We start from the raw sequence: 55937 nt of genomic DNA on the forward strand, positions 1-55937 counted from the left end.
AGCCACAGCTTCTGGTCCGCGGCGACGCGGTGCGCGGGATGCGCGGGGTCGGGGATTTCGGCCAGTGCGTTGATGAACGCGCATCCGCGCGTGTTGGCCCCGCTCCAGGTCCGCAGGGCCTCGAAGGGCGCCGTGACGGCTTCGAGGGGGTCGTCGCAGGCGTCGACGGCGGCGCGGACGAGGGAGCGCCAGCGCCGGTCGCGTTCTGCGAGGTAGACCGCCACGAGGCGGTCCTTCGAGCCGAACTGGTTGTACAGGGTCCGCTTGGTCACACCCGAGCGCTCGGCGATCAGGTCCACCCCGACCGCCGTGATCCCGCGGTTGTAGAACAGCTCCTCGGCCGCCGCCGCGATACGGCGGCCCGCCGGTGACATGGGCTGTGCTTCCTGCATCGAGCACCCTCTCTGTTCGGTACGCCGTGACAGGAGTTTACAGATCGGTGTACCGTGGTAGAAGTTCACCGATCGGTATACCTACGAGGGGGTTCAGACGATGGACGTGTCCGAGACCATGCGCGCGGTACGGATCGCGGAGCACGGAGGACCGGAGGTCCTCGGGCTGACAGAGGTGGCCGTGCCCGCCCCGCAGGAGGGAGAGGTGCTGGTCCGGGTCGGCTCGGTGGCGCTGAACAACACCGACCTGTGGACCCGGGAGGGCGCCTACGGCCGCCCGGGGGACCCGGAGGCGCTGTCGGGCTGGCGGGGCCCGATCGAATTCCCGCGCATCCAGGGGGCCGACGTGGCCGGCCGGGTCGCGGCGGTGGGCGCCGACGTGGACGAGGCCCTCGTCGGCCGCCGGGTGGTCGTCGATCCGGCGATCTACGACACCGGGGGGTCGGACGCGAACCCGGTCGGCCTGATGGGGAGCGAGCGCGACGGGGGCTACGCCGAGTACGTGACCGCACCGGCGGAGCAGGCCCACGACGTGACGGAGTCCCCGCTCACGGACGACCAGCTCGCGGCGCTGCCGACCGCCTACGGCACGGCCCTGGGCATGATCGAGCGGGGCCGGATGCGGGAGGGGGAGACCGTCCTGGTGTCGGGGGCCTCCGGCGGCGTCGGTCTCGCGCTGATCCAGATCGCCCGGGCGCGCGGCGCGAGGGTGGTCGCCGTCAGCAGCGGGTCCAAGATCGGCGCGGTGCGCAAGGCGGGCGCGCACGAGGTCGTCGACCGCGCCCGGGACGTCGTCGGGCAGGTCCGCGCCGCCGCCCCGGAGGGCATCGACGTCGCACTCGACGTGATCGCCGGGGACCTGCTGAACGAGGGGCTTCCGCTCCTGCGCGAGGGCGGCCGGTGGGTCGTCGCCGGGGCGCTCGGCGGGTACGACGCGTCCTTCGACGTGCGCCGCCTCTACCTGCACAACGCGCAGCTGATCGGCTCGGCCATGCACACGCCCACGCACTTCGACCTCCTCATGGACCTGGCCCGCCGGGCCGCGATCCGACCCGTGATCGCCGCGGCGTTCCCGCTGGACCGGGCCGCCCGCGCCCAGGAGGAACTCGCCCGCCGGGGGCACGTGGGGAAGATCGTCCTGCACCCCTGAGGGGCCGCCCGCCCCGGTCGGCGGGCGCAGACGGGCGGCGGGCGCCCGACCGGGGAGCCCTCTGAGCGACTGCGCCCGCCTCGGGAGGCGCCGGAGCCTGGCCCGGGGCGAACCGGGAGACCACCGCGGCGACCACACGCCGGGACGCCGGGAGCACCCCCGGGGACCGGCGCCCCCGGCGCCCTTCCGGGCGTGACGCGCCGGGGGTGTCCCGTCGCAGCCCCCGGCCGTACGGCCGGGGGCTGCCGTCGTCCGGAGGCGCCCGGGGAACTGTTCGACGATCCGGCGACCAGGCCCGGCCCGCGTGGGCGCACAGCCCCTCCCCCGCCGGAGCGGAACGGTTTCTCGCCGTGTGCCGGAAGGGGCGTGTTTGAGCCATGGTTCTCGTGGCAGGGGATGAGGGACGGCGCGCGACGCCGTCGCCGGGAGCGGGAGGCCGCCGACGTGCCCTCGCAGGCCTGGGGGAGCGCCTCGGGCACGTCGGCCGCCCGCTCTCGTGACCCCTGCGTCAAATGTCTTATTTATGGCAATTTAATACTAAAAGTTACCTCTATACATTTTAGTCCCCTTCCTGAGGGAAGGATGGAGACGGCACTCGAAATGCCGGTGCTCTGCCGTCGCGGCAGTGACATACAAGGCGAACTTTCAGGGGGTCCCTCTTGTCCGTCACCGATACCGACGCGCTCCCAGCCCGCTCCTCCTCCGACAACAGACCCCTGATCCCGGCGCCGCGCCGCCCGGGACCGGGCGAACAGGATCCGGGCGAAGCCCTCCTGCGACAGCTCAAGGCCCTCGACGAGGACGACCCACGGGCGTGCACGCTCAGGGATCGGGTCGTGTCCCACTACGCGCCGGCCATGAAGCGGATCGCGCACCGCTACGGGGGCCGCGGGGAACCGGTGGAGGACCTGTACCAGACGGCGATGGTGGGCCTGTGCAAGGCCATCCGCGGCTTCGACCCCGACCGGGGCGTGCCCTTTCTGGGCTACCTGATGCCGACCGCTTCCGGCGAGGTCAAGCGCCACTTCCGCGACCACACCTGGGCCATGCGGGTGCCCCGGTCGGCCCAGGAGAACCGGATCCGCCTGCACCAGGCCCGGCAGGAGATGACGCAGGAACTGGGGCGCACGCCCACCGGCGACGAACTCGCGAGCAGGCTGGGGATGACCCGCGAGCAGCTGGACGAGGTCCGCCAGGTCTCCGACCTCTACCGGGCCCTGTCGCTGGACGCCCCCGACGGCTCCGAGTCCGACGGGGAGGTCACGCCCTCCCTGGAGGAGCACCTGGGCTGTGAGGACCACCTCCTGGACCTGGTGGTGGACCGCGAGGCCCTCAAACCCGCCCTGGCACGCCTTCCCGAGCGCGAACGCCACATCCTCATGCTGCGCTACTTCCACGACCACACCCAGACCGAGATCGCCGAACGGCTGGGCTACTCCCAGATGCACATCTCCCGCCTCCTGCGGACGACCCTGGACCAGCTGCGCAAGGACCTGGGCATGGACACGGCCGCCTGAGGACCGCCACGGGAAGAGGCGGGGCGGGACCCACAGCGCCCGCGCCTGCCGGCCGGGAGGCACCGCCGTACAGGACACGCCTCCCCCGACGGGAGACACACGCCGGGAAACCCTGGCGATCACCTCCGACCCCGTCGGCATGGAGACGGAGCCGCCACGACGGGCACCGGCCCGGCGCGGCTCCGGGGCAGCCGTTCGGCTGCCGCCCGTCATGGGCTCCGCCTTCGAGGGGGTTTCCGCAGCCGCGCCCGGGGCCCGTACGCACCGGAGCAGGGCGGGGGCGGGGTTCCGCGGTCGTCGCACGCGGCGGTGTGTACCTCCCGGGGGGTCAGGGCAGTGGGGTCCTGGCCGAAGAAACCGCGAGACCGAGGAGGTCGTCATGGCCGAGCCGGAGAGCCCGCTCAAGGACAAGAACTACAACCTGGTCTGGGCCGTGCACCAGTCGCTGGAGAACGTGTGGCGCCTGGACGGCTACATCAAGGACGCCGAGCGCCAGGGCGACGAGGAGCTCGCCCGCTGGTTCCGGAGGATCCAGGAGAACAACCAGAAGGCCGGCGACCAGGGCAAGAGGTTGCTCGTCGAACGCATCACCAAGGAGAACGGCTGAGCCTCCGCCCACGGCCGCACCCGGACACGGGAGGGCGCCCCGGTCCCGACCGGAGGCGCCCTCCCCTCTTCCGTGCTCCGGCGCCGGTCGGCGCGGAACGCCGGGCAGTCGCCGGGTTGCGTGGGAGCGGACACGTGGCTCGCGGCCCGGAATGACCGGTCGCCCCTGTCCGGGCTCCACGGGTACCGGCCCGTCGATCGCCTGCCGGGCAGCCGTCAGGGCAGGCCGGGCCCGGACACGACCGCGAGGCCACCCACGCCGCGCCGCACTGCCGGGACGGACCCCGGCCCCCTTTCTTGATCGTACGATCCAGATAGGTTACGGTGGGGCCATGGCAAGAACCCGTGAGTTCGACACCGAGGCGGCCGTGGGCCGCGCCATGGAGCTGTTCTGGACGCGCGGCTACGAGGCGACCTCGGTACGCGACCTGACCCGGCACCTGGGGGTCGGCCAGGGATCCCTGTACGCCGCTTTCGGCGACAAGCACGGCCTGTACCGGGCCGCACTGGAGCACTACCGCTCCACCCTCGCGGCGGCCGCCCTGCGCAGCCTGGAGGAGGGAGCGGACGTCCGCTCGGCGGTCCGGGGGCTGCTGGCGGAACGGGTGCGCATCGCCGTGGAGCACGACGGCAGGGGCTGCCTGATGGTCAACGCCGCCTGCGAGCGCCTGCCCGAGGAGCCGTCCGTCCGGCGCATCGTGCGGGACGTGCAGGACGCGAGCCGGGAGGCACTGGCCGAGGTGCTGACGGTCGCGGCGGAGCGGGGCGAGATCTCGGCGCGGCACGACCCGCACACCCTCGCCGCCTTCCTCATCACCTTCCTCAACGGACTGCTGGTCTCCGCCAAGGTCACGCCGGACGCCGGCGCCCTCGAGCCCCTCGTGGAGGTCGCACTGGCCTCCCTCGACTGACTGCTTCATGCCCTGAATCTGTATCGGACGATCAAGAAAGGCGCCGGAGACCGCGAGCACGCGACCGCCGATCCCGCGCCACCGACAACCGAGGAGGACCCATGTCCCCTGCCCCCACCCCGAGCGCGCCCCCTCTCGGCGGCAGCCGCTGGAACACCCTTCCCGCGGACGGCGCCGCCCTGACCGCCCGCGACCTCCTCACCGCCACCGAACCGCTGCTGCAGGGCGTCATCGACGCCGGCGGCCTCACCGGAGCCGACCGCCCGGTCCTGGAGGCCCAGATCCGTGCGACGCTCGCCCTCGGCACCAGAGAGACCTCCCTACCGCTGGCCGTCGGCCCGGACAGCGCCTCGGCAGTACGTGAACTGGGCGCCCAGGCCGAGACGATCGGCCGGGAGCTGGCCTCCTGGTCCGCCGCGGCCCTGGAGAGGCTGCTCACCGACCCGGTACCGCTGCCCGCCGGACCGCTGGTCGTGCGCAGCCACTGCTACGGCCACCTGCTCACCGCTCCCGCGGCCGGCCTCCTGCTCCGCGGCCCGCGCGGCGGGCCCGTCGCCATGCAGCTCTACAACGAGTGGCTGCACCAGGTCGTCCTGCTCCGCGACGCCCTCCTGCCCTTCACCAACTGGCAGGACGTGCCGCTCCTGACCACCCCGACCGGACTGCGGCACACCGAACCGGCCCGCGACGCCTTCCTCACCGAACTGCTGGTCCGGCAGATCCGGCATCCCAGCATCGTGGCCTTCGCCCGCCATGCCGTCACCGGCACCGGCGGCCCCGCCGGCTACGGCTTCGAGGCGGGCGGCGGCACCGCCCTGCCCGCCGTCCTCGACCGTCCGCCCCTGACCGCGCCCCGGCACCTGCTGACCTGGCGCTCCTCCCCCGCCGCCGACGAACCCGTCACGTACGTCGCCGAGGAACAGGACTACTACGCCGCACCCCGCACCCTCGTCGAGGACCTGCCGCCCGCAGCCCCCGCGCCGGGGCCGCTCACCGCACGCACCGTCACCGGGCTGCCCGTCGACGGGACCCGCACCGCCCGCATCGAGGTCACCGGCGAAGGCGCCACCGTCCGCGTCGATCTCGGCCAGGCCCTGCGCGGCCACCGCTACGCCCACCGGCCGGCCCCCGCGGCGGGCGACGCGCACCCCGGCACCGGCTCCCGCGCCACGGCCGTGTGGTCGGCGCTGAGCGCACCGGGGCTGGTGTGGACGCGAACGGGCGAGACGACCCTGGACGCCGCCGGGCAGAACGACCTCGTCGCCCTGGCACTGCTCGGCCGGCTCTACCCGGAGAACGTCACCCTACGACCGGTCGGCGGCTCCGCTGCCCGGGGAGCCGGGGCCGGCGCCGGCCCGGGCCGCCTGGTGGTCCTCACCGACCCTCCCCGGGCCCTCTGACACCCGCACCGCGCAGTACACACACAGGGAAGAGGAAGAACATGATGTTCGACCATGACGGAACGCACCTCCGTACCGGCCGTGCCGCCGTCAACGGAACGAGCCTGCACTACCGGACGGCCGGGGCCGGCCCCGCCGTGGTGCTGCTGCACGGCGTGCCCAAGACGGGCTACCACTGGCGCCACCTCGTCCCGAAACTGACGCCCCACCACACCGTCGTCGTGCCCGACCTGCGCGGTCTCGGCGACTCCGCCCGCCCGGCGGACGGCTACGACTCCGCGACGATGAGCGACGACATCGCCGGACTGATGACCCACCTCGGACACGAGACATACGCGGTGGTGGGAGAGGACTGGGGTGCGGTGATCGGCTACCAGCTCGCCGCGCGCCACCGCGACCGCGTCACCGCTCTCGTGTTCGCCGAGGCCCTGTTCCCCGGCTTCGGCTTCGAGGACCACACAGCGCTCACGCCAGAGAACGTCTCCAGCGGCATGCACCTGTGGCACCTGGGCTTCTACTTCCAGCCCGACGTGCCGGAGATGCTGATCAGCGGGCACGAGCGCGAGCTGATCACCTACATGATCAAGTCCGAGCGCAGCCGCCCCGACACCGCCACCCCCGACGCGGTCGATGAATACGTGCGCTGCTACTCCATGCCCGGCGGCATCCGTGCGATGCTCTCGATCTACCGGGCGATGCTCGTCGACGCCGAACAGAATCGGCAGACCGCACAGAAGAAACTGGACATCCCGGTCCTGGCACTGGGCGGATCCGCGTTCATCGGCGATCGCAACGAGTCCCAGATGCGGCTCATGGCCCACGACGTCACCGGACACGTCTTCGACGCCGGCCACGATCTGGCGGAGGAAGTACCCGACGAAATGGCCGATGTCGTCCTTCCGTTCCTGAGCGCACACGTGTGACCGCGCCCGACCGACGAGCGGCCCTGTCGGCTCCGCGGTCCCTCACTCCTCCCTCCGGCTCGGTTCGGCGCGGCCACCGCCCCCGGTCCCGGATACGCCGGCCCTCCGGGCGACCACGGGGATGAGGAGGGCCGTCGCCATCGCCATCACGCCGATCAGGGCCATGGAGAACGGGATCGCGCTCGGCGCCGGAAGGTCGTCGGCCGCGACGATGAAGCCGGGGAGCAGGAACAGCAGGAAGGTCGCCGCCCCTTCGGACCGCGGTCCGTGCCGGCCCGCGCCGGGCGATGGAGAGGAATCAGAAAAAGTTCGGAAGACCGTGTCGAGAACACGTGGCCCGCTCCGTCCCCGTGGTGAACGCGACCACAATGGGTCGCACCAGCACCGAGGAGAAGCACGACGGCCAAGTACCTGCTGCTCAAGCACTACCGTGGCGCCCCGCCCGCGGTCAACGACGTGCCCATGGACCGGTGGACGCCCGGGGAGATCTCGGCCCACATGCAGTACATGCAGGACTTCGCGGACCGGCTCGAGGAGAGCGGCGAGTTCGTGGACGGGCAGGCGCTCGCCCCCGAGGGGACGTTCGTCCGCTACGACGGCGAGGGGCGCCCGCCCGTCACCGACGGCCCGTTCGCCGAGACCAAGGACCTCATCGCCGGCTGGATGGTGATCGACGTCGACAGCTACGAGCGCGCCGTCGAACTGGCCGGGGAGCTGTCGGCCGCCCCCGGGGCGGGCGGGGAGCCGATCCACGAGTGGCTCGAGGTGCGCCCGTTCCTGACCGCCCCGCCCACCATCACGGAGTGACACTGTGGACGAGCTCCTTCTGCGGAGCCTGACGCCGGGCGTGCTCGGGATCCTCGTCCGCCGCGGAGCCGACTTCGCGGCGGCCGAGGACGCAGTCCAGGACGCGCTGGTCGAGGCGGTCCGCACCTGGCCTTCCGACCCGCCGCGCGACCCCAAGGGGTGGATGGTCACCGTGGCCTGGCGCAGGTTCCTCGACGCGACCCGGACCGACACCGCCCGCCGGAGGCGCGAGGCCCTCCTCGACGAGGAACCGGCCCCGGGACCCGCGCCCGCGGTGGACGACACCCTCCAGCTCTACTTCCTGTGCGCCCACCCGTCGCTGACGCAGGCGTCCGCCGTCGCGCTCACGCTGCGCGCCGTCGGCGGGCTGACCACCCGCCAGATCGCCCGGGCCTACCTGGTGCCGGAGGCGACCATGGCCCAGCGCATCAGCCGGGCCAAGCGCACCGTCTCCGACGTGCGCCTCGACCGCCCCGGCGACGTCGACCTCGCCGCCGAGGCCATCCGCCTCACACGCCGGCTCGCGCCGGCCGTCGACCACCCGGAGGCGGCGGGACTGCTCGCCCTCATGCTGCTCCACCACGCCCGGCGCGCCGCCCGGACCGCGCCCGACGGCAGTCTGGTGCCGCTCGCCGAGCAGGACCGCGGTTCGTGGGACACCGCCTCGATCGCCGAGGGCGTCCGGATCCTGCAGGCGGCCCTGGCCCGCGACCGGCTGGGCGAGTTCCAGGCCCAGGCCGCCATCGCGGCGCTGCACGCCGACGCGCCCACCGCGCAGGAGACCGACTGGGTGCAGGTCGTCGAGTGGTACGACGAACTCGTACGTCTGACCGACAGCCCGATCGTGCGGCTCAACCGCGCGGTGGCCGTGGGCGAGGCCGACGGTCCGCGCGCCGGCCTGGCGGCGCTCGCGGACCTGGACGACTCACTGCCCCGCCACGGCACGGTGGCCGCCTACCTCCACGAGCGAGACGGCGACCCGGCGACAGCGGCACGGCTGTACGCCGAGGCCGCCCTCAAGGCGCCCAACCTCGCCGAACGCGACCACCTCATCCGCCGGGCCGCCGGGCTCAACGCCCGAGGGGGACGCTGAGGTCGGGCCCGGACCGGGCGGGACGAGCGGTCTGTAGGGTCGCGGTCATGGCCTCTACGGGAAGCGAGCACACACGCCTGGTGGTGATCCGGGGCAACTCCGGCTCGGGCAAGAGCACGATCGCCCGCGGGCTGCGCGCGGCGTACGGTCGCGGTTTGGCGCTCATCGAGCAGGACTACGTGCGCCGCACCGTCCTGCGGGAGAAGGACGTCCCCGGGGCGGCCGCCATCGGGCTCGTCGACCTGATGGCCCGCCACGCCCTGGACGCGGGCTTCCACGTGGTGGTCGAGGGGATCCTGTACGCCGACCGCTACGGGCCCGTGCTCACCCGCCTGGCCGACGAGCACCGGGGGCTCTCGCGCTGCTACTACTTGGACATTCCCTTCGCCACCACGCTGCGGCGGCACGCGACCCGGCCCACGGCTGCCGAGTTCGGCGAGAGCGAGATGCGTGCCTGGTGGCGCCCGCGCGACCTGCTGCCCGGCGGGACGGAGGCGGTGATCGGCAAGCACAGCACCCTCCGGCAAAGCCTGGACCGGATCCTCACCGAGAGCGGTCTCGGGGAGGGACGGCCGGCAGGCGGGGACGGTCCGGTGTCCCGAAGTTGACACTCTCTCCGGCAGGGATCACGGGCCGGGGTCGGCAGGCCAGTCCAGGCCGTGGTTCTCCTCCTCCTGGTCCCACAGGGCCAGCAGGCGGGTGTGGCGGGTGCGGACCACCCCGTCGGCGGGTGGAAGGGCCGGGTGGGCCAGGAACCGGGGGCCGGGCCCGCCGCGGTGCCCGCGCTCCCACCGGCGGGCATGGTCGGCCAGAAGGGTCACCATGTCGGCGGCGCCGGGCCCGTGGCCGCAGGCGACGAACTCGCACCGAGAGGGGTTCTGGGGCATGGCCGGAGACAACAAGTAGGCGAGAGAAGTGCCGTCCCACATCGCCGGGGTCAGGTCGCGGGTCATGGGCTTGTGGGGGAAGTCGTCGACGGTGCCGGTCAGGGTGGCGAAGTGGGGCAGTCGGGTCGCCATCCACATCTGCAGGGTGCTGAAGGGCTCCGTGCCGCCGATGCGGACCCCGGTGAACCGCTCGTGTGCGGGCAGGGCGAACACCCCGGGCAGGTTCTCCGGCGCGGGCACGGGGTCGGCGTCGGTGGTCAGTCCGACCGTGTCGGTGACCGGCACGGTGGCGGAGGCGGGAGCGCCCAGGCCCTGCATGGGGACGAACCCCGCGTGGTTGCCGGTCTCGCCCAGGAGCAGTCGGCCGTGGCGGGTGAAGGCGTAGATGCGCTGGAAGCCCCGCACCCCCAGCGGGAGTACGAGCCGTCCGCCCTCGACGAGCTGGTGGATCCAGGCCGGGGGCAGGTCGGTGGCGGCGACGGTGACGACGATCCGATTGTAGGGAGCGCCGTCGGAGCAGCCGTGTTCGGCGTCCCCGACGACCAGCTCCACCCGGTCCGCGTATCCGGTCCGGGTCGGGTGGGTTCGGGCGCGGTCGATGACCGCGGGGTCGATGTCGATGGAGGTCACCGCCCCGGTGGGGCCGACCATCTCGGCGATGAGCGCGGCGTTGTAGCCGCCGCTGCCCACCTCCAGGACCCGCATGCCGGGCCGGATGGCGGCGCGCTCCAGCATCAGGGTCTGCACCCAGGTCGCCGAGACGGAGCTGGTCGCGGCCCCGTCGTCGGTGAAGCGGGTGCGCAGCACCGTCGTCAGGTCGTACACCTCCCCCAGTGGGAATTCGGGGGCGAACAGGTGGCGTGGCACGGTGCGCACCGCCCGGACCACCGGCTCGGTGCGCAGGGCCTTGACGGCTTGCAGCCGGGTGATCAACCGCTCGCGCATCTCGTCGGCGCGGTCGGTGTCCGGGGCAGGGGCGTCCGGGGCAGGGGCGGAGGTGTCGGAAGTCGTCACACCGGCAGGCTGACCAGTGGTGATCCCCCGCGCGGGGTTTTGGCGATCTTGGGCGTGCGGCGTCCGGGAACTCGTGTGCGGGTCCGCCCCCTGCCCCCGGCCGGTTCCGGTCGGTGCCCGCGGGCCGCGTGGCCGGCGCGCGCGGTGGGGACGATGACGTCATGGATTCTTCATCGGAACACCCGGTGTGGTCGCGGAACCTGCGCACCGCCCGCACCGTCCGCGGGTGGGACCCGCTGCGTCTGGCCCAGGAGACGGCGTACGCGGTCGGCCGGGGAGCCGCCGAGACCCCCCGGAGCCTGGTGCGGCGTATCCGCGACTGGGAGGCGGGCCGGTACGGGCCCGGTGAGCGCCACCTGCTGCCGCTGGCCCGGGTGTTGGACGTGCATCCGGAGGATCTGGCCGTCGGCGCACGGGCGAAGCGCGTCGAGGCGGACCGTATCCGGGCGACCAGCGCCCACCTGGTGTCCCTGGACGGGACCCAGGGCGGAACGGACCTGGTCCCCGCAGCGGTGCGCGCGGCGCGCACCGCCCGCACCGCTGCCCGGTCCGGCGCCTCACCGGACGTGGTCTCGGCCGCCGCGGAGGCGTTGCAGGTGGCCGGGTGGCTGGCCTTCGACGCCGATGAACACGTGCTGGCCCGTAGGTTGACCAGCGCTTCGATCGTGACCGCACGGGCGGGCGGTGACCGTGGCGGCGAGCTGTTCGCCCTGTCCCAGCTCGCGATGCACGACGCCCACGAACACCGGCCGTCCCAGGCGCACCAGGTGTGCGAGCACGTCCTGGACCAGAAGCTCTCCCCTCGGCTGGCCTGCCTGTTCGAGCTGCGTCTGGCGCGGGCCCACGGGCAGAGCAACACACCGGTCCGTGCCCTGGCCACTCTGCGCCGGGCCCGCTCCCGCTTCCGGGAGGGCGCCGGCGACCACGACCCGCCCTGGACATGGTGGATCGTCGACAGTGAGCTGACCTGCCACGAGGCCATGATCCACGTCGACGACGGCCGGTGGGACAGGGCGCAGGAGCTGTTCGCGTCGGCTCGGGAGCACTGTCCGCCCCACCATCCGCGGGGGCCGCTGATCTACGCGGTCCACCAACTGCACGCCCTGGTGCGCCTGAGGGCATGGGCGGCCGCCCAGGAGGTGCTGACCACAGCGGTGGTCCCCCTGGTGGGACAGGTCCGTTCAGGACGTGTCGACGCCGTGCTGGCCCGCACCGCGCGCCTGGGCGCAGAAGCCTCGGCGCCCGCACCGTTCCGGGAGCTGATGCGGGTGGCGGTCGCCGCGGCGCGGTAGAGGTCTCTACGGCACGGACAGGGATCGGGCCAGGTCGACCCAGTCCCGCAGCAGCGTGCCGGCGGCGCCGGAGTCCACGGCCTGGGCGACCGTCGCCAGGGCGTCGGCGAACGCCGCGTCCAGACCGTGCTCCCATCCCCGGTCGGCGGCCAGGGCGCCGGCGGCGTTGGCCAGGACGACGTCCCGGACCGGCCCCCGCTCCCCCTCCAGGACCCGCCGCACCACACCGGCGTTGAAGACGGCGTCCCCTCCCCGCAGGGCATCGGGGCCGCAGCGGGCCAGTCCGTGCCCGGCCGTGTCCAGCCGCATCCGCTCCACCCGGCCGTCGGCGACCGCCCACACCCGGGTGGTCGCCGCGGTGGTGATCTCGTCCACCCCGTCGTCACCGTGCACCACCAGGGCGGTGGCGCCCCGGTCGGCCAGGACCCGGGCCAGCACGGGGGCCAGGCGGGTGTCGGAGCAGCCCACCAGGGAGGTGGAGGGGAGGGCCGGGTTGGTGAGCGGGGCCAGGTGGTTGACGGCCGTGGGCACCCCCAGCCTTCTGCGCACCGGGGCCGCGTGGTGCAGGCCCCGATGGAAGACGGGGGCGAAGGTGAACCCGATGCCGACCTCGTCGACGCACCGGGCGACCTGGTCGGGGCCCAGGTCCAGCGGGATGCCCAGCGCTTCGAGCACGTCCGCGGAACCCGCCCGGGAGGAGACCGAACGGCCGCCGTGCTTGACCACGCGGACACCGGTCGCGGCGAGCACGATCGCGGCCATGGTGGACACGTTCACGGTGTGGGCCCCGTCGCCGCCGGTGCCGACGATGTCGACGACCGCGGTGCCGTCCACCGGCAGGGGCACGACACGTTCCATGAGGGCGTCGAGCAGGCCCGCCATCTCGGCGGCGGACTCGCCCTTCGCCCGGAGCGCGACCAGGAACCCGGCCAGCTCGACGGGGTCGGCCGCCCCGTCCATGACCCGGCCCATCGCCCACCGGGTGTCGGCCGCGCTCAGGTCCTGTCCGCGCAGCAGCGCGGACAACAGCTCCGGCCAGGATCGGCTCACGGAATGCTCCTCGGGGCGTGTCGTTCTCCCCCGAGCGCGGTCACCGTCCAGGGCCCGGCCCACCGGCGGTTCGGGGAAGCCGTCGGCAGCACCGCGTGCGCGTGCCCCGCCGCCGGGAGGCGGCGGTCCGTGACGCTCACGGGTGGAACCTCCCCTGGCCGGGTCCGCGGTGGACGCCGCCGTCCCCGGGCGCACGAGCCGCTGCGGGCACGCACCCGGCTCACGCCACGGGGCTGACGCCGAGGTCGAGCACCCAGCGTTCGGCCGCCACGCGGGCCAGGTGTGCGACCTGGGGAAGGACCGAAGGCCCCCAGTCGAGCAGCTCCAACGCCTTGTCCAGAGGGAGCAGGTGGCGTTCGTGGATCCGGTTCTTGGCGGGGTCGGGATCGGGTGCGCGCTCGGCCAGGCGGTGCAGGCGGGCGGCCATCCTCACCTGCGCGAAGGGGGCTCCGGGCCCGTGCACGCTCTGGTAGCCGAGATAGACCGGGTCGGCCAGGGTGACCTGGACCTCTTCCCACACCTCCCGGCGCAGCGTCGCGGCCAGGTCGCCGCCGTCTCGGGGTTCGGGCTTTCCCCCTGGCAGGTTCCATCTGCCGAGGTCGCGCAGGAGCACCACGCGGGCGCGGGCGTCGAGCACCCATCCGTAGACCTGTCGAACGGGCAGGTCAGCAGGTGGTCGCTCGTCGGAGTGCCAGGTCAGGGACACCTCGTCCGGGCTGTTCATGGGAGAACTTTAGAGGGCTTCGGCCCGCCGGTCCGGTCGTTTCCGCATATTGCCCATGACTCCGGCGCCGGCGTGGGACCGGGAGCGTACCGGGGGCTCCGTCAGTCGATCCGACCCGACGGACCCGCAGCACGTGCGACGCGGGGCCCGACGAGACGTTCGGCCAGCGGCAGGGGGTACCAGTCCGCACCGGTGACCTCGGACTCCTGGACGCGCCCGATCTCGGCACGGGCGGTCGTGAACGCGTAGCCGAAGTCGAGGTGGCAGTGGTCCGGCTCGTCCTTGTCCGGCCGTGCCGGAACCCGGCCGAACTCGACGTAGGCCGGGACCCGCGAGGAGAGGGACACCGTGCCGGCCTCGACGCCGGTCTCCTCCACCAGTTCACGCAGGGCCGCACCGGCCAGTGCGGTGTCCCCGGGGTCGAGGTGTCCTCCGGGTTGCAGCAGCAGCCCGTACGCCCGGTGCCGGACGAGCAGGATCCCGGCCTCCCGGTGGACCAGGAGCGCGCCCACGGTGACGTGCATGGGAAAGGTGCGCCGCGAGGCGAAATCCCTGCCCCGGCGCAGCAGCCGCACCGGTTCGGCGAGCGCCCCGGCCTCGTCGGGGCGCTGCCCGAGGTAGACGGCCAGCGTGGTCGAGATGAGTTCGTCGGTGATCGTCACCGGTCGGCTCCAGAGAGGGCGCGCGGTTCGCCAGGGGTGTCCGCAGTCTACGAGTCGCACCTGGTCGGTACACACGTATCGCGGGGAAGGGCCGGGGCTTCCACGTCCTCGGCCTCCGGGGACCGCGCGGGCGGCCGGGCCGCTGCCCGTCTCCGGGGGGAGGGCCGGCTCCCGCCCGGCGCACACACCGCGGACCGGCCGCCCAGGACGGTACGCGAAGGAGGGTTGACGCTGCAGGGGCGCCATCTTACGATGACCGAACAATTACGAAGCGTGTTCGTAACAACGAACCACATCCACCGACGCCCCCACCGAACCGCCGCCCCCTGCCCGGTGAACCACGGGACCGGGACGGCCGAGTCGGATCGGGGTGTGCGGTGTCCGGCGGTCCCCCGCCTCCCGCCCCCACTGACGGACCCCCCATGCACGACGCTTTCGCCGCCCGCATTGTGAGCGCTCACATTGTGAACGCTCACATCCTCGGCCCCCCGGGCTCCACCCCTGCGCCCGGGCAGCCGTCCCCCTCCGCGACCTGCGGCGGGCACGGCTCCGCCGCAGCGCGGGCGGGCGACCGCGTCGGCGCCCCCTCCACCCATGTCGGCCAGGACAGGCACCGACACCGAGGAGTCTCCCCCATGAAGGAAAACCCGCTCACCCCTTCCCCGTTCCTCTCCCGCCGCAGAATGCTGGGCGCCGCCCTGGCCACGGGAGCGCTGGCAGCGGTCCCGGGCATCGCCGACGCGGCCCTCCCCCGACACGCCGCGGCCGCCGATTACCCGGGCCCCGGCCTCGTGACCGGCGACGTCAGGGTGCACGACCCGTCCTTCGTCAAGCGGCCCGGCGGCGGCTACCTGGTCGCCCACACCGCCCACGGCGTGGGCCTGAAGACCTCGACCGACCGGACCGCCTTCAGCAACGCCGGCGTGGTCTTCCCCTCGGGCGCACCGTGGACCACCCCCTACACGGGCGGCGACCGCAACCTGTGGGCCCCACACCTGTCCTACGCCGACGGGCGCTACTACCTCTACTACTCCGCCTCGACCTTCGGCTCCAACCGGTCGGCGATCTTCCTGGCGACCAGCACCAGCGGAAACTCCGGAACCTGGAACAACGAGGGCCTGGTCGTGGAGTCGTTCACCTCCGACGACTTCAACGCCATCGACCCCCACCTGCAGGTGGACGCCCAGGGGCGCTGGTGGATGGCGTTCGGCTCGTTCTGGTCGGGGCTCAAGATGGTGCGCATCGACCCGGCGACCGGCAAGCGCCACGACGGCACCCTGTACTCGATCGCCGGACGCGGCGGGGGCGCCATCGAGGCCCCGACCATCTTCTACCGCGGCGGCCGGTACTACCTGTTCGTCTCCTTCGACACGTGCTGCCAGGGGGCCGCGAGCACCTACCGGATCATGGTCGGCCGTTCCAGCAGCATCACGGGCCCCTACGTCGACCGCAACGGCACCGCCATGCTCGCGGGCGGGGGCACGGAGGTCCTGTCCGGCCACGGCAGCATCCACGGACCCGGCCACCAGGACGTCTTCGCCGACACCGACAGCGACATCCTGGCCTACCACTACTACGACGACAACGGCACGGCGCTGCTGGGCCTGAACTGGCTCGGCTGGGACTCCTCCGGATGGCCCTACGTGCACTGATCCGGTCCCAGCCCCCACGGGCCCCGCACCGGGCGGACCCGGCGCACGCGCGCCGGGTCCGCGCGCGTGGGGAACCGGTGGGACGGGCCCGGCTCGCTGTCCGCGACAGCGCCTGGGCACGGGACTCTGGGCAAGGAGGAGACCGGTCTCGTGAAGGTGTGGTCCGGGGTGGAGGAGGGAATCCGGCGGGAGGTCATCGACTCCCAGCCGGAGGACTTCGCCCAGTTCGCTCGGGCGAAGGACGCCGAACCCGACGCCGCCCGCAGCGTGATCGCCCGGCACGGGCCCGCCACCGCACAGGCAGCCCCGGAACCGCAGCGCCCCTCGGACGGCGTTCTCTGCCCGTAGCCCCGGACGCCGCACCGGCGACGCCGGAACACGCGTCCGCGGGCACGGGATTTTCTACCGCCGAACAACGCGCACTTCCCTTCCCGAAGGTTGCCCGAGGGGCGGCAACCGCCCGGTGTGAAAAGTGATTTCCCTTCACGGCGTTCGGTGGAAGAAATCCTTGACGGCCGCTCGTCGAGCCGACGTACCATTCCTCGAAAGCAGAATCCGTGAGACCCAGGACATCTCTCTGTGATCGAGAAAGTGTTCCACACACGGGGCCTTCCACCCGCTGACCGGTTCGGCTACTGGCAGGACTGCATCGGCATGACGCACGTCCCCGTCCGCCTCACCAGCGACCGCACCGACGACTTCCTCGCCTACCAGCACATGATGGAGCTGTCCGACGTCATGGTGTGGCCGACGGCCTTCCAGCCGGTGACCTTCGAGAGGATCCCGCGGCTCATCCGGGCCTCGGACCCCGAGTGCTACCACCTCAGCCTCGTGACCACCGGTCGGCTCGAGGTGGAGTCCGAGGGCCGCTCCAGCGACGTCCGCGGGAACGAGATCAACGTGGTCGACACCTCGGTCCCCTTCCGGATCCGAGCCGCGGCAGGGCTTCCCCGACAGGTGGGCATCGGCCTGGAGATCCCCAAGAGGAGACTGGCGATCCCCGGGCGCAGCGTGGAACCCCTGGTGGGAGCCAAGCTCTCCGCCGCCGACGGCTACGGCGCCCTCCTGCGCCGGTTCCTCACCCAGCTGGCGCAGGACAGCGCCTCCTACCGTCCCTCGGACGGCGACCACCTCTCCACCGTCGTGTGCGACCTCGTCTCGGGCCTGTTCGCCCACGCGTTGGAGGCGGAGGACCGGCTCCCTCCCGAGAGCCGGGCGAGAACCCTGCGCATGAGCGCCAGGAACTTCATCAGGAGCAGGCTGGGAGATCCGTCCCTGACACCGCGCACCGTGGCCCGGGCCCACCACATCTCGGTCGCCTACCTGCACCGGCTCTTCAGCGACGAGGGCACCAGCGTCGGCGCGTGGATCCGGGAACAGCGCCTGGCGAACGCCCGTGCCGACCTGGAGAACCCGGACCTTGACCCGGTGCCGATCCACCGTATCGCCGAGAAGTGGGGGTTCTCCAGCGCGTCCGTCTTCAGCCGGGCCTACCGTGAGAGCTACGGGGCCTCTCCCCGTGACACCCGTGGCGAACGCCGGACGGTACGGCCCCGGGCTCGCTGAACCCCTCCGGGTCCCTCCCGCTGTTCCCGGACCGGGTGGTCCACCACGTGAAGCCGCGCGGCCGGGGCCGTGCCCGACCGCTGCGTCCCCTCCGGGCCGTGGGGCGGAGGCACAGTGCCGGGACGCCCGTCCTCCGTCGCGTGCCCGCCGCGCCGACCGGGCCTCGCCTGCAAGCGGTAGTCACGCGGGGGGATCCCGTAGGCGGCTCGGAAGGTCCGGCTGAACGCGGCGGCGTGGTCGAAACCCCAGCGCGCCGCGATGCTGTGGATCGGGACCGCCGCCAGGGCGGGGTCGGCCAGGTCCCGGCAGGCGCGTTCCAGGCGCTGTTCCCGGATCCAGGCGGCGACGGTGGTGTCGCCCTCCTGGAAGAGGCGGTGCAGGTAGCTGGTGGAGATGTGGTGCGCGGCGGCGATCGCCGCCGGTGTCAGCCGCGGGTCGTGGAGGTGCTCCAGGACGAAGGCCCGGATGCGCAGCAGCAGGCTCCGGCCGCGGCTCTCCGGGACCAGGGCGTCCTCCGCCTCCAGGGTGTGCGCGAACAGGGCCGACACGAGGTCGCCCAGGATCAGGGCCAGTCGGGGATCGTCGCCCGGGGAGTAGGTTCCGGGGTTCTCGGTCAGCTGGTGGACGAAGCCGGTGAGCAGGGCTCCGAACCCCTCCCGCCCCGAGATCCGGAGCCCGGTGACCCGGTCGGCCCTGCTCCGGGGCAGGGTCAGCAGGTGCTTGGGGATGTCGACGCCCGCGCTCACGACGAGCCCCTTGTCGCCCGGCGCCTGGATGTCGTACGGCGTGGAGGAGTCGTTCACGTGGATCTCGTCGGGGCCGTACGCGGCCCTGCCCCGGTCCCAGTCGCGTTCCATCGTGCCGCTCCGCACCAGGCAGATGTTGTACGCCTCCGGGTCGGAGACCCGGATCAACCGTGCCGTCCTCCGCGCGGTCAGGGCCCGGAACCCCATCTTCCACACGCGTGCGTCCTCCAGGTGCAGGTCCCGCTGGTGGACCCGGAAGTCCGCGAGCCGGTCGCTCGTGGCATCCATGGGGGTCGGGGACGTGGCCATGATCCGGCGCCACGCCTCGAAGCGGTCCGCGGCGGGCAGTTCGTCGGTGTTGAACTCCGACTCGATCACCGTGTCCGTCCTTCGCTCGGCTCCGCCACCGGCCCCGTCAGCCGGTGGCTCCACGTACCACCAGGGTCACCGACGGTGCTTTCAGCGGGCCTTCACCGCACGTCGCCCCGGGGCCGCCCTTCGGACGCGGACGCCCGGGACGGCCGGCGGACCGGTCGACGCGGAGGCTGCTCACGGCGCGGGCCGTCCGGCAGCGGAGGATTCCGCGGCTCCGTGGTCGACCGTCCCGGCACCGGGGAACCTGGAATGCCCGGAATGACCGGGTCCGGTCATCGCCGGGGACCCACGGCGCCCGGCGGGCTACTGTCCTTCGAGGACACGCGCGAGGAGGTATCACTCGGGCCGCCACTTCGAGCCGGACGGCGAGGGCGGGCGGCCCCGTCCCGAAGCGGCGGCAGGCCTCCGGAAGCCCGGCCCCACGGCCACAGGCCCGTGTCCGCCCGTCCGTACCCCGCCGTTCCGACAGCGAAGGTGAACCGTGACCTCCTCCCCTCCCCCTCCCGGCCCCTACCGGGGGCTCGTCCTGGACTTCGTCGGCGTGCTCACCGCGAACGTGCGCGCGTCCGTGCAGGGCTGGTGCGTGGCCCAGGGGCTGCATCCCCGTGCGTGGGGGACGACGCTGACCCATCACCCCGAGGGCCGTCGGCTCTACCTGGACCTGGAGGCCGGCCGGCTCTCCCAGTGCGAGTGGAACCGGCGCACCGCGGCGCTGCTGGGCGTCGCCGATCACGAGGACCTCATGGGACGGGCCTGGGCCGGGGTCGGTTCCGACGCCGCCATGATCGCCCTGGCCCGCACCGCCCGCCGCGCGGGGCTGAAGGTCGCCCTGCTGTCCAACAGCTTCGGTCTGGACCCGTACGACCCCTACGAGACGCTCGGGGTGAACGGGCTGTTCGACGTGACGGTGCTGTCGGAGGTCGAGGGGGTCGCCAAGCCCGACCCCGAGATCTACCGACGCACGTTGGAGCGCCTGGGCCTGGACGGCAGCGCGTGCGTGTTCGTGGACGACAACCCCGACAACCTGCCTCCGGCCCGGGAGCTGGGCATCACGACGGTCCACGCCGACGGCGGGCCGGACCTCGCCGCCAGGGTCGCCGCCCTGCTGGGCCTCCCCCTCCGGAAAGCGGACGGGATGAGCCGGGAGGGGACGACGGAGGCCTCCACGCGGAGCCCGAGGGTGGTCTGACGCACTGCTCACCGGTTTCGCCGACTCGCATGGGGCGTCCTGACCTCGCGGCGCCTGCACCGGGCCGGGCCGGACGAGGGGAACCGCGACCAGGAACGGGACCGGCGGGCCCCGGGCCGGCCCCTTCCCGACACCCCCGGTCCCGGTTCGGCGACCTCCGTGACCGTTCCGGCGAGGAAAGCGCCTCGCCCTCCCCCGGACCCGTCCCGGAACAGTCGACCGAGGATCAAGAAGACGGCGACTCGGGGCCAACGACAGTTCCGGGGAGGCTTGCCATGCTCGAAGGGACCTGTTGACCCGTCCTGGGAGACACACATGATCCGCCGACTGATCGCCACCGCAGCCCTCGCCGCCGTCACCGCCCTCGTGCTCGGAGCCCCCGCGCACGCCGACGACCACCACGCCAGCAGTGTCGTGGCGGGCGACCACTTCGCCAGCTGACCCGGCCCCTCCACCAGCGGTGACCCCCCTCGCACGCGTGCCACGCCGCACCGGCGTCACGCGTGCGAGGAGGGAGAAGGACCGGCCCTCCGAAGCCGCTCAGGAGGCGGACGGAGCCTGCGGTCCCGCGTCCATCCGGTCCCGCAGCCGCCGCTGGAGCGCTTCGAGCCGGCTGTCGTCCGCCCGGACGGCGGCGTGGAGTTCGAGGGTCTCGCCCTCGTATCGGGGAATGACGTGGAAGTGCAGATGGAACACGGTCTGCCCGGCCGCGGCCTCGTTGAACTGGATGATCTGGATGCCGTCGGGTTCGAGCTCGTCGGCGATCGCCCGCGCGACCCGCTGCACCTTCTGGATGAGCGTGGCGAGTTGTGCCGGTGTGGCGTCCAGGAGGGTCCGGGGCTGCCCGGTCTTCGGGATCACGAGGGCGTGACCGTAGGACTGGGGGAACACGTCGAGGAAGGCGAGGACCTCGTCGTCCTCATGGATCGTGTAGGCGGGCGCCTCGCCGCGGATGATCTTCGCGAAGACGTTCTGGGGATCGTACGGGTCGGTCATCGTGCGTCAGGCTCTCCGTCGCGTCCTTCTGAGGCAGCCTCGATCGGCTCTGGTCCGATCGCCACGATAGCGGTGGGGTCGAACGGACACAGGGGTCACGGCCCCGCGTTCCCGGCCGTGCCGGGTCAGTCGCCGTGCCGGGTGCTGTAGTCGCGGCGGTACTCCGAGGGTGTCATCCCGAAGGAGGTCCGGAAGTGCTTCCGGAACGTGGCCGCGTTGTGCAGTCCGCACCTGGCGGCGGCCTGTTCGATCGGCAGGTCGGTGGTCTCCAGAAGCCGGCGGGTTTCGTTGAGGCGTTGTTCACGGAGCCAGGCGGCCGGGGTCGTGCCGTTGGTGGCGGTGAAGGCGCGGATGAAGGTGCGCCTGCTCATACGGGCGACGCCGGCGAGGGTGTCGACGTCGATCGGTTCGGCGAGGTGTTCGAGCGCCCATTCGAGGACCCTGGAGATCGGTTCGGCGGTGGTCCGCGAAGGGCGGGGGCCGTCGATGTACTGCGCCTGGCCACCGCCGCGGTGGGGGGCCACGACGAGTTCCTTGGCGACCTGGCCTGCGGTGTGCGATCCGAGTCGGGTCCGGACCAGGTGGAGGCAGGCGTCCAGGCCCGCGGCGGTGCCGGCGGAGGTGAGGACGTCACCGTGGTCGATGTACAGCACGGTCTTGTCCAGGGCCACACCCGGGTGCCGCGTACGAAAGGTCTCGAACGCCTTCCAGTGCGTGACCGCCGCCCGCCCGTCCAGCAGACCGGCGTCCGCCACGGCGATCGACCCCAGGCAGAGGCCGACCACGGTCGCTCCCCGCTCGTGCGCGCGGCGGAGCGCGGCGACCAGGGCCGGGCTCGGCCTCCGGAAGTCCGTGTGCCACGAGGGGATCACCACCGCGTCGGCGTCCTCGAGGGCGGTGAGGTCCGCGAGCCCGCCGAGCTGGTACCCCTCCGCCGTGCGTACATGCCCCCTCGCCTCGGAGAACAACGTCGACGACCAGTCGGCGCACCCCTGCCGGGCGACTTCGTCGAAGACGAGGGTCGGCGTGGACAGGTGGAACATCGTGACGTCGTCGAACGCATAGACAGCGATCCGCATGATCCCCACACTATGGCACGCATGCATCGAAGGATTGCACTCGTGCCACTGGTGGCCGTTCTCCGCGTTCGCCAGGCTTGTTCCAGCGGCGCTGCACGCGGGCGAGGATGCCCGCGGTGGCCAGGAGCGCCGCCACCGACCCGAGGAGGAACCCATGGCGCAGTCGCGTGCACTGGTGGTTGTCGACGTCCAGCAGGAGTACTTCACCGGCCTGCTGCCGATTCAGTACCCGCCGCGTGAGGAGTCCGTGCTGAAGGTCGCGAACGCGATCGACGCCGCCGCCGGAGCCGGGATCCCGGTGGTCGTGGTCCAGCACTCGGCCGGGGACCGATCCCCCGTGTTCAACCCGACGCTGCCGACCTACGAGCTCCACCCCGCCGTCGAGGAGCGCCGCAGCGACGCGTGGAAGCCCCTGGTCAAGCAGCACGGTTCGGTCTTCGCCGGCACCGACCTGGAGGACTGGCTGCGCGACCGGGGCATCGACACCGTCACGCTGGTCGGATACATGACGAACAACTGCATCCTCGCCTCCTCCGTGGAGGCGGAGGCCCGCGGGATCCGGGCGGAGGTGCTCTCCGACGCGACCGGCGCCGTCGACATCGCCAACGCGGCCGGTTCGGTTCGCGCGAAGACCGTGCACGAGACCCTGATGGCGATGCTCAACTCGAACTTCGCCGCCGTGGCGACGACCGACGAGTGGGTGCGGGCCGTGGCCTCCGGAGCCGGACTGCCCAAGAGCAATCTCGTCGAGTCGGCCGCCGCCGGCCGGGACCGGTGATCCCTGCCGACCGGCAGGGGTCCCGGGAGGCTCTCACCCACAGGGTCCGACGAAGGCGGGCGCGGCGGCCCCCACCGGTTCCGTCACCCGGCGGGCGGGCGGACGGAACCGGTGGGACGGCACGTCACACGGTCGTCCAGGCCTCCAGCTCCCGGCCGCGGGGGTCCTCCACGCGGGACCACTCGGCGTCGATGCGCATGGTGACCCGGTCCCCGTCGTCGTACCGGTCCCATCCGGGGTCGCCGGTCCCGGCGAACCGGACCCAGGCCCCGTGCATGCGAGCGGCGAGACGGGCGGGCGGCTCCTCGGGGCCGAGCAGGGCGGCCGGACCCCGCAGCCGGGAGAGGTGGGCCAGGTCGAAGACGAAGGGCAGCTCCACCCCGTGGGCGGCGCCGAGCTGTCCGTCCAGGGCGCGTGAGCGCCAGGCGAACTCGTAGCCGTAGGTGGCGGGCCGGGGCAGGGCGGCGTGGGCGTCGGCCAGGGCCCGGGTGCCCGCACCGAACAGCGCGTCGCCCATGATCGCGGAGCGCAGCTCACCGAAGGACGCCCTGGGGCGTGACGTGCGGTAGGCCGCGACGAGGCGGGCGGGGTCCGGGTGGGAGAGCGCCGCGGCGCCGTCGACGTCCTCGGCGGTCGAGGCGGAGTACCGGTCCACGGGGACCAGGTAGAGGTTGCCCTCCTCGGTGTTGGTCCCGATGAGCAGGTCGGCGTCGGCGCCGGGGCCGGCGGCGAGGGACGTGGCGGGCTGGGTGTCGAGGACCAGGCTGAAGGGGCTGAGCCCGATCAGCGGGTCGCGGTGCGTCCCGGTCCGCAGGTCGATGCCCGAGAGCCGGGAGGAGGCCTCGACCAGGCGGTCGTCGGAAAGGCCGGCGAAGGCGTCTGCGTGGGGCTCGACCCCCAGGTCCCGTGCCGCCGCCTCGGTGACGCGGGCGGCCTGCTCGGGCGTGAACGCGCCCAGGCCGCTGCCGCTCTGGACGATCGCCCGGCGCAGGAGGCCCACGGCCCCGGGGGAGGCGAGGACGCCGCCGACGACGGTCGCCCCGGCCGACTGGCCGAAGAGGGTGACGTTGCGCGGGTCGCCGCCGAAGGCGGCGATGTTCTCGCGGACCCAGCGCAGCGCGGCGACGACGTCGAGCAGGCCGCGGTTGGCGGGCGCCCCGGGCAGGTCCAGGAACCCGGCGATGCCGAGCCGGTAGTTGAGGGTGACGAGGACGACGCCGTCGCGGGCGAAGGCCGAGCCGTCGTAGAGCGCGGACCGCGTCGAGCCGGCGACGAACCCGCCGCCGTGGACGAACACCATGACGGGCAGGCCGTCGCCGCCTCCGGCGGGCGTCCAGACGTTGACGGTGAGGTAGTCCTCGCCCCGGCTCCAGCCGGTTCCGAAGTAGGGGGACATGTCCACGCTGCCGAGCCTGCGCTCGGCCTGGGGCGCGTTGGGGCCCGGCGCGGTGGCGTCCCGGATGCCGTCCCAGGGTTCGTGCGGCCGGGGCGGGGCGAAGCGGCCGGCGCCGCGGGGCGGCGCCGCGTAGGGGATGTTCAGGTAGGCGTCGGTGTCGCCCCGGCGCAGGCCGCGGACCGCGCCCCGGGCGGTGGTGACGACGGGTCCGGTGTGGTGGTTCATGGTGATGCCTTTCCGCGGGCCTCAGCCCTGCTCGGTGTACGGGGCGAAGGGGGCCCAGCCCTTGATGGCGAACTTGTCCCCCGCGCGCGACACCTCGGCGGCGCCGTGGCCGCCCAGGTGCGCGGGGATGACGAGCGCGTTGTTGTCGGCCGCCCAGCCCAGGACCTTGCGGCGGGTGGCGCGGGCGCCCGCGGGGTCCTCGCAGAAGCAGCTGTTGGAGTCGGGTTCGAGGATCTGGACCGGGCTGTGCAGCATGTCGCCGACGAACACCGCGCGGTCCGTTCCGGAGGTGAGGGTCAGCACGGAGGAGCCGGGGGTGTGCCCGGGAGCCGCCTCCAGGCTCAGGCCGGCGTCGATCCGGTGGCTGTTCTCCCACAGCAGCGTCCGGCCGGCCCGGTGGACCGGGGCCACGCTGTCCTCGAAGACGTTCTGGTTGCCCCGGCCGAGGTTCGGCTCGTGGCCGTTCTCGGGGTTCCAGAAGTCGAAGTCGTCCTTGGGCATGAGATAGGTGGCGTTGGGAAACGTGGGTACCCAGTTCCGCCCGTCCAGGTAGGTGTTCCAGCCGACGTGGTCGACGTGCAGGTGCGTGTTGATCACGATGTCCACGTCCTCGGGCTCGACGCCGGCGCGCGCGAGATTGGCGAGGAAGTCTGTTTCGAGGCGGCTCCAGACCGGCGAGTACGGGCGCTCCTTGTGGTTGCCCACACCGGTGTCGACGAGGATGGTCCTGCCCTCGCTGCGCAACAGCCAGGTCTGGATCGCGGAATTCACGGTATTGGTCCCGGAATCCAGGAAATGCGGGTCCAGCCAGGAGGCACCGTCGTTCCATGCCTCCTTCGGGGTCTCCGGGAAGAAGGCGTCGGTCGTCATGTCGACGGTTCCGTAGTATTCCCGGACCCGGTCGATGGTGACGTTTCCGAGCGTGATCTGTTCCATGGGGCGTCCTCGTGTGTTCGGCGGGTTCTGGGGAACCGTACGGGCGGCCCGGGCGGGTCCGGTATCCGTCACGTGACTGCACCTGCGCAGGGCCCTTCCGGGCGCGGGGCCGGGCTGCTTGTAGCCTGCCTGGGCCGGGGCAGGACGGCACCGGGTCGAAGAGCCATGTTTGCGGGGGACTTCCGTGGGTGAGCACACAGGCGGCGTCGGCGCGGCCGCCGGGCCGGAACCGGAGGCCGGGGGGCCGCTCGTCGGCCGGGAAGCGGAGTGGGCACGCCTCCTGCGTGCGGTGGAGCCGGGGGCGGCGGACCCGGTGGTGGTGCTGCTCGGGGACGCGGGCACGGGCAAGAGCGCGCTCCTGGACCGCGCGGCGCGGCGGGCCGGGGCCGACGGCGCGCGCGTGCTGCGCGCCGCGGGGAGCGAGTCGGAGTCCGGGCTGGCGTTCTCCTCCCTGCACCAGCTGCTGCGGCCGCTGCACGACGAGGTGGACGCACTGCCGGACGGGCAGCGCGCCGCGCTGCGGGAGGCCTTCGGCGCGGGGCCCGCCGTCGCTCGCGAGGGAGCGCCCGACCCCCTCCTGCTGGGGATCGCCGTCCTGGGCCTGCTGTCGGCCGTGGGCGAGCGGCAGCCCGTGCTCGTGGCACTGGACGACGCGCAGTGGTTCGACCGCGCCTCCCTGGACGCCCTGGCCTTCGCCACCAGGCGGCTGGCGGGGGAACCGGTCACCGTGCTGGTCGCGGCCCGCGAGGGCCACCGCCTCCCGGGGTTCGACCGCCACGTGCCCACGCTCACCCTGGGCCCGCTCGACGGCGCCGCGGCAGGCCGGCTCCTGGACCTGCAGCCGGCGGCTCCCACCGGACGCACCAGGGCGCGGATCACCGAGCAGGCCGCCGGCAACCCGCTGGCGCTGGTGGAACTGGCGAGGTCGGCCGCCGCCCGCGACACGGCCGCGGGGCCGACCGACGCGGGCCCGCTCCCGCTCACCGGCCGCCTGGAGCGGGTCTTCGCCGCGCGCCTGGACGGCCTTCCCGCTGCGACGGGGCGGGCCCTGCTGCTCCTGGCCGCCATGGACAGCTCCGACTCCGACGTCGCCGCCGCGGCCGGGCTGCCCGGCGCCGGGGACGCCGTCTGGCCGCCCGCGGAGGAGGCCGGGCTCGTCCGGCGGACCGGCCCGGTCCCCCGGTTCGGCCACCCGCTCGTGCGGTCCGCGGTGTACCACGCCGCGCCCCCGGAGGCACGGCGCGAGGCCCACCTCGCGCTCGCCGGACTGCTGCGGGACGAACCGGACCGGCGCGCCTGGCACCTGGCCGCCGCCTGCACGCGCCCGGACGCGGCCGTGTCGGCGGAGCTGGAGCGGACCGCCGACCGGGCCCGCCGGCGCGGCGGCCACGCGGCGGCGGCCGAGGCCCTCCAGCGCGCCGCGGAGCTGGCGCCGCGGCGCGAGGACGGCGCCCGACTGCTGGTCGGGGCCGCTTCGGCGGCCGTGTTCACCGGGGACCTCGCCCGGGTCGAGGAACTGGCCGCCGCGGCACGCGCGCGCACGGACGACGCGTCGCTGCTGGCGTCCGTCGCCGTGCAGGCCGGACGGCTGGCGGTCCTGACCGGGCGCCACACCGCGGTCTTCTCCCGGCTGGCCGACGCCGCCGGGGGCTCGGCGGCCTCCCGGCCCGCCGCCGCCCTGGACCTTCTCGCCGAGGCCGCCGTGGTGCGCTTCTACTCCGGGGAGGACGCCCAGCACCACCGCCTCCACGACCTCCTGGGGCGCCTTCCCGAGGGGGCCGCGGACGCCTTCCTGCGCACCTGGGTGAGGACCGTGTCGGCCCCCTCCGCCGCCAGGGACGAGGTCCTCCCCCTGCTCCCGCGGCTGGCCGCCGAGGCGCGGGACCGGCCGGAGCGGCTCACCGCCGTCGGGATCATGGCGTGGCTCCTGGACGAGACCCCGCGGGCCGTCCGCGCCTTCGACGAGGCGTTCGACCGCTGGCAGGTGCGGGGAACACTGCCGGAGGGGCTTGGCGGCGCCGTCGCCTGGGCCTATGTGGACCGGGGGAGGTGGGACCAGGCCCGGGAGGCCTGCGCCCGCACCACGGCGGTCGGCCGGCTGGTCGGCCTCGACCACGCCGTGGCCTGCGCGGCCGCCGTGGACGCCGTCGTGCTGGCCCACCAGGGTGACGCGGTCGCGGCCCGCGGCCGGGCCGAGGAGGCACTCGCCCTGGTGGACCCGCTGGAAAGCCGCTCGGTCGGCGTCTACGCACGCCGTGCGCTCGGGGCCGCGGCGGCCGTCGAAGGCGCGTACGGGACCGCCTACGGCCACCTCCGCGCGGTCTTCACCGCGGACGGCGGGCCGGTGCACTACCACGCCTCCCACCCGGCCCTCGCCGACCTGGCCGCGGCCGCCGTGCGCAGCGGTCACCGCGAGGAGGCCGCCGCGATCGTCGAGCGTTGCGCACACCTGCTCGCGAAGGGCGCCTCACCCCGTCTGCGCGCGCTGGTCGACCGGGCCCGGGGTTTGCTGGCGGACCCCGAGGACGCCGAACCGCACCTGCGGGCGGCCCTGGCGGACCCGGTCCTGGAGCACTGGCCCTTCGAGCGGGCGCAGGCCCTGCTCGACCTCGCCGAACGGCTGCGGCGCCGACGGCGCATCGCGGAGGCCCGGGCGCCGCTCGCCGAGGCCCTGGAGGTCTTCCGCCGTCTGGGCGCACGGCCGTGGATCGAGCGCGCCCGGGCCGAGGCGCGCGCCGCCGGCCTCGACGTCGTGGACGCCGCCCCGGACGCGCTCGCCGAACTCAGCCCGCAACAGCAGCAGATCGTCAGGCTCGCCTCCCGGGGGCTGACCAACCGCGAGATCGGCGAGAAGCTCTTCCTCTCCCCGCGCACGGTGGGCTCGCACCTGTACCGCAGCTTCCCCAAGCTGGGCGTCACCGCCCGGTCCCAGCTGCGCGACCTCGTCGGGGGCGCGCCCGCGGCGGTCGGACACCGGGACCGCCGGAGCCCCGCCACCGGGTAGCGGCGGGATGTGGCGGCGCGGGGAACCGTGTTCGGCCGGGGCCGCCGGTGGTCGGTCCGGCCCCGGCCGTGGGCGTTCCGGCTACTCGGACGCCGCGGTGTAGTAGTAGGGCTCCTCGTCCTCGTCGTACTCCTCGTCATCGTCGTCCCTGCCGGCGTCCAGGTCGAGCTCGACCCCGGATCCGGCGAACGCGGCCCTCACCCGCTCCACCGTCTCCTCGCCCAGGAAGTGGTGGTGCAGGTCGAGCCGGCGCAGACCGGAGAAGGCCCCGGCCCGGTCGACGAGCTCCTGTGCGCCCTTGTCCGTGAGGATGCCCAGGGACAGGTCGAGGACCTCCAGGCCCGCGAGGACGGGGGCCTCGGCGAGCACCGGGACCCACTCGGCCCACTTCTCGGCGTTGCGCACCCCCAGGTACCGCAGCCGGGGGAACGCCTCTCCCGAGAGCACCGGCGCCAGGTCCTGCGGGGAGGTGCTGCCGCCGTAGTCCTCCATCCCCAGCCACAGCTCCAGGTGCTCCAGCGCGGGCAGCCCCGAGGACGCCACCTCGCGCACGACCCGGCCGGGCAGACCACCGCTCTGCAGGGTGAGGGAACGCAGCGAGGCGTGCGAGGGCACGTGCAGCCCGAGCCGGCCCTCCATGCCGTCGGCGCCCTTCACCGTCAGCGCCTCCAGCCGGGGGAAGGCGGCCACGAGCGGCGCCAGGTCGGGCTGGGAGATCCAGGAGAGCTCGCACTCCTCGAAGGTGATGTCGCCGAAGAAGACCGAGCGCAGGTTCGGCAGCGCGTCGGCGTGCTCGACCAACAGGTCCGCGGCCTGGTACAGGCCTCCGTCGGCGGCATAGGACCATTCGCCGACGACCAGTGCCGTCAGCTGCTCGGTGTCCACCTCGGACAGGAACCGGGCGAGGTAGTCGGCGCACTCGTCCTCGGGGGGTGTCCGCACGCCCGCGCTGGTCCGCAGCCGCCAGGCAGTGGCGGCGGGGTCGTGCGGGTCGCCGCCCTGCGCCCGGATGCGGGCGAGCCGCTCCTCCCACGTACCGCTGGCGGGGAACTCGACCACGGGCAGGCCCGCGAACTCGGTGAGGTCGGACATGGGGGCTCTCTTCTCAGGCTTCAGGGGGTGAAATGTCCCCCATGCCTAGCAGTTCCGGAGGACAGACGGGGGTCGGGAGCCTTCCGGTGCGGGGCGGTCCGAAGCGCACCCCCGCTCCCCGGCACGGTCACAGCGCGTGCCCCCCGGCGACCTGCAGGACCTGTCCGGTGACCCATCGGGCTTGGTGGGAGGCCAGGTAGACCACGGCGTCGGCGATGTCGTCCGGTTCTCCGACCCTGCCCATCGGCACGGCCTCCCCCGCCCGGGCGACGAGCTCCTCGTCCATCCAGCCGGTCTGGACGGGCCCCGGGGCGACGGCGTTCACCCGGATGCCGCGCGCCGCCAGGTCCAGCGCGGTGGACCTGGTCAGCGCCTCCAGCGCGCCCTTGGACGTCCCGTAGCCGGTCTGGCCGGGGAAGGCCCGCGCGGCGTCGGTGGTGATGTTGACGATGCACAGCGGCTCGCCCCCGCGGCGCAGCCGTGCCGCCTCGGCGGTGAGGACCGCTGGGGCCACGGCGTTCACCCGGTAGTGGCGCTCCAGGGACGCGTGGGTCAGGGTGTCGACGGTGTCCGGCGTCTCGCAGTGGGCGGCGTTGTTGACCAGGACGTTGATCGGCCCGGCCCGGTCCGCGACCTCGCGCACGAGCCGGACGGGCCCGTCCGGCTCGGACAGGTCGGCGCCGACGGCGAAGGAGCCGTTGCCGAGTTCCTCCGCGAGCTCGTCCGCGGTCCCCGCGGCGGGGGTGACGTGGGCCCACTCGGCCCCGGCCGGCGCCGGAGGGTCGCGGTCGAGGTGGTGGACCGCCACGCGCGCCCCCTGGGCGGCGAACGCGCGGCTGATCGCCGCGCCGATGTTCCCGGATCCGCCGGTGACCAGGACGGTCTGTCCGGCGAGGCGGGTGTCGATCATCGTTGCCCCTTCGGTGGTTCGTCGGTCGGCCCGGTGCGGAGGCCGGCGTGCCCACACCCCGCGTCCCGGCTGCGGCCCGACCCGCTGCGGGGGCCGGTACGCCCAGGGTTGCCCCACCCGCCCGCAGCCGCAACCCGTTTGTCCGGGCGCTGCCCCGCGGGCCCGGCCTCCGGGGGCTCCGCGGCCGCCTCAGCCCGGGGAGCGGGGGCGCAGCAGGTCGGGTTCGATGTAGATGATCTTGGCGATGGGCACGGCCTCGCGGATCCTGCGCTCGGCCTCGTCGATCGCGCGGGTGACCCGTCGGGCGTCGTCCTCGGCGTCCACGGCGACCTTGGCCGCGACCAGTAGTTCCTCGGGCCCCAGGTGCATCGTGCGCATGTGGATGACGGCGTCGATGTCCGCGCAGTCCAGGATGGCCCCGCGGATGAGGCGGATGTTCTCCTCGCTGGCGGACTCCCCGATGAGCAGGCTCTTGACCTCCACGGCCAGGAGCACGGCGAACACCACGAGCAGCAGACCGATGGCCCCCGAACCCAGGCCGTCCCAGACGCCGTTGCCGGTGATCAGGGTCAGACCGACCCCGACCAGGGCGAAGGCCAGGCCGATGAGGGCGCCGGTGTCCTCCAGCAGGATCACCGGCAGCTCGGGGGACTTGGTGCGGCGGATGAACCCGAACCACCCCACCCGGGCGCGCGCCGACCTGGACTGGCGCAGCGCGGTGCGCAGCGCCGTCGCCTCCATGACGGCGGCCACCAGCAGCACCACGATGGGCACCCACTGCCAGGAGGTGATCGGGTGGGGGTCGCGGATCTTCTCCCATGCCTCGTACAGGGCGAACAGCCCGCCGAGGGTGAACAGCACGATCGCCACGAGGAAGGCGTAGACGTAGCGCTCGTGGCCGAAGCCGAAGGGGTGCTCCGGCGTGGCGGTGCGCACCGCCCGCCGTCCGCCGATGAGCAGCAGGATCTGGTTTCCGGAGTCGGCCACCGAGTGCACCGACTCCGCGAGCATGGCCGAGGACGCCGTCAGGAGATAGGCCACGAACTTGGTCACGGCGATCCCGAGATTGGCCGCCAGCGCCATGACCACGGCCTTCGTGCTGTCCTCGGTGCTCACCGCGTCGCCTCCTCGTCAGCTGCGGACCGCCGGCCGGGCCGCGGCGGTCGCACCGCCGGCCTCCCGGGGCGCGGTGTCCGGGGCTTGCCCCGGACCTTCCCAGGTTCCGTGGCGGGCGGTGCACGTGCAAGCACCCCGCTGCCGTGTCGGACCGGGCTCTCCCCGGCCTGTGCTCCCGGTCCCCCGGGGCGGATGCGGCCGGGGGACGGGACCGGTCGGGAAGGCACGGAACTGTGCGGGGGGTCACACGCACATCCTCGGGGCCGCGACCAGCTGTTCTACCGGTGTACTGGTCTTACAGATGTATGTGTCAGGGACTCGGCTGTGGCACGATGAGTACGTGAATCGACAGGCCAACTTCACCCTCGCACCCTCGTCCCTGACCGACGCGCTCTACCAATCACTGCGTCGCCGCATCGTCAACGGAGAGATCGCCGCCGGTGAGAAGCTCACCGAGCACCGCATCGCCAGTGAGTACGACGTAGCGCGCCCGACCGCCAAGGCGTGCCTCGAACGGCTCACGGTGCTCGGCCTGCTCCGCCGTTCCGCCCACAAGACGGCGGTCGTCCCCGACTTCCACGCGGACGAGATCCACGACCTCTTCTTCAGCCGGGGCACCGTCGAGAGCGCGGCGGTCACCGTACTGGCGGCCGAGGGGGCGGTTCCCGCCGAGGCGGCGGAGGCCCAGGTGCTCATCGAGGCCGCGGCCCGGGACGGCAACTTCGAGCGGCAGGTCGACGCGGACATCGCCTTCCACACCGCGCTGGTGTCCGGCGCCGGCAGCGAGCGGCTGAGCCGGATGCACGAGCTGATCATGGGGGAGGTGCACCTGACCATGGGCCGCTTCCAGGCGCACCGGGCCACGCAGGGCTCCACCGTGGCCCACGAGCACGCCACCATCCTCGCCGGCATCGAGGCCCGGGATCCCGACACGGCGCGCCTGCGCCTGTCCGAGCACCTCGACCACGCGCGCGACCGCCTCCTGGCAGGGCTGGAGACCGGTGCGCAGGAGGCGGCCGAGGTCGGGGGCGAGTAGTACGCCGACGGGACGGAGCCGGCCCGGGCGCGCCGGACCGGCTCTTCCGTCCCTCCTACTTGAGGCCGCTGGTGACCATGCCGCGGATCAGGTAGCGCTGCGCGAAGACGAAGAACAGGATGACCGGCAGCAGGGAGACCAGGGACATCGCGAACAGCATCCCGATCCCCTGCTGGCTCTCCGAGCTCACCATCGCGCTGAGCGCGACCGGCACGGTGTACATGTCCGTCGACGTCAGGTAGATGAGCGGCGTGAAGAAGTCGTTCCACGTCCAGATGAACGTGAAGATGGTCGTCGTCACCAGGGCCGGGCGCATGAGCGGGAAGACCACGTGCCAGAAGATCCGGAAGGGGCCCGCCCCGTCGATCGCCGCGGCGCGGTCGAGGTCGCGCGGGATGCCCCTGATGAACTGCACCATCAGGAAGATGAAGAACGCGTCGGTGGCGAGCAGCTTGGGGATCAGCAGCGGCAGGTAGGTGTCCACCCATCCCAGCTGGGCGAAGAAGATGTACTGCGGGATGATCAGCACGTGCATCGGCAGCATGACCGAGACGAGAGTGATCCCGAAGAAGAGGCGGCGCGACCTGAACTCCAGCCTGGCGAGCGCGTAGGCCGCGAGTGAGCAGGAGAAGAGGTTGCCGAGGATCGATCCCACGGTCACGACGAGGGAGTTGAGGAAGAACACCGAGAAGGGGCGGTTGAGGGCGTGCCAGCCCTCCCGGAAGTTCTCGAAGGTGACCTCGGTGGGGACGAGCCCCGGTTCGGTCAGGATGAGGTGCGCGGGCTTGAAGGCGCTGACGATCATCCAGACCAGCGGGTAGATCATCACGATCAGGAAGAGCAGCAGGGCGCCGTGCTTGAGCATGGCGCTCCGCGTGCGTCGGCGGCTCCGGGAGCCGCGCGCGCCCGCGACCGGTGCGGCGTCGATCATCAGTCGTCTCCGTAGAAGACCCAGTACTTGGACAGGAAGAAGTGGACCGCGGTCACGGCGCCGATGACCAGCAGCAGGACCCAGGCCAGCGCGGAGGCGTAGCCCATGTCGAAGGCCTTGAAGCCCTGTTGGTAGACGTAGAGCGTGTAGAAGAGGGTGGAGTCGACCGGGCCGCCGGTACCGCCGCTGATCACGTGTGCCTGGGTGAAGGTCTGGAAGGCGCCGATGGTCTGCAGGATGAGGTTGAAGAAGATGATCGGTGTGAGGATCGGGACGGTGATGTGCCAGAACTGCCGCACACGCGAGGCCCCGTCCACGCGGGCCGCCTCGTAGTACTCCTCGGGGATCTGCCGCAGGCCGGCGAGGAAGATGACCATCGGCGATCCGAAGGTCCACACGTTGAGCACGATGAGGGTCGAGAGCGCCGTGGACGGGTTCTGGAGCCAGCTCTGCCCCTCGATCCCGATCAGCGCGAGGAAGTCGTTGACCAGGCCGTGGTGTCCGAACACCTCCCGCCAGAGGACGGCGATCGCGACGCTCGCCCCCAGGAGCGAGGGAAGGTAGAAGGCGCCGCGGTAGAACGCGAGCCCCCGCACTCCGCGGTCCAGCAGGACCGCGAGGAGGAGCGCGAACATCAGCTGGAGCGGGACCGAGACGAGCACGTACCGTGCGGTGACGGATGTGGACGCCCAGAACCGCTCGTCGCCGAACATGCGCTCGAAGTTGGCAAGCCCGGTGAAGTTCGGTGTGCTGAGGATGTTGTAGTCGGTGAAGGCCAGGTAGAGGGAGGCTCCGAGCGGGACGGCCGTCACCAGGCACAGGCCCAGCAGCCAGGGGGTGAGGAAGACGTAGGCGGCACGCCCCTGCTGCCTGGCGGCGGGACGGCGCTTCACTGAGGGGGCCACGCCCTACGCCCCCTGGTCGATGCCGGACCGGATCTCGTCGATGAGCGACTCCGCCACCTCCGAGACGGCACCGTTGCCCAGGGCGACGTTCTCCGACGCCCTGGACAGCGCCTCCCGCCAGGTGCCCGTCCCGGGGGGAGCCTCGTACCGCGGCCGCCGCTCCTCGGCCCGCTCCGCCTCCACCACGGTCAGCATCTCCGTCTCGTCCTCCGAGGCGAACTCGTAGGACTCGGCGAGGACGCGGGGGTTGGGGGGAGCTCCCATGGTGAGGCCCACGGTCCGCAGGAAGTCCGCGTTGTTGACGCTGAAGTCGATGAGCCGCCCGGCCGCCTCGACCTTGTCGTCGCCGATGCCCTGGTAGACGGCCAGGCGGGGGTAGTAGAGGAAGCGGTGGCCGTCGGCCGCGCCGTCGACGACCGGCACGGACCGGAGCCGGTACTTCCAGTCGGGGAACATCGTGGCTTCGTCGATGATGTGGTTGGAGCTGCCGAAGTTGAGCAGGACGCTGTCCCCGACCGTGGAGAAGTCGGGCTGCATGCCCTCCTGCTCGCCCAGGCTCAGGACCGCCCCCTCGTCGAGGAGCTTGCGCCACCACTCGAACCAGTCGCCGAGCGCCTCGGCGTCGAAGCCGACGTCGCCGTCCTCGGTCCACAGGTCCTGGTCGCGCTGGCGCAGCCAGGCCTCGAAGCCCATGTCCTGGTCGGGGGTGTAGCTCGCCCCCTTGCGGCCCGCCGCGTTGTTGGCGCTGTAGTCCACGAGGAACTCGGCGAGGTCGTCCCACGTCCAGTCCTCCCCCGGCATCTCCGCCCCCTCCTCCTCCAGGAAGGTCTCGTTGTGGCGGACGACGGGGACGAAGACGCCGTGGGGCATGGTGACGAGCTCGCCGCCCAGGGAGAAGGACGCGATGTCCTCATCGCCGTAGTCGGACAGGTCCAGGGTGGGGATGTCGTCGAGCCTGCGGTACAGCCCGTTCGCCTCGTACGTCATGACCTGGGGGGAGGCGATCCAGAAGATGTCGGCGACGTTGCGGGCCGCCATCTGCGTGGTCATGCGCTCCTGGAAGGCGGTGTACTCCGCGAACTCCGGATCGACCGTGATCTCGGGGTTGGCCTCCTGGAACTCCTCCAGTGCCCGGGTGTAGGTCTGCTGGCGGACGGTGTTCCCCCACCAGGCATAGCGGAGCGCGGAACCGGAACCGCTGCCACCGCAGCCGGACAGGAGCGTGGACGCCCCCATCGCGCCCAGGCCGGTCAACGCGAGAAAAGCGCGCCGATCGAAGTCTCTCATCACATTCCCTTCGCTGCGGGGGAAGTCACACAGGTGCGTGTGCAGCCTCATAGGACATGTTTCCGACCCGGATCTGGTCTGTCAATAATCCATGAATACTTGTTTTACAATGTTACCGGGCCTTGATGGGTCAAGGCCTGACCAGCACCTCGAAGAGGTCGATACGGGGCAGTACGACCTCGCCGTCCCCTGCCAGTCCGGTGTCGGCACGCAGGGCGAACGACGGCTGCTCCGGCCACCACGGCACCCTCAGACGGCGTCCCTCCACCGGCAGGGGCGTCCGGAACCCTTGGGGCACATCGCCCGAGTGGTTGATCAGGTGGACCACTCCCCCGGCCGCCGAGGCGCCCAGGACCACCTCGACCTGCTCGGGGAGGTCGGTGTCGACCTGGACGGGCCCCCTCGCCGTGCGCAGCGCCGTTTCGACGAACACGTCCCTGTGCCCGCTCAGGCCCGCCTGCCGGTACGCGCGGCCCGGCGTCCAGGGCAGGACGGCGATCCGTCCCCGTCCGTGGTCGCGCCACAGTGCGCCGGGCAGGTCGAGGGCCAGGTGGCCGTGGCACTTCTCGGGAGGGCCGTAGGGGGCGCGGGACAGCATCGGCAGGTCCGTCCCCGCGTCCGGCAGGGGCTCGACCACGTGGAAGGCGCCCAGGACGGGGAGGTCGCCCCCGCGTCGCGCGTCCTCCCGGCCGGGCCGGCGCAGGTGGAGCGAGCGCACGGACTCGACGGTGTCCCGGACGGCCGTCCGGCGTAGCACCGGGGAGCCCTCCACCTGGAAGGCGTCTCCCTCGAACCCGCTCCCGCCCGTGGCGAGCACGCCTCCCCCTCCGGCGACGAAGCGGTCCAGGGCCCCGACCCCCTCGGGTTCCAGCGGCCCGAGGTCGGGGAGGACGACCAGGCCGTAGTCGCCCAGGCGGCCCTGGTCGCCGACGTCCGGAAGGCGCGGCTCCGGCAGGACGTCGAACGGGATGTGCCTTTCGAGGAGCGCCGTGTACAGCCCCCGGAACTCGTGCGTGGCCTCCTCCAGCCGCGCGGGGGAGAGCTTCAGCGGATCCGGCCGCACCAGGAGGGCGCGGGCGGCCGGTGCGAGGTCGCGGTAGACCTCGCCGTGGTCGCGGTGGAAACGGGTCATCTCGCCGGCTACGCCGAGGCACTCGTAGGTGACGTCGTCGGGGGTGCCCATGATGTAGGTGGAGGGGTTGGCGCCGCGCGAGACGGCCTGGACCAGGTACTGGGCGAAGTGGTGGGGCTCCTCCCCTGCCAGGCGGTAGGGCATGTCGACGAAGCCCACGGCGTTGGTGAGCACCGGAACACGCGGTCGATACGTCCTGGCCGCGCTGACGTGTTCGGCGGTCCGGTGGTGCCACAGGGGACGGCCGACGGCGTTGTTGGCCTCGTGGAAGACGATGTCGGCGCGATCCCCGAGGATGAGCGGCGCCTCCGGGCGGCGCGCGCTGACGTGGGCGCGCACGCGGGCGGTCAGCTCGTCGAGCACGGTCGCCGTGAACCTCTTCCACACGGGGTAGGTCGGGGAGTGCGGCCCTGCGGGCAGCTCGGCGCCGGGGGCGAAGTCGGCGAAGGCCCGCCGGCAGGGGAGGCAGTGGCAGGTGCCCCGGTGGACCCCGCTGTAGTCGACCTCGTTGAACGACATCCAGTTGAAGAAGAAACCGTCGACGGCGTACCGGTCCAGCACCTCGTCGACCACGTCGAAGAGGCGGTGCTGGTAGTAGTCCCCGCTCGGGCACACACTGGTCAGGCCGTTGTACACCTGCTGTGCGCCGTCGGCGCCGGTGAAGCACCACTCCGGGTGGCGTTCGGCGCGGCGGTGGTCGACCTTGGAGAAGTCCATCCGGGCCAGGACACGTATCCCCCGCTCCCCCGCGGCCGCCACCGCGTCACCGACCAGGTCGCCGGACGGGCGTTCGGCCAGCACTGGGTTGCGGGTCTGGAAGTCCAGGTCCGTGGGGTGGTTGGAGACGATGCCGCCGACGCTGAGGAGCCAGGCGCTCGCGCCGAACCCCTCCAGGTAGTCGAGGACCCTGCCGACGTCCAGGCCGGCGTCGATCTCCCTCAGGTTCGTCTGGAACATCTGGAACGGCCGCTGCCACCAGAGGTCGTGTCCCGTCATGCCCCCTCACCCCCGATCCAGGTGAACAGGACGGTCTCCAGGAGGTCGGCGGTGTCGACGGTGATCTCGGCTCGGCCCTCCCGGAGGCGGACCGGGACATCGGCGCCCGCGACGAGGAGCCGGGCGCGCGCACCGACCGCACCCTCGGGCAGGGCGATCGAGACCTCCTGCGGAGGGAGCGGGAGGATCTCCCGCATGGGCCCCTTGAGTGCCATGGGGTTGGTGAGGTTCACGATGACCACGGCGACCGACTCGGGGTTCTCCCACACCGCGAGGTCGACCAGGCCGCGCCCCCGCACCCGGACCCGCTCCGGTGCGCCGAGTGCCCAGCGGACGGCGTTGGCGACGAGGGTTCCGTGGTCGGGCTGGAGCGCCTCCCAGAACAGGGCCCCGAGGTTGAAGGGGACGTAGACCGAGCGCCCTCCGCCGGGGAGCTCCCGGGCGATGAGTGCGGGGCTGCCGGGCTCCTCCCTCGGATAGACCTCCTCCATCGGCAGGTCGGGGTAGTCGGGCACGAAGCGGAAGGGCACCTCGGTCCCGGCGCGGGCGGTCACCCCGACGAGCTCGGTCCCCCCGATGATGCGCTCCGCGCCGTCGAACCCGGCGTTGGTGGGGTGGTCCCCGGTGAGCGCGATGTAGTTGTTCTTCACGGGGCCGCGCACGGGCATGCTCAGGTCGGCGCCGAAGACGTCGGCGAGTCCGAAGTTGGCGCGGGGGGTGCCGTACTCGTCGTCCAGGGAGGACCTGTGGGCGGCGACGACGCTCCCCCCGGACTCGGCGAACGCCTGGACGGTCCGGCACTGCTCCTGGCTCAGCCGCTCCGCGTCGGGGAGGACGAGCACCTTGAACCGGTGGAGCTCCTCCACCGTCAGGTTCGGCTCCGCGACGATCTCGAAGGGGATGCGGGCCTCGACCAGGGCGTGGTAGAAGCCGTCCTCGTGGGCGCGCGTCCCGGTCCCCGCGGGGCCCGAGCCCGTCTCCAGGAGCGCCACGTCCGCCGTGACCGCACGGGCCGCCAGTTCGGGCTCGAGCAGCTCGTGGAGCGCGAAGGCGTCGGCGACGGGCCGTACCCAGCGGCGGTCGGGGACCATGCCGTTGAACTTGGTGAACCAGGGGAAGGCTCCCTGGGCGAAGCCGTCGACGATCCACATGGTGGTCTCGGCGCCCGGCGACACCGAGTCCTTCCAGCGGTGCTGGTGGTCCTCGGGCCCGATGGAGGTGATGAGGCCGACCGGCCTGTCCCGGAACACCGCCCTGCTCCGCTTGCCGTTGCGGCCGGCCGACCAGGGCGCCTCGACCCCGGAGCGGCCCTGCTTGTCGATGAGGAAGAAGGGGAAGTGCCTGGCCAGCATGTCGCGGTCGAGGTCGCGGGCGGCGATGCTGCCCAGGTTGGGGATGAACCGGGCGTGCGGGCGGATGTCGCGCACGGCCCGGTCCCACAGGCTCACCAGTTCGCTCAGCTTGCGCCGGCGCCACACCACGTACGCGCGCCAGGCGGGGTCGGAGGAGTCGCCCTCGCGGCGCGGCAGGTCGAACCCGGTCTCGTCGCGGAAGCTGCGCAGTGCCGCTTCGCTGTAGGAGATGCCGTGGCCCTGCCAGCGGTTGGCGAACACGGCGTCCACGTCGTACCGGATGACGATCTCCCGGGCCACCTCGGTGATGAACTCGCGGTTGTAGGGACCGAACGGACAGGTCAGCCAGATGTCGGGGTAGCCCCAGTGCTCCACCGGCCGACCGTCGGCGGTGCGCGCCAGCCACTCGGGGTGCGCGCGTGCGGCGTCGGCGTGGACGGCGTGGGGGTCCACCCGCGCCATGACGTGCATGTCGAGGCTGCGGGCCCCGTCGACGAGGGTGCCGAAGGGGTCGGTGTCACCGAGGTGGGCGCTGCGGTAGTGGTACGGGATGTCGGTCGGGTAGAACGCGACGTAGCCGCCGGCGCTGATGCAGGCCGCGTTGGACCTGGTCTCGCGCATGACGTCGATCCAGAAGCCGGGGTCGAAGCGTCCGGGGTCGTTCTCCGTCAGCGTGAGCTGTGTCCACCGTGTCGCGCCCAGGTGCCAGTCGGACGTGCGTGGCGCGCCGGCCGCGGTCCGGGGCCCGCTCTCCGTCACATCCTGTGCCATGTGGCTGGTCCTCTCGTCGGCGTGGCCGCCGCGGGCCCGGCGTCTTCCGCGCCGGTGGTGCTCCGCGACGGCGGCAGCCAGTATAGGCACATTGTCAGTCAAGATTTCAAGACTGACAATGTGGTCGAGAGGGTGGACGGATCAGGCGGAGGCCTCCGCCTCACGCCCGGACAACTTCTCCACCTGCAACAACAGGGCGGAGTGGTCGAGAGATCCGTGGCCCTGGGCGCTCAGCGCACCCATCAGGGTCGCCGTCAGCGCTCCGAGGGGGATCGTCACGCCGGCCTCGCGCGCCGCGGCCGTCACGATCCCCAGGTCCTTGTGGTGCAGGTCGACCCTGAACCCCGGTGCGAAGTCGCGCGCGAGCATGGACGCGGCCTTGCGGTCCAGGACCGTGCTCCCCGCCAGTCCGCCCGCGAGCACGCGTACCGCGCGCTCCCGGTCGACGCCGTGCGCGTCGAGGAAGACCAGCGCCTCGGAGACGAGTTCGATCACCCCCGCGACGATCAGCTGGTTGGAGGCCTTGACGGTCTGGCCGGCGCCGGCCGCCCCGACGTGGACCACCGTCGCGCCGAGCGCGTCCAGCACGGGCTCCGCCAGGGCGAAGGCCTCCGGCTCGCCCCCGACCATGATCGAGAGCTTCGCCTCGACGGCCCCCTGCTCTCCCCCGCTGACGGGCGCGTCCAGGACCGGCACCCCCCTGGCCTCCCCCGCCTCTGCCAGGGAACGGGCCACGTCGGGCCGGATGGTGCTCATGTCGATGAGCAGCGCACCGGGCCGCATGTGCGCCAGGGCCCCGTCCTCGCCGAGGACCACGGCTTCCACGTCCGGCGAGTCGGGCAGCATCGTGACGACGGCGTCGGCCCCCGCCACCGCCTCGGCCACCGAGGGCGCGGCGCGCCCGCCGGCGTCCACCAGCGCCTCCCTCTTCCCGGCGCTGCGGTTGTACCCCACCACGTCGAATCCGGCGCGGACGAGGTTGGCCGCCATGGGGGCTCCCATGACGCCGAGGCCGATGAACGCGATCGTTCGTACACTCACTGCACAAGCTCCTGGGTCGTTTCGTCGGTGCCGGCGAGCCGTCCGGCCCACCGGAATGCTGTGCTCCGGCCGGGGCCGGGCCTCACGCCTCAGTGCCCCCGGGGAGACCGGGCAGGTCGCAGGAGCGCGTCCAGGCGAAGGGGGAGGGTCCCCCGCCCGCGTGCTCCAGGGCGACCCATCCGCCGTAACCGCCGCCGGCGAGGTCGAGCACCCAGTCGCCCAGCGGGAGCCCGCCCGTCCCGGGGGCGCCCCTGCCGGGCGCGTCGGCCAGCTGGACATGGCTCACCCGGTCCCGGTGGCGGGCGAGGGCGGCCGGGACGTCGTCGCCGTTGACGGCCAGGTGGTACACATCCAGGAGGAGGCCGAGATTGTCCGCGCCCGTCTCCTCGCCGACACGGTCGATCACCGCCACCGCCTCGTCCGCCGTGAGCAGCGGGTAGTCCGGGGCTCCGCTGACCGGCTCGACGAGGATCGTGCCACCGATCTCGGCGAGCGCGCCCGCGGCCTCCCCCAGGGCGCGGACGGCGGCGGCGTCCTGCTCGTCGTCGGGGACGTCGGTGCGGCGGTTGCCGTACAGGGCGTTGAACGACCGGCAGCCCAGGGCCTCCGCGATACGGCGCACCACCGCCGTGTGGGCCCGCAGTTCGTCGGCGTGGTCGGGCCAGGAGACCACGCCCCGGTCGCCGCCGGGCATGTCACCGGCGTAGAGGTTGAGTCCGACCAGGCTCAGTCCCGAAGCGCGGACGGTGTCGACGAAGCCCTCGACCTCGTGCTCCGGAGGCGTCGGCCCGGCGAAGGGCCACCAGAACTCGACCGCCTCGAAGCCGGCCTCCCGGACCGCCTCGAGCCTCTGCTCGGGCGGCCGGTCCTTCATCATGATGGAACAGTTCACGGCGTAGCGCGGTGTCTGCACGGTGCTTTCCCCTCGGGCGTCGTTACGGGCCGGACCGGGGCAACTGGTCCGACCACCTGACCGATGGCGAAGCTAAGCGGGCACCGCACGCCGTGTCAAGCGCTCAGGGGCGCTCCGCACGCCCCTCGTCCTGCGAGGAGCCCAGCTCGCCCAGCAGACCCGTCTCGATCTCGCTCATGTGCACGGCCATCAGCTGCCGCGCCCGGCGGTGGTCGCGCCGTTCGATGGCGCGCAGGACCTGCCGGTGGTGTTCGAGGTAGTGCTCCGCCTGGTTCTCCCTGCGGCGGGAGCGGTCCTTGAGCTCGCTCCACATGCGCTCGCGCATGAGCCCGACCAGGGTCCGCTCCAGGGCGAGGAGCACGCTGTTGTGCGAGGCCGCCGCCACCGCCAGGTGGAAGTCGGCGTCGACCGCGGACGGGTCCTCCCCAGCGCGGACCACGCGCTCCTGCTCGAGCACCAGGTCCTCCAGCACCCGCAGGTCGTTGGAGGTCCGCGCGGTCGCCGCGTGCTCGGCGCACACCGGTTCGAGCGAGGCCCTGGCGACGATGAGGTCCAACGGGCTGTGCTCCCCGGCGACCGCGGCGCGGGCCCGCAGGACGTTCGCCTCGGAACCCCCGTCGCCCACCACGTAGGTACCGCTGCCCACCCGCACGTCGAGCACCCCCGCGTGCTCCAGGACGCGGATGGCCTCGCGGACCGAACCGCGTCCGACCTCGAACGTCTCGGCCAGCACGCGCTCGGAGGGCAGCGGTGATCCGGGGGGAAAAGCACCCGACCGCACCCCGGCGAGGATCTGGTCGGCGACCGAGGAGTAGACCTTGGACCGCTCCACGGCCCGGAAGACCGGACGCCCCTCCTGTGGCATCTGACACACACCTTCCCTATACTCACCGGACCGGTCGGACCAATCTCGGCCAAAATTACCAGAGCGAGCGAAGGACGTGATGTGCGTGCCCGAGTACGGACCAGTACTCGTGAGCGGGCGGTTCGATCCCGGTGAGAAGGCGCGGATCCGCGCGGCCGCGGCGGGCGCCCCGGTGGAGTTCGTGGAAAGGCCAGGGGAGCGCCCCGACCTCCTGGCCTCGGCGACCGTCGTCGCCGGGACCCTCAGCGGGGAGGAACTGGCAGCGGCGTCCGCCGTGCGCTGGGTCCACAGCTGGGCGGCGGGCGTCAACGCCGACCTCGCGGGCGGGATGGGCGGGCACCCGGCGACCCTCACCTCCTCCGCGGGCAACGGCGCGATACCCCTGGCCGAACACGCGATGATGCTGATGCTGATGTTGAACCGCGACGCCGCCCGATGGGCCCGGGCCCAGGCCGACCGTCGATGGGAGCGCTTCGAGCACGGCGAGCTCAACGGCCTCACCTGCGGGATCATCGGCCTGGGGCGCTCCGGTCTCGACCTGGCCGCCAAGGCCGCGGCCTTCCACATGCGGGTGGTGGGGGTACGGCGGCGGACCGACCGGCCCTCCCCCGGCGTGGACGCCGTCTTCGCCCCGCAGGACCTGCACCGGATGCTGGGCGAGTCCGACTTCGTGGTGGTCACGGTCCCCGACACTCCGGCCACCGAGCACCTGGTCGGCGAGGCCGAGCTCAGGGCGATGAAGGGGTCCGCGTTCCTCGTCGTGGTCTCGCGCGGCGGGATCGTGGACGACCGGGCCCTGTTGCGGGCCCTCTCCGAGGGATGGATCGCCGGCGCCGGGCTCGACGCCCACGCCGAGGAACCGCTCCCGGAGACCAGCCCCTTCTGGGACCTTCCCAACGTCGTCGTCACCCCGCACAACGGAGCGACGACCGCCGCGACGCGGCGCCGCGGGGTGGACATCTTCGTCGACAACCTGGAGCGCCACGTCCAGGGCCGGCCGCTGGCGAACGTCGTCGACAAGTCCGCCGGCTACTGACCCCGCCCCTCTCCCCCACTCCCGGCCATGACGCCGCTCCACGCACACAGCCATCGGAGACACACCATGACCACGCCAGAGCTGCCCGCCCTCCCGCCCGGCTTCGTCTTCGGGGCCGCGACGGCGGCCTACCAGATCGAGGGCGCCGCCGACGTGGGCGGGCGCGGACCGTCCATCTGGGACACCTACTGCCGGACGCCCGGCCGCGTCGCCCGCGGCGAGAGCGGTGACGTCGCCTGCGACCACTACCACCGGTACCCGGAGGACGTGGCACTCCTCCGGGAGCTGGGGGTGGACGCCTACCGGTTCTCGATCGCCTGGCCCCGGGTCGTGCCGACCGGGAAGGGAGCGGTCAACCCCGAGGGACTGGCCTTCTACGACCGCCTCGTCGACGCCGTGCGCGAGGCCGGGATCGAACCCGTGGCCACCCTCTACCACTGGGACCTCCCGCAGGCGCTGGAGGACGAGGGGGGCTGGCGCGTGCGCGCCACCGCCGAGCGCTTCGCCGAGTACGCGCGGGTGGTGGCGGACCGGCTGGGCGACCGGGTGCAGCGCTGGATCACCCTGAACGAGCCGCACTGCTCGGCGTTCGTCGGCCACGCGGTGGGCCGCCACGCACCGGGGACCCGGGAGGGCACACCCGCCCTGGCCGCCGCGCACCACCTGCTGCTGGCCCACGGTCTCGCGGCACGGGAACTGCGCGCCTCCGCGGCACGGCACGGTCGCGCGGCGGAGGTCGGCATCACCCTCAATCCGGACCGCTTCATCCCCGCCACGGACTCGCCCGAGGACGCGGAGGCCGTGGACCGCGCCGAGACGCTGCACAACCGGGTGTGGCTGGACCCGCTGCTGCGCGGACACTACCCCCGGAACGAGACTGCCACCTGGGGGTCCATGGCCGACGGGAGCTACCGGTCCCCCGAGGACGCGGCGACCATCGCCCAGCCGCTGGACTTCGTCGGACTGAACTACTACCGCCCCGTACGGGTGCGCCATGCGCCCCTGCCCGACGCCGCCACGCGCACGGCCGTCGACATCGGAGTGGAACAGGTCCCGGTCGAGGGGGTGCGCCACACGACCATGGGGTGGCCCGTGGTCCCGGAGTCCTTCACCGACCTCCTGCTCGACCTGCACCGCCGGTATCCGGAGCTGCCCCCGGTCTACATCACCGAGAACGGCTCGGCGGAGCCGGACGTACCCGCGGCGGACGGACGCGTGCACGACGAGGACCGGGTCGCCTACCTGCGGGACCACCTGTCGGCCCTCGCCGACGCCGTCGCGGCCGGAGTCGACGTGCGGGGATATTTCGTCTGGTCCCTGCTCGACAACTTCGAGTGGGCCTACGGGTACGACCGCAGGTTCGGCATCGTGTCGGTCGACTACGAGACGCTGGCACGCACGCCCAAGGACAGCTACCACTGGTACCGGCAGGTGGTGCGGGCACACCGGGAGCGCCGGACGGGGTGAGGCCACCGGGCGGGACGGGCTCCCAGGAGCGGTCCTGTGAGTCCGTGCCGTCCCGGGCGCCTCCGGGTCGGCGACCGCTCAGTCGGTCCGCGGCCCGCCTCCGGAGGTGCGGAGTTCCTCGTTGATCCGCTGCGCCTCCTCCAGCTGGTCCTCCAGGATGATGATCCTGCAGGCGGCTTCGATCGGGGTGCCCTCGTCCACGAGTTCGCGGGCGCGGGAGGCGATCCTGAGCTGGTAGCGGGAGTAGCGGCGGTGTCCGCCCGCCGAGCGCAGGGGCTCGATCAGCCGGGCCTCGCCCAGAGCGCGCAGGAAGGCCGGCGTGGTGCCGATCATCTCCGCGGCGCGGCCCATGGTGTAGGCGGGGTAGTCGTCATCGTCGAACCGGTTGGTTCCGGAACTGGTCAAGCGTTTCTCTTTCTCTCCTCATCGCACGCCGAGGACCCCAGCGCCGAACGGCGCTGGGGTCCGAGAGTTCAATACCATCTACCGGCTGCTGCCGGTCTTCCGCTTCCCGATGTGGAACTGGAACGGGAACGCGGGGATCGCGGTTGTGTGACCGTGGACCACCTTCTTCCGAACCGGGGCCTGCGGTACCCGAGCGGAACAACCCACACCCGGGCGATCCTCGATGGCATCTACTCCTCTCGCTCTCACTGCGTGCACTTCACTCCTGCTGCGGCGCCCCCGTACAAGGGGGCGCCGGTACTGCAACTGCGGTCCTACCGGCCCCCGGTGCCGTCCAACGTCTTCTGCACCGGTCGAGCCCTACCGCGTCCTTCTTCACCGCCACGGCGTCCCCCGCGAAGACGGGACGCCGGTCCAACCGGCTGCCGGTGCCCTGATGCACGTGCGCACCGGTCGAGCCGACCTGCTTCGTTACTGCGCGGTCCCCCACGGGCGGGACACCGCTACTGCCACTGCGGTCCTACCGGCCCCCGGTACTGTCCGACATCTCCGTACCGGTCGAGCCCTACCGCGTCCTTCCCCACTACCCCGGCGTCTCCCGTGTCGGCGGGACGCCGATCCTGCTCTCCACCGGCGTTTCCGGTGGTCCACCTCGTGGATCCCTGTGGCTACGACAGGAAATGTATCAGCGGCCCCAGCGCATGTCTACTCTGGCCGATGGAGATTTTGGCTCGCCCTGTGGGCAGGTTTTCTGGAGCCGGCGCCTCAGCCCGCCCCCGCGTAGGCCGGGGCCTCCAGGAACGTCCGCAGCTGCTCGGCCAGCGGTTCGTCGAGGCTGTGCGGCGCGCCCCGGTGACGGGGGTCCCGGAACGCGCGCCGGAAGGCCTCGGGGTCGCCGGTGAGGTCGGCGGTGGCGCTCCTGAGGTCCTCCAGCGCCTGGCGGAGCCGTCCTGGCGTGCTCCCCCAGGCGGACTCGTAGGCCCGGAGCGCGCGGAAGAAGCGGACGCACGCCAGATGGGTCGACTCTCGGTGGTCGTGGCGCTGGATGTGCTCGGCCATCGCGCGCGTCCTGCGGAGTGTGGAAGGCATTCGGTTCACTGCTTCCTGAGAAGAGGGGAACGGACACTGCTCAGGGGGCGGCCCGGCCGGAGCCGGGCCGCCGGGGGTTCAGGCGTCGATGCTGCGAGGCCGGCCGTCGCCCTGGCCGACGCTGATCTTGCGCGGCTTGGCCTGCTCGGCCACCGGGATGCGCAGGGTCAGGACACCGTCGGCGTAGTCGGCCCGGATGGCGTCGGTCTGCAGCGTCTCACCGAGGAACAGCTGCCGCGAGAAGGTGCCGGAGGGGCGTTCGGCGACCACCACCGCCTCGCGGTCGCGCACGGCGTCGGGGCGCTCGGCGGTCACGGTGAGCACGTTGCGCTCGACCTCCAGGTCGATGGAGTCGGCGCGTACCCCCGGCAGGTCGAAGCAGACGACGAAGTCATCGCCCTCGCGGTAGGCGTCGATCGGCATGGTGGCCGGTCGTGACGCCTCCCCCAGGATCCGCTGCGTGAGGCGGTCGATGTCCCGGAAGGGGTCGGTACGCATCAGCATCATGGAAACCTCCTCTGTCCCTACTAGAAAACCTGATGCGAGATGACGCAGGTTTTATACCTCAGGACACGGGAGATAAACAACTGTGTCCGATAAAGGTTTTCTCAAGCCCGGAGGTAGGGTCGGAGGGCGCACCGATGGCTCGGCGAGGAAGGACGTGCTGATGGCAGAACCGCGGCCGGGTACCGCACGCGGCCTGTACACGATCTCCGTGGCCGCCCGGATGGCGGGGGTCGCACCACCGAGCCTGCGCTCCTACGAGGAGCGGGGCCTGGTCGCCCCGGCGCGCACCGAGGGCGGCACGCGCATGTACAGCGACGACGACATCGTCCGGCTGCGACGGGTCGTCGAGCTGGCGGCCCAGGGGGTGAACCTGACGGGGATCGGTCGGATCCTGGAGCTGGAGGAGGAGAACACCCGCCTGCGCGACGGCCCTCCCGGGGAAGGTTGAGGAGGCCTGCCCCCGGCCCCGCCGCCGCGGCCGGTCCGCGGCGGCGCCCCTCCCCCTCTCCGGCCCACGCCTTCCGCACCGGCCCGTCACGGCCGACGCCCCCTACGAGCCGGACACCCCCCGCAGGCTCCCGGGTTCGCCGGGGGCCGGGGTCGCCGCACCGGCCCCCTCCGCCGCCGGCGAGCGGGGGGCGCGCCACACACTGCCCTGGACCTGCGTGGCGACGATCGCGAAGGCGCAGGTCGTCACCAGGGTGACGGCCATCCACACCTGCCAGCCGCCGGCCGCGGCCACCGCCGGCGCCAGCAGTACCGCCGCGAGGATGAACAGCCGGCTGACGAAGTGGTTGAGGCCGAAGGCCAGCCCCTGGACGTCCGGGTGCACTTCCTCGGTGTACTCCGAGAAGCTGGCCATCCACGGCCCGAGGACGGCGCCGAGGGAGATGCCGACACCGGTCAGCAGCACGACGAGGAGGAACCGCGAGGCGGACGCGCCCACGCCCATCGTGAGGACCAGTGCCCCGAGCAGCAGCGTCGCCGCCAGTGCCCCGCCGATGAGGAACGGCTTGCGGCTCTGCGTCCTGTCGGAGAGCCGGGAGAAGACCAGGCCGGCCACCAGGTTGCCCGCCCAGAACGACATCACGATCGCGGACGCCGTGCGCACCGTCATGGCGAAGTGGTCGACCAGCATGGTCTGGCCGTAGGCGTTCATGGTGGCGAGCAGCACGTAGAGCAGCGACATCGCGGCCACGTGCGCCCAGACGACGCGGCGGCGCAGGAGCGGCCGCAGACGGCTCCCACCCGCCGGCGCCCCGCTCACGCCGGTCGTCCGCTCGGTGATGCGGATGGTGCGCCGCAGCCCCGGAGCCAGGTCGCGCAGGGTGAGGGCGACGATCGTCGCCCCGACGAAGGCCGCGCCCGACATCAGGAAGATCTGCGAGCGCCAGGAGTGGTCGAACAGGTCGAGTGTCAGCGCGGCGACGGCCGCCGCGAAGAAGTTCGCCCCTACGGGCCCCCAGCTCCAGAAGGCGAAGGCCTGGGCCCTGCCCATCCGGGGCGTGAAGTCCCGGATCAGCGGCTGGGTGCCGGCCACCGCCATGCCCTCGACGAACGCGAGCAGGATGCGCGCGGCGGTGAAGTGGGCGACCGACTGCGACAGCGCCATGAACAGGCACGCCGCCGCGGACAGGAACATGAGCGGCACCACCACGCGGACCCGGCCGACGCGGTCGACCAGCTCACCGCCCAGGTAGCCGGACACGGCCCCGAACAGCAGCGACACGGCGGTGATCTGCCCGTAGGCGCCCAGGGACATGCCGAGGTCGGCCAGCAGCAGGGGCAGGACCGGCGCGAGCTGCCCCTCGTAGGCGGAGATGAACAGCGCCAGGACGACGACGGCCACCAGCAGCCGTCGCCGGGCGCCCGTGGGGTACTCGTGGAGGAGCCTTCGGTGTGACGGCAAGGGACCCACCCTCTCATTTCCTGGACACAACGACCAATAACGTTCGAGGTGTCCAGAACATAAGGTGGGTGACCGGCACCACACAACCCCCTAGTCGGAAATCGAGTCGAAGCCCGTCGCCCAGTAGCGCCCGCGCCGGGACAGCTCGACCAGCGTCTCCACGACCTGCTCCACGTCCGGGCGCGGCGCCGGCGACTCCAGCCACCACAGGAGCACCGAGACCTGCTCGCCGACCCAGGCCCGGGCGACGACCCGCAGGTCGACGCGGGGGCGGATGCGGTGGGCCCTGGCCCGCTCCGCGAAGATGTCGTGGGCCGCCTCGGTCCACGCCTCGACCAGGGCCCGCAGCCCGCGGCCGTCGCCCTCCCCTCGCAGGATCAGGCGGTAGACGTCCGGCTGCTCGGCCGCGTGGCGGAAGAGTTCGGCCACCGGCCACCCGGTGAACCCGACGCCCTCCCGGTCGACGGGGGCCATCCGCTCCCGCAGTTCGCCCAGGACGACCTCGACCACGTGGTCGTAGAGCGCCTCCTTGTCGCGGAAGTGCGTGTAGAACGTCGCCCTCCCGACATCGGCCGCCGCCGCGATGTGCTCCACCCTGACCCCGGCGTACCCGTCGGCGAGCACCCGGGAGACGAACGCCGCCCGCAGTGCGGCCCGGGTGCGGAGTGTGCGCCGATCCTCGTTTGTCATGGGGTCTTTCTAGCAACGCCCGACACCCCTGGACACTTCCTGGACATCGTGTCTAGTATCTCGGTGTTCGCTCGAAGACCTCTGGAGGGACCGTGAACCTTGGCAGCTACCTCACCCGCAGCGCGTGCCACTGGCCGGAGGCGGAGGCCCTGGTGTCCGGGGACCGGCGCTGGAGCTACCTCGCCCTCGAACAGGAGGCCAACCGGCTGGCCTCCGCCCTGCTCGCGCGCGGCTGCACGCCCGGCACGGCGGTCGCCACCCTGTCCGGCAACCGCGGGGAGCTGGTCGTCGCGGAGATGGCGCTCTGCAAGGCGGGGTGCCTCCGGGTGCCGGTCAGCACCCGACTGGCGGCGGCCGAGATCGAGCACGTCCTCCTGGACGCCCGGGTGCGGCTGGTCCTCGTTGACGCGGCCAACCTCCCGACCGTGCGCGCGATCGTCGACTCCCGCGCCCCCGACTGTCTCGTGGTCGTCCTCGACGGAGACGCCGGCGACGCCCTGGGCTACGCCGCCCTCCTCGCCGAGGGCGACCCCGGACCGGTGGCCGTCGACCTCGACGAGGACAGCCCTGCGGTACTGAACTTCACCTCGGGCTCCACGGGCACGCTCAAGGCCGCGGTCCAGACGGTCGGCAACAGGCTGTCCAACATGCGCAAGCTGGCGATGAACCCGCAGGGCTCCACCGGCCCGGGGTCGGTCTACCTCGCCCCAGGGCCGATCACCCACGCGAGCGGGATGGGGATCCTCGGCTGCTTCTTCCGCGGAGCCGCCGTCGTGGTGCTCCCGGCCTTCGACACCGAGGCCTACCTCGACGTCCTGGAGCGCGAGCGCGTCACCCACACCTTCCTGGTGCCGGTCATGCTCAACATGGTCCTGGCCTCGCCCACCGCGCGCAGCCGGGACCTGTCCCGCCTGAGCAGCGTCACGATCGGCGGCGCCCCCGTCAGCCCGGCCCGCCTCCGCGACGCCGTCGAGCTGTTCGGCCCCGTGGTCAACCAGGGCTACGGGCAGGGCGAGACCACGAGCGCGATCACCTTCCTCACCTCCGAGGACGTACTGCGGGGCATCGAGTCCGACCCCGAGCTGCTGCTCTCCTGCGGGCGCCCGGTCTTCGACACGGAGGTCCGCGTCGTCGACGACGGGGGGAACACGCTCCCCGCCGGCGAGGTCGGCCAGATCCTGGCACGCGGGCCCGACTGCGTCCGGGAGTACTTCCATGCCGAGGAGGCCACCGCCGAGACGTTCCGCGACGGGTGGGTGCGCACCGGGGACCTCGGCTTCTTCCGCCGGGACGGCTACCTGTTCATCGTGGACCGCGAGAAGGACATGATCATCTCCGGGGGCTACAACGTGTACTGCACCGAGGTGGAGGCCGCCCTCTACGAGCACCCCGCGGTCTTCGAGACCTGTGTCGTGGGAGTCCCCGACGAACGCTGGGGGGAGACCGTCAAGGCGTTCGTGACACTCCGGCCGGGCGCCGCCGCCACCGGGGACGAGCTGCGCGAGTTCTGCGCGACCCGGCTGTCCCGGGTCAAGCTCCCCCGCATCGTCGAGTTCGCCGAGCGGATCCCGCGCAACCGCAACGGCAAGATCGACCGGCGCGCGCTCCGGCGGCGCGCATGGGCCGGCTCCGAGCGACAGGTGGGGTGAGCGACCCATGGCCTTCATGCTTCAGCCGACGTACCACGACAACCCGCGCCTCGACGCGCTGGTCGGCGGACTCCGGGACTACCTGTCCGGAGAGCTCGCCGCCTACGAGGACGACCTCGGGCTGGCGCCCGAGACCCCGCTGCACCGCTCCCAGCTGGAACCGGTGTGGCGGCGCAGCCGGGAGCTGGGCTTCTACGGCATCCACCTCCCCGAGGACCTCGGCGGCCGGGCACTGTCCTACACGGAGCTGGCGGCGCTCAAGGAGGAGGTCGGCGCCTCCGGGCGCGTGCTGGCCACGAGCGTGCTCGGCGACATGGGCGGGCCCCTGCGGATCGGCGCGATCTTCGAGCACGCCACCGAGTACCAGAGGGAGAAGTACCTGCTGCCGGTCGTCAGGGCGCAGCGGGCGTGCTGCTTCTCCATGACCGAGGACGACGCGGGCTCCGACGTACGCCGCATGCGCACCACCGCGACCCCGGTGCCGGGCGGCTACCGGATCACCGGGCACAAGGTGTTCAGCACCGGCGGCACCTTCGCGGACTTCTCGATCCTGGTCGCCCGCATGGCCGGCTCCGAGGAGTCCTACTCCGCGTTCCTCGTCGACCTGGACTCCCCCGGCTGCCGCGTGAGCCCGGGGCAGGTGCCTCTGTCGGGGCAGAACATCGAGAGCGACGTCGTCCTCGACGACTGCTTCGTACCCGCCGAGAACCTGCTCGGCGAGGAGGGGCAGGGGATGCGGATCAGCCTCGGGCGGGTCACCGCGAACCGCCTGCTCCACTGCCCCACCGCCCTCGGCGCGGCACGGCGGGCGATCGGCCTCGCCTTCGACTTCGCCGCCGGGCGCAGCGTCTCCGGCGGGCTCCTCCTGGAGAAGCAGGCGATCCAGCACACACTCGCCGACATGGCCACCGACTACTACGCGGCCCGTTCGATGACCTACGACGCCCTCGCCCTGCTCGACGCGGGAGAGCGGCCCCGGGTGGAGTCCTTCATGTGCAAGCTGTTCGTGGCCGAGCGCGCGTTCGCCATCGCGGACCGGGCGGTGCAGATGCACGGCAAGGCCGGGATGGTGCGCGGCGCCCCGGTGGAGGTGATCTGGCGGCAGTTGCGCATGTTCCGCGTGCTGACCGGCGCCTCCGAGATCCAGCGCAACGGCATCGTCCGCGAGATGGTCAGGGCCGCGGGGGGCGCGACATGACCGCCGTGAAGCCGGGCGGGGGCCTTCCCCCCGAGGACGGGCAGGACCTGCGCGACGCCGGGCGCGGCTTCGTGGCGACGCTCGAGCCGGCCCTCGTCACCGACGCCGCCGGCCGCGTGGTGTACGACGCCGACGCGTACGCGTTCCTGGACGGGCCGGCGCCCGACACCGCGAACCCGAGCCTGTGGCGGCAGAGCCGCCTGGCGTCCATGCACGGCCTGTTCCGGGTGACCGAGGGGATCTACCAGGTCAGGGGCCTCGACCTGGCCAACATGACCCTGGTCGAGGGCGATACCGGCGTCGTCGTCATCGACACGCTGACCTCGGCCGAGACCGCCGCCGCGGCGCTGGCGCTCTACCGGTCCCACCGCGGCGACCGCCCGGTCACCGGCGTCGTCCTCACCCACCCGCACGCCGACCACTTCGGAGGCGTGGACGGTGTCCTCGCGGACGCCGAGCCCGGCGTCCCGGTGCTCGCGCCCGAGGGGTTCCTGGAACACGCGGTCTCCGAGAACGTCTACGCCGGACCCGCGATGGCCCGGAGGTCGGGGTTCATGTACGGCACCGCGCTCGAGGCCTCCCCCGCCGGCCACCTGGGGTGCGGCCTGGGACAGCGCCTGGCCGACGGCACGATCGGCCTGGCCGAGCCCACGGACTCGATCACCCGGACCGGCCAGGTGCGCGTGGTCGACGGGGTGCACATCGAATTCCAGCTCACGCCGGGGACGGAGGCGCCGGCGGAGATGAACATGTACTTCCCCCGGCACCGGGCGCTGTGCCTGGCCGAGAACGCCGTGCACACCATGCACAACATCATCACCCTGCGAGGAGCCCAGGTCCGCGACGCGCACCAGTGGGCCCGCTACCTCACCGAGGCCGTCCAGCTCTTCTGCCACCGCACCGACGTCGCCTTCGCCGCCCACCACTGGCCGACCTGGGGCGCGGACCGGATCGAGGGGTTCCTGACCGGACAGCGCGACCTCTACGCCTACCTGCACGACCAGACGGTGCGCCTGATCAACCGGGGTCTCACCCCCCGGGAGATCGCGGAGGAGCTCACGCTCCCTCCCGCCCTGGACCGGCAGTGGGCCAACCGCGGCTACTACGGGTCGCTGAGCCACAACGTCAAGGGCGTCTATCAGCGCTACCTCGGCTGGTTCGACGGAAACCCCGCCCACCTGTGGGAACACCCGCCGGTCGAGGAGTCGAGGCGCTGGGTGGACCTGCTCGGCGGCATCCGCGGGACCCTCGCGCGCGCGGACGACCTCGTCGGCGAGGGCGACCTGCGCTTCGCCGCCACCCTGCTCAACCACGCGGTCTTCGCCGAGCCGGACCACGAGGGGGCGCGGCGGCGGCTGGCCGACGTCTACACCTCGCTCGGCCACGCCTGCGAGAACGCGACGTGGCGCAACTACTACCTCACCGGAGCACAGGAGCTCGTCCACGGCCCCCGCCCGGCCCGCCGTCCGGGCGGGGGCCGCCTGCTGGCGGCCCTCGGCGTCGACCAGCTGCTCGACTCCCTCGCCGTCCGGGTCGACGGCCCCGCGGCATGGGACCTCGACCTGCGCCTGGACCTGCACCTGGTCGACCAGGACGCGGTGTGGCACCTGCGCCTCGCCAACGGGGTGCTCGTGCACCACCGGGACCGCACCCCCGACCCGGGGGCGCGCCTGGCGCTCACCATGACGAGGCAGCAGCTGGTCGGCGTCATCACCCGCCGGGACCTCCGGGGCGTCGGGCACGAGGGGGACCTCGGGGTGCTCCGCTCGCTGTTCGGCGCCCTGGAGGCTCCGGACCCCGCCTTCGCCGTGGTGCGGCCCTGAAAGGGCGGCGGCCCGGAGCCCCGTCCCCGCCCCGGACCGTCGCCGCCCGGGGCGGCACGACCGCGAGCGTACGGGGAGGGGCGCGGGCCTCAGGTACGGTCCCGTGCCCCGGAACCGCTCCCGGCCGGTCCGACCGCGTCCACGGGGACTCGGCGGCCGTCCCCCGCCGACGCGGGGGCGACCCCCGCGGCCCCCTGTCGGCGGGCCGCGGGCCTCAGCACGCGCTGGACGATGAAGTACTCCGCCACGAGGACGTTCACCAGGAAGGACGCCCACGCGCTCGCGTGGTAGACGTCGTCGAAGGTCAGGGACGGGAAGTAGTTCGCCTGGAGCGCCAGCCCGAGACCGAGGTAGATCCGCAGGCTCACGGAGGCGAAGGTGAGCGCGTAGTTGCGGATCATCCAGACCCGGTGGAGCCCGACCTCCCCGCGGCGGATGGTCCGGAAGGCCTGGACGAGCGTGTAGAGCCAGGCCGCCGTCAGGATGAAGAAGGCGACCTGCACCGAGAAGCCGCTGACGGAGAAGGCGGCGGCGAACAGGGCCGCCATCGACCCCAGCACCACGCAGACCATGTAGACCCTACCCGCGACGCGGTGCACCCTCGGGTACCGGACGCGGAACCGGGTGAGGAACTGGAACGGCCCGATGAGCAGCGCCAGGGAGCTGGGGATCGCGTGCACGGCGATGGAGAGGTAGTGGGAGGCGACCCCGGGATCGAGCGGGATCCTGTTGCGCTCCACGTCCCCGACAGCGTAGGGCTCCGCCGAGTAGAGGGCGACGGCGGCGGCCGACACGGCCAGCAGGCCCCAGAGCGTCCACCACCAGCGGCGGCGGGTCGACTTCGTCAGGTCTTTCACGGGCATCTCCACTGAGGACGGAAGGAAGGTGCCCAGGCCGCGTCGGGGGCGGGATCCGGTGCCGGAACGGCGCCCGCCGTGGCACAGGGCGTGTCACAGACACAGTCGCGTCCCCGTGCGGTCGTTCGCGTCGGTGAGAACCACCGAGTTCCCTCCCGGGCCGTCGGCGGGCGGCCGCGGAGCGGGACCCGCCCCTGAGGCGGTCGACCGGACGGGGTGTCCCGTACGCGAAGCCCTCCCCCTCCCCTCCGCCGCCTCCGCGCGGATCCGGGCGCCCCGGGGGCTTGCATCTCAAGCTGCTCGAGGTACCACAGTGGCTCCCATGAACGACAACGAGCTGTACCCCATCGGAGACGCCGCGCGCCGCAGCGGCCTGAGCGTCAGCGCCGTCCGCTTCTACGCCGACGCCGGGATCGTCGAGCCCGCACACCTGTCCGGGGCGGGCCACCGCCTGTACGACGTCGACGCCATCGCCCGCCTGGAACTCGTCCGCACCCTGCGTGATCTGGACACCGACCTGGACGAGATCCGCCGCCTGCTCGAAGGCGACACGACCCTGCACGACCTGCTCACCACCCACCTGGAGATCG

Annotated in this window: 53 protein-coding genes (2 of these 53 running past the window's edge); 25 read left to right on the forward strand and 28 right to left on the reverse strand. The window is 72.7% G+C overall.

Annotated elements, in window-relative coordinates; genetic code table 11:
* A protein-coding gene (locus ACFQBR_RS22590) for a TetR/AcrR family transcriptional regulator (RefSeq protein ID WP_344177679.1) crosses the window boundary here: on the reverse strand, positions 1 to 392 show its 5' portion. The gene continues 184 nt to the left of window position 1, outside the view; only the first 392 of its 576 coding nucleotides appear in the window; it begins with the start codon at positions 390 to 392; the stop codon falls past the left edge of the window.
* 100 nt (positions 393 to 492) lie between these two features.
* On the opposite strand from ACFQBR_RS22590, the gene ACFQBR_RS22595 reads away from it, so the two are divergent.
* The 6 genes from ACFQBR_RS22595 (at position 493) to ACFQBR_RS22620 (ending at position 6899) form a co-directional block, all read left to right on the forward strand.
* Positions 493 to 1542, forward strand: a complete 1050-nt coding sequence (locus ACFQBR_RS22595; RefSeq protein ID WP_344177681.1) for a zinc-binding dehydrogenase — start codon at positions 493 to 495, stop codon at positions 1540 to 1542.
* 659 nt (positions 1543 to 2201) lie between these two features.
* A complete protein-coding gene (locus tag ACFQBR_RS22600; protein ID WP_344177683.1) occupies positions 2202 to 3059 on the forward strand; it encodes a SigB/SigF/SigG family RNA polymerase sigma factor in 858 nt (285 codons plus the stop codon).
* 379 nt (positions 3060 to 3438) lie between these two features.
* Positions 3439 to 3666 carry a hypothetical protein gene (locus ACFQBR_RS22605; protein ID WP_330158267.1) on the forward strand — a complete coding sequence of 76 codons (228 nt, stop codon included), beginning with the start codon at positions 3439 to 3441 and terminating at the stop codon, positions 3664 to 3666.
* Positions 3667 to 3997: 331 nt separating this feature from the next.
* A complete protein-coding gene (locus tag ACFQBR_RS22610) occupies positions 3998 to 4576 on the forward strand; it encodes a TetR/AcrR family transcriptional regulator (RefSeq protein WP_344177685.1) in 579 nt (192 codons plus the stop codon).
* Positions 4577 to 4677: 101 nt separating this feature from the next.
* Positions 4678 to 5976 (forward strand): hypothetical protein, encoded by a 1299-nt coding sequence (locus ACFQBR_RS22615; protein ID WP_344177687.1) that lies wholly within the window; start codon positions 4678 to 4680, stop codon positions 5974 to 5976.
* Positions 5977 to 6017: 41 nt separating this feature from the next.
* Positions 6018 to 6899 carry an alpha/beta fold hydrolase gene (locus ACFQBR_RS22620; RefSeq protein ID WP_344177688.1) on the forward strand — a complete coding sequence of 294 codons (882 nt, stop codon included), beginning with the start codon at positions 6018 to 6020 and terminating at the stop codon, positions 6897 to 6899.
* Between the two features lie 42 nt (positions 6900 to 6941).
* Here the strand turns inward: ACFQBR_RS22620 and ACFQBR_RS22625 are convergent, their stop codons facing one another.
* Positions 6942 to 7064, reverse strand: coding sequence for a hypothetical protein (locus tag ACFQBR_RS22625; RefSeq protein WP_378554344.1), 123 nt, complete (start codon positions 7062 to 7064; stop codon positions 6942 to 6944).
* A gap of 246 nt (positions 7065 to 7310) precedes the next feature.
* On the opposite strand from ACFQBR_RS22625, the gene ACFQBR_RS22630 reads away from it, so the two are divergent.
* From ACFQBR_RS22630 to ACFQBR_RS22640, 3 genes are read left to right on the forward strand one after another with little or no spacing between them, the layout of a single operon-like run.
* On the forward strand, positions 7311 to 7706 hold the full coding sequence (locus tag ACFQBR_RS22630; RefSeq protein WP_344177729.1) for a YciI family protein: 396 nt from the start codon (positions 7311 to 7313) through the stop codon (positions 7704 to 7706).
* Positions 7707 to 7710: 4 nt separating this feature from the next.
* Entirely contained in the window at positions 7711 to 8799 is a 1089-nt protein-coding gene (locus tag ACFQBR_RS22635; RefSeq protein WP_344177691.1) for an RNA polymerase sigma factor, read from the forward strand.
* Between the two features lie 47 nt (positions 8800 to 8846).
* Entirely contained in the window at positions 8847 to 9407 is a 561-nt protein-coding gene (locus tag ACFQBR_RS22640; protein WP_344177693.1) for a kinase, read from the forward strand.
* Between the two features lie 18 nt (positions 9408 to 9425).
* On the opposite strand, the gene fxlM is transcribed toward ACFQBR_RS22640, so the two are convergent.
* Positions 9426 to 10700, reverse strand: coding sequence for a methyltransferase, FxLD system (gene fxlM / locus ACFQBR_RS22645; RefSeq protein WP_344177695.1), 1275 nt, complete (start codon positions 10698 to 10700; stop codon positions 9426 to 9428).
* Positions 10701 to 10861: 161 nt separating this feature from the next.
* Between fxlM and ACFQBR_RS22650 the strand changes: the two genes are divergently transcribed.
* Entirely contained in the window at positions 10862 to 11992 is a 1131-nt protein-coding gene (locus ACFQBR_RS22650; protein WP_344177697.1) for a helix-turn-helix transcriptional regulator, read from the forward strand.
* A gap of 6 nt (positions 11993 to 11998) precedes the next feature.
* Here the strand turns inward: ACFQBR_RS22650 and trpD are convergent, their stop codons facing one another.
* The 3 genes from trpD to ACFQBR_RS22665 form a co-directional block, all read right to left on the reverse strand.
* Positions 11999 to 13042: an anthranilate phosphoribosyltransferase gene (trpD, locus tag ACFQBR_RS22655; protein WP_344177700.1), complete on the reverse strand. Its 1044-nt coding sequence runs from the start codon at positions 13040 to 13042 to the stop codon at positions 11999 to 12001.
* 220 nt (positions 13043 to 13262) lie between these two features.
* Positions 13263 to 13766: an NUDIX hydrolase gene (locus ACFQBR_RS22660; protein WP_267945107.1), complete on the reverse strand. Its 504-nt coding sequence runs from the start codon at positions 13764 to 13766 to the stop codon at positions 13263 to 13265.
* A 101-nt stretch (positions 13767 to 13867) separates the two neighbouring features.
* On the reverse strand, positions 13868 to 14428 hold the full coding sequence (locus ACFQBR_RS22665; RefSeq protein ID WP_344177704.1) for an NUDIX hydrolase: 561 nt from the start codon (positions 14426 to 14428) through the stop codon (positions 13868 to 13870).
* Between the two features lie 635 nt (positions 14429 to 15063).
* Here ACFQBR_RS22665 and ACFQBR_RS22670 point away from each other — a divergent pair.
* From ACFQBR_RS22670 to ACFQBR_RS22680, 3 genes are all read left to right on the forward strand, one after another.
* Positions 15064 to 16080, forward strand: coding sequence for an arabinan endo-1,5-alpha-L-arabinosidase (locus tag ACFQBR_RS22670; protein WP_344177706.1), 1017 nt, complete (start codon positions 15064 to 15066; stop codon positions 16078 to 16080).
* Positions 16081 to 16230: 150 nt separating this feature from the next.
* Positions 16231 to 16428, forward strand: a complete 198-nt coding sequence (locus tag ACFQBR_RS22675; RefSeq protein ID WP_344177708.1) for a hypothetical protein — start codon at positions 16231 to 16233, stop codon at positions 16426 to 16428.
* A gap of 231 nt (positions 16429 to 16659) precedes the next feature.
* Complete coding sequence (locus ACFQBR_RS22680) at positions 16660 to 17646, forward strand: helix-turn-helix domain-containing protein (protein ID WP_344177710.1); 987 nt, start codon at positions 16660 to 16662, stop codon at positions 17644 to 17646.
* On the opposite strand, the gene ACFQBR_RS22685 is transcribed toward ACFQBR_RS22680, so the two are convergent.
* A complete protein-coding gene (locus tag ACFQBR_RS22685; protein WP_344177712.1) occupies positions 17583 to 18770 on the reverse strand; it encodes a helix-turn-helix domain-containing protein in 1188 nt (395 codons plus the stop codon). The two genes, ACFQBR_RS22680 and ACFQBR_RS22685, sit on opposite strands and share 64 nt — an antisense overlap.
* A 478-nt stretch (positions 18771 to 19248) precedes the next feature.
* Between ACFQBR_RS22685 and ACFQBR_RS22690 the strand changes: the two genes are divergently transcribed.
* Both ACFQBR_RS22690 and ACFQBR_RS22695 read left to right on the forward strand, forming a co-directional pair.
* A complete protein-coding gene (locus ACFQBR_RS22690) occupies positions 19249 to 19956 on the forward strand; it encodes an HAD family hydrolase (protein WP_344177714.1) in 708 nt (235 codons plus the stop codon).
* 315 nt (positions 19957 to 20271) lie between these two features.
* Positions 20272 to 20397 carry a hypothetical protein gene (locus ACFQBR_RS22695; RefSeq protein ID WP_344177716.1) on the forward strand — a complete coding sequence of 42 codons (126 nt, stop codon included), beginning with the start codon at positions 20272 to 20274 and terminating at the stop codon, positions 20395 to 20397.
* Between the two features lie 99 nt (positions 20398 to 20496).
* Here ACFQBR_RS22695 and ACFQBR_RS22700 read toward each other — a convergent pair whose 3' ends face one another.
* Both ACFQBR_RS22700 and ACFQBR_RS22705 read right to left on the reverse strand, forming a co-directional pair.
* Positions 20497 to 20952, reverse strand: coding sequence for an HIT family protein (locus ACFQBR_RS22700; RefSeq protein ID WP_344177718.1), 456 nt, complete (start codon positions 20950 to 20952; stop codon positions 20497 to 20499).
* A 125-nt stretch (positions 20953 to 21077) separates the two neighbouring features.
* Positions 21078 to 22031 carry a GlxA family transcriptional regulator gene (locus tag ACFQBR_RS22705; RefSeq protein ID WP_344177720.1) on the reverse strand — a complete coding sequence of 318 codons (954 nt, stop codon included), beginning with the start codon at positions 22029 to 22031 and terminating at the stop codon, positions 21078 to 21080.
* Between the two features lie 154 nt (positions 22032 to 22185).
* Here ACFQBR_RS22705 and ACFQBR_RS22710 point away from each other — a divergent pair, with 154 nt between their 5' ends.
* Positions 22186 to 22809 carry an isochorismatase family protein gene (locus tag ACFQBR_RS22710; protein WP_344177722.1) on the forward strand — a complete coding sequence of 208 codons (624 nt, stop codon included), beginning with the start codon at positions 22186 to 22188 and terminating at the stop codon, positions 22807 to 22809.
* 124 nt (positions 22810 to 22933) lie between these two features.
* On the opposite strand, the gene ACFQBR_RS22715 is transcribed toward ACFQBR_RS22710, so the two are convergent.
* Together ACFQBR_RS22715 and ACFQBR_RS22720 are read right to left on the reverse strand one after the other, a co-directional pair.
* The gene (locus ACFQBR_RS22715) at positions 22934 to 24430 is read right to left on the reverse strand and encodes a carboxylesterase/lipase family protein (RefSeq protein WP_344177724.1); all 1497 of its coding nucleotides are present in this window, start codon (positions 24428 to 24430) and stop codon (positions 22934 to 22936) included.
* 21 nt (positions 24431 to 24451) lie between these two features.
* Complete coding sequence (locus tag ACFQBR_RS22720; protein ID WP_344177726.1) at positions 24452 to 25366, reverse strand: MBL fold metallo-hydrolase; 915 nt, start codon at positions 25364 to 25366, stop codon at positions 24452 to 24454.
* 184 nt (positions 25367 to 25550) lie between these two features.
* Here ACFQBR_RS22720 and ACFQBR_RS22725 point away from each other — a divergent pair, with 184 nt between their 5' ends.
* Positions 25551 to 28370, forward strand: coding sequence for a helix-turn-helix transcriptional regulator (locus ACFQBR_RS22725; protein WP_378554352.1), 2820 nt, complete (start codon positions 25551 to 25553; stop codon positions 28368 to 28370).
* Positions 28371 to 28451: 81 nt separating this feature from the next.
* On the opposite strand, the gene ACFQBR_RS22730 is transcribed toward ACFQBR_RS22725, so the two are convergent.
* The 3 genes from ACFQBR_RS22730 to ACFQBR_RS22740 form a co-directional block, all read right to left on the reverse strand.
* Positions 28452 to 29462 (reverse strand): STM4015 family protein, encoded by a 1011-nt coding sequence (locus ACFQBR_RS22730; RefSeq protein ID WP_344180896.1) that lies wholly within the window; start codon positions 29460 to 29462, stop codon positions 28452 to 28454.
* A gap of 127 nt (positions 29463 to 29589) precedes the next feature.
* Positions 29590 to 30372 (reverse strand): SDR family NAD(P)-dependent oxidoreductase, encoded by a 783-nt coding sequence (locus tag ACFQBR_RS22735; protein WP_344180898.1) that lies wholly within the window; start codon positions 30370 to 30372, stop codon positions 29590 to 29592.
* A gap of 189 nt (positions 30373 to 30561) precedes the next feature.
* Positions 30562 to 31488: a cation diffusion facilitator family transporter gene (locus tag ACFQBR_RS22740; RefSeq protein ID WP_344180900.1), complete on the reverse strand. Its 927-nt coding sequence runs from the start codon at positions 31486 to 31488 to the stop codon at positions 30562 to 30564.
* Between the two features lie 340 nt (positions 31489 to 31828).
* Here ACFQBR_RS22740 and ACFQBR_RS22745 point away from each other — a divergent pair, with 340 nt between their 5' ends.
* The gene (locus ACFQBR_RS22745; RefSeq protein ID WP_344180902.1) at positions 31829 to 32524 is read left to right on the forward strand and encodes a GntR family transcriptional regulator; all 696 of its coding nucleotides are present in this window, start codon (positions 31829 to 31831) and stop codon (positions 32522 to 32524) included.
* Between the two features lie 55 nt (positions 32525 to 32579).
* Here the strand turns inward: ACFQBR_RS22745 and ACFQBR_RS22750 are convergent, their stop codons facing one another.
* The 8 genes from ACFQBR_RS22750 to ACFQBR_RS22785 form a co-directional block, all read right to left on the reverse strand.
* The gene (locus ACFQBR_RS22750; RefSeq protein ID WP_344180904.1) at positions 32580 to 33455 is read right to left on the reverse strand and encodes a carbohydrate ABC transporter permease; all 876 of its coding nucleotides are present in this window, start codon (positions 33453 to 33455) and stop codon (positions 32580 to 32582) included.
* Positions 33455 to 34360, reverse strand: coding sequence for a carbohydrate ABC transporter permease (locus ACFQBR_RS22755; RefSeq protein WP_344180906.1), 906 nt, complete (start codon positions 34358 to 34360; stop codon positions 33455 to 33457). The genes ACFQBR_RS22750 and ACFQBR_RS22755 overlap by 1 nt, the downstream gene beginning before the upstream one ends.
* 3 nt (positions 34361 to 34363) lie before the next feature.
* The gene (locus tag ACFQBR_RS22760) at positions 34364 to 35647 is read right to left on the reverse strand and encodes an ABC transporter substrate-binding protein (RefSeq protein ID WP_344180908.1); all 1284 of its coding nucleotides are present in this window, start codon (positions 35645 to 35647) and stop codon (positions 34364 to 34366) included.
* Positions 35648 to 35777: 130 nt separating this feature from the next.
* On the reverse strand, positions 35778 to 37775 hold the full coding sequence (locus ACFQBR_RS22765; protein ID WP_344180910.1) for an alpha-amylase family protein: 1998 nt from the start codon (positions 37773 to 37775) through the stop codon (positions 35778 to 35780).
* Positions 37772 to 39898 (reverse strand): alpha-amylase family protein, encoded by a 2127-nt coding sequence (locus ACFQBR_RS22770; RefSeq protein ID WP_344180912.1) that lies wholly within the window; start codon positions 39896 to 39898, stop codon positions 37772 to 37774. Before ACFQBR_RS22770 ends, ACFQBR_RS22765 begins: the two co-directional genes overlap by 4 nt.
* A gap of 141 nt (positions 39899 to 40039) precedes the next feature.
* Positions 40040 to 40990: a 2-hydroxy-3-oxopropionate reductase gene (locus ACFQBR_RS22775; protein WP_344180914.1), complete on the reverse strand. Its 951-nt coding sequence runs from the start codon at positions 40988 to 40990 to the stop codon at positions 40040 to 40042.
* Positions 40991 to 41021: 31 nt separating this feature from the next.
* Positions 41022 to 41852 carry a hydroxypyruvate isomerase family protein gene (locus ACFQBR_RS22780; protein WP_344180916.1) on the reverse strand — a complete coding sequence of 277 codons (831 nt, stop codon included), beginning with the start codon at positions 41850 to 41852 and terminating at the stop codon, positions 41022 to 41024.
* Positions 41853 to 41955: 103 nt separating this feature from the next.
* Complete coding sequence (locus ACFQBR_RS22785; RefSeq protein ID WP_344180918.1) at positions 41956 to 42717, reverse strand: FadR/GntR family transcriptional regulator; 762 nt, start codon at positions 42715 to 42717, stop codon at positions 41956 to 41958.
* 79 nt (positions 42718 to 42796) lie between these two features.
* Between ACFQBR_RS22785 and ACFQBR_RS22790 the strand changes: the two genes are divergently transcribed.
* Both ACFQBR_RS22790 and ACFQBR_RS22795 read left to right on the forward strand, forming a co-directional pair.
* Positions 42797 to 43753 (forward strand): D-2-hydroxyacid dehydrogenase, encoded by a 957-nt coding sequence (locus tag ACFQBR_RS22790; protein ID WP_344180920.1) that lies wholly within the window; start codon positions 42797 to 42799, stop codon positions 43751 to 43753.
* A 66-nt stretch (positions 43754 to 43819) separates the two neighbouring features.
* Positions 43820 to 45220 carry a GH1 family beta-glucosidase gene (locus tag ACFQBR_RS22795; RefSeq protein WP_344180922.1) on the forward strand — a complete coding sequence of 467 codons (1401 nt, stop codon included), beginning with the start codon at positions 43820 to 43822 and terminating at the stop codon, positions 45218 to 45220.
* A gap of 78 nt (positions 45221 to 45298) precedes the next feature.
* On the opposite strand, the gene ACFQBR_RS22800 is transcribed toward ACFQBR_RS22795, so the two are convergent.
* The 3 genes from ACFQBR_RS22800 to ACFQBR_RS22810 all read right to left on the reverse strand — a co-directional run bounded on the left by ACFQBR_RS22800 (position 45299) and on the right by ACFQBR_RS22810 (position 47221).
* Positions 45299 to 45571: a MerR family transcriptional regulator gene (locus ACFQBR_RS22800; RefSeq protein ID WP_267950419.1), complete on the reverse strand. Its 273-nt coding sequence runs from the start codon at positions 45569 to 45571 to the stop codon at positions 45299 to 45301.
* Positions 45572 to 46390: 819 nt separating this feature from the next.
* Positions 46391 to 46714, reverse strand: coding sequence for a hypothetical protein (locus ACFQBR_RS22805; RefSeq protein ID WP_267945126.1), 324 nt, complete (start codon positions 46712 to 46714; stop codon positions 46391 to 46393).
* A 78-nt stretch (positions 46715 to 46792) separates the two neighbouring features.
* Positions 46793 to 47221 carry an Hsp20/alpha crystallin family protein gene (locus ACFQBR_RS22810; protein ID WP_344180924.1) on the reverse strand — a complete coding sequence of 143 codons (429 nt, stop codon included), beginning with the start codon at positions 47219 to 47221 and terminating at the stop codon, positions 46793 to 46795.
* Positions 47222 to 47381: 160 nt separating this feature from the next.
* Between ACFQBR_RS22810 and ACFQBR_RS22815 the strand changes: the two genes are divergently transcribed.
* Positions 47382 to 47669: a MerR family transcriptional regulator gene (locus ACFQBR_RS22815; RefSeq protein WP_344180927.1), complete on the forward strand. Its 288-nt coding sequence runs from the start codon at positions 47382 to 47384 to the stop codon at positions 47667 to 47669.
* A 102-nt stretch (positions 47670 to 47771) separates the two neighbouring features.
* Here ACFQBR_RS22815 and ACFQBR_RS22820 read toward each other — a convergent pair whose 3' ends face one another.
* Together ACFQBR_RS22820 and ACFQBR_RS22825 are read right to left on the reverse strand one after the other, a co-directional pair.
* Complete coding sequence (locus tag ACFQBR_RS22820) at positions 47772 to 49130, reverse strand: MFS transporter (RefSeq protein WP_344180929.1); 1359 nt, start codon at positions 49128 to 49130, stop codon at positions 47772 to 47774.
* Positions 49131 to 49220: 90 nt separating this feature from the next.
* The gene (locus tag ACFQBR_RS22825; protein ID WP_344180931.1) at positions 49221 to 49820 is read right to left on the reverse strand and encodes a TetR/AcrR family transcriptional regulator; all 600 of its coding nucleotides are present in this window, start codon (positions 49818 to 49820) and stop codon (positions 49221 to 49223) included.
* A 92-nt stretch (positions 49821 to 49912) separates the two neighbouring features.
* Between ACFQBR_RS22825 and ACFQBR_RS22830 the strand changes: the two genes are divergently transcribed.
* The 3 genes from ACFQBR_RS22830 to ACFQBR_RS22840 are packed head-to-tail and all read left to right on the forward strand — an operon-like array spanning position 49913 to position 54490.
* A complete protein-coding gene (locus tag ACFQBR_RS22830; protein WP_344180933.1) occupies positions 49913 to 51469 on the forward strand; it encodes an AMP-binding protein in 1557 nt (518 codons plus the stop codon).
* Between the two features lie 7 nt (positions 51470 to 51476).
* Positions 51477 to 52667 (forward strand): acyl-CoA dehydrogenase family protein, encoded by a 1191-nt coding sequence (locus tag ACFQBR_RS22835; RefSeq protein WP_378554362.1) that lies wholly within the window; start codon positions 51477 to 51479, stop codon positions 52665 to 52667.
* Positions 52664 to 54490 (forward strand): alkyl/aryl-sulfatase, encoded by a 1827-nt coding sequence (locus ACFQBR_RS22840; protein ID WP_344180937.1) that lies wholly within the window; start codon positions 52664 to 52666, stop codon positions 54488 to 54490. The genes ACFQBR_RS22835 and ACFQBR_RS22840 overlap by 4 nt, the downstream gene beginning before the upstream one ends.
* An 89-nt stretch (positions 54491 to 54579) precedes the next feature.
* Here ACFQBR_RS22840 and ACFQBR_RS22845 read toward each other — a convergent pair whose 3' ends face one another.
* The gene (locus ACFQBR_RS22845) at positions 54580 to 55347 is read right to left on the reverse strand and encodes a DUF2306 domain-containing protein (protein WP_344180939.1); all 768 of its coding nucleotides are present in this window, start codon (positions 55345 to 55347) and stop codon (positions 54580 to 54582) included.
* Positions 55348 to 55669: 322 nt separating this feature from the next.
* Between ACFQBR_RS22845 and ACFQBR_RS22850 the strand changes: the two genes are divergently transcribed.
* Positions 55670 to 55937 carry the 5' portion of a MerR family transcriptional regulator gene (locus tag ACFQBR_RS22850; protein ID WP_330158124.1) on the forward strand. 743 nt of this gene lie beyond the right edge of the window, so only the first 268 of its 1011 coding nucleotides appear in the window; the start codon lies at positions 55670 to 55672; its stop codon lies off the right edge, out of view.

Origin of the sequence: Nocardiopsis tropica (genome assembly GCF_042660575.1) — a bacterium.
Classification (GTDB): Bacteria; Actinomycetota; Actinomycetes; order Streptosporangiales; family Streptosporangiaceae; genus Nocardiopsis; species Nocardiopsis tropica.

Coding starts and splice junctions, on each gene's coding strand:
- ACFQBR_RS22605 (WP_330158267.1), top strand. CDS start 3,439: ATGGCCGAGCCGGAGAGCCCGCTCAAGGACAAGAACTACAACCTGGTC.
- ACFQBR_RS22735 (WP_344180898.1), bottom strand. CDS start 30,372: ATGATCGACACCCGCCTCGCCGGACAGACCGTCCTGGTCACCGGCGGA.
- ACFQBR_RS22610 (WP_344177685.1), top strand. CDS start 3,998: ATGGCAAGAACCCGTGAGTTCGACACCGAGGCGGCCGTGGGCCGCGCC.
- ACFQBR_RS22715 (WP_344177724.1), bottom strand. CDS start 24,430: ATGAACCACCACACCGGACCCGTCGTCACCACCGCCCGGGGCGCGGTC.
- ACFQBR_RS22835 (WP_378554362.1), top strand. CDS start 51,477: ATGGCCTTCATGCTTCAGCCGACGTACCACGACAACCCGCGCCTCGAC.
- ACFQBR_RS22620 (WP_344177688.1), top strand. CDS start 6,018: ATGATGTTCGACCATGACGGAACGCACCTCCGTACCGGCCGTGCCGCC.
- ACFQBR_RS22790 (WP_344180920.1), top strand. CDS start 42,797: ATGTGCGTGCCCGAGTACGGACCAGTACTCGTGAGCGGGCGGTTCGAT.
- ACFQBR_RS22595 (WP_344177681.1), top strand. CDS start 493: ATGGACGTGTCCGAGACCATGCGCGCGGTACGGATCGCGGAGCACGGA.
- ACFQBR_RS22700 (WP_344177718.1), bottom strand. CDS start 20,952: ATGACCGACCCGTACGATCCCCAGAACGTCTTCGCGAAGATCATCCGC.
- ACFQBR_RS22730 (WP_344180896.1), bottom strand. CDS start 29,462: ATGTCCGACCTCACCGAGTTCGCGGGCCTGCCCGTGGTCGAGTTCCCC.
- ACFQBR_RS22660 (WP_267945107.1), bottom strand. CDS start 13,766: ATGAACAGCCCGGACGAGGTGTCCCTGACCTGGCACTCCGACGAGCGA.
- ACFQBR_RS22840 (WP_344180937.1), top strand. CDS start 52,664: ATGACCGCCGTGAAGCCGGGCGGGGGCCTTCCCCCCGAGGACGGGCAG.
- ACFQBR_RS22815 (WP_344180927.1), top strand. CDS start 47,382: ATGGCAGAACCGCGGCCGGGTACCGCACGCGGCCTGTACACGATCTCC.
- ACFQBR_RS22710 (WP_344177722.1), top strand. CDS start 22,186: ATGGCGCAGTCGCGTGCACTGGTGGTTGTCGACGTCCAGCAGGAGTAC.
- ACFQBR_RS22670 (WP_344177706.1), top strand. CDS start 15,064: ATGAAGGAAAACCCGCTCACCCCTTCCCCGTTCCTCTCCCGCCGCAGA.
- ACFQBR_RS22695 (WP_344177716.1), top strand. CDS start 20,272: ATGATCCGCCGACTGATCGCCACCGCAGCCCTCGCCGCCGTCACCGCC.
- ACFQBR_RS22705 (WP_344177720.1), bottom strand. CDS start 22,031: ATGCGGATCGCTGTCTATGCGTTCGACGACGTCACGATGTTCCACCTG.
- ACFQBR_RS22750 (WP_344180904.1), bottom strand. CDS start 33,455: ATGATCGACGCCGCACCGGTCGCGGGCGCGCGCGGCTCCCGGAGCCGC.
- ACFQBR_RS22720 (WP_344177726.1), bottom strand. CDS start 25,366: ATGGAACAGATCACGCTCGGAAACGTCACCATCGACCGGGTCCGGGAA.
- ACFQBR_RS22765 (WP_344180910.1), bottom strand. CDS start 37,775: ATGACGGGACACGACCTCTGGTGGCAGCGGCCGTTCCAGATGTTCCAG.
- ACFQBR_RS22650 (WP_344177697.1), top strand. CDS start 10,862: ATGGATTCTTCATCGGAACACCCGGTGTGGTCGCGGAACCTGCGCACC.
- ACFQBR_RS22625 (WP_378554344.1), bottom strand. CDS start 7,064: ATGGCCCTGATCGGCGTGATGGCGATGGCGACGGCCCTCCTCATCCCC.
- ACFQBR_RS22825 (WP_344180931.1), bottom strand. CDS start 49,820: ATGACAAACGAGGATCGGCGCACACTCCGCACCCGGGCCGCACTGCGG.
- ACFQBR_RS22800 (WP_267950419.1), bottom strand. CDS start 45,571: ATGGGCCGCGCCGCGGAGATGATCGGCACCACGCCGGCCTTCCTGCGC.
- ACFQBR_RS22770 (WP_344180912.1), bottom strand. CDS start 39,898: ATGGCACAGGATGTGACGGAGAGCGGGCCCCGGACCGCGGCCGGCGCG.
- ACFQBR_RS22810 (WP_344180924.1), bottom strand. CDS start 47,221: ATGATGCTGATGCGTACCGACCCCTTCCGGGACATCGACCGCCTCACG.
- ACFQBR_RS22785 (WP_344180918.1), bottom strand. CDS start 42,717: ATGCCACAGGAGGGGCGTCCGGTCTTCCGGGCCGTGGAGCGGTCCAAG.
- ACFQBR_RS22615 (WP_344177687.1), top strand. CDS start 4,678: ATGTCCCCTGCCCCCACCCCGAGCGCGCCCCCTCTCGGCGGCAGCCGC.
- ACFQBR_RS22760 (WP_344180908.1), bottom strand. CDS start 35,647: ATGAGAGACTTCGATCGGCGCGCTTTTCTCGCGTTGACCGGCCTGGGC.
- ACFQBR_RS22805 (WP_267945126.1), bottom strand. CDS start 46,714: ATGCCTTCCACACTCCGCAGGACGCGCGCGATGGCCGAGCACATCCAG.
- ACFQBR_RS22795 (WP_344180922.1), top strand. CDS start 43,820: ATGACCACGCCAGAGCTGCCCGCCCTCCCGCCCGGCTTCGTCTTCGGG.
- ACFQBR_RS22640 (WP_344177693.1), top strand. CDS start 8,847: ATGGCCTCTACGGGAAGCGAGCACACACGCCTGGTGGTGATCCGGGGC.